A 57,671-nucleotide genomic window follows, 5' to 3' on the forward strand; every position below is an offset into this window, starting at 1 on the left:
GGGGAGTGGGAAGTCGGCTCCGTCGACTTCCCACTCCGGACCCACGGCACCCGTGTCGGTGCGCGGCCCCGCCTGGCCGTGCGCCTGTAGGGGGTCCGGCCGAGGCCCGCGCGAAAGGGGTCGTGGCGTGGTCCTGGAAGTGCCGGTCAGCCCCTGAGTGCCTTCCTGACTGGTTGGGCCACCGCCGGCTCGCCGAGTCGCAGTCGGAACTCGCGTACGCCCGCCGCCCGCGATCAGCGTGTGGTGGCCACCGGACTTGAGTGCCTGCACGGCCTGGACCGGTGAGCGCCGAAGTCCTGGTGCCCCACCGACCACCACGGTCGGTGGGGCACCAGGACTTCGGCGTGTTTTGCTACGGGCCCTCGATGCCGATGACGGTGCCGAACGGGTCGCACAGCTGGGCGATCCGGCGGCCCGGCTCGACCGTCAGCGGGCCGCGGTGGTGCTCGCAGCCGGCCGCCAGCAGCCGATCCCGGGCCCGGTCGACGTCGTCCACGCCCCAGTACACGACCGGGCTGCCGCCCCGAGGATTGCGTTCGTCATCCACGGGGTGGAAGCCGACCTCGACCCCGCCTACCTCCACCCACGCGTAGACCGCCCCGGCGTCGCTGACGTCCGTCCTCACGGGGACGTCCAGGAGCCCGCCCCACCACCGGGCCGACGCCTCGGGATCCACGGCGAAGGTCATCACGGTACGCACGCTGTTGAACACGTCCCACCTCGACAGGGGTTCCTCGGGAGTTCCGAATCCGGATTCCCGCGCTTCGCGTGGGACCGGAGGCGGTGCGTGTCGGAATCCGCCCGGACCACCCCCCCGCCCCGACCCGTCATTGTGACCGGGATCACGCCCAAGTGAAAACCCGCAGGCCCGGCGGCCCGTCTACCAAGTGTGAGACGCGCAAGGGCGGCAGCACCGCCGCAGGAACAGGACGAGGAGCAGCTGCTCCGACGGGTGGCCCGGGGGGACCGGGTCGCCTTCGAGGAGTTGTACCGCCGCACGTCGCCATGGCTGGCGGTGCGGCTGCGCCGCCGCTGCGCCGACGAGCAGATGGCCGCCGAGGTGATGCAGGAGACCTATTTGGCGGTGTGGCGGGCGGCAGGGTCCTTCGCCGGGAGCGGGGCCGGGGGGTCGGCCGTCGGCTGGCTGTGGACGATCGCGGCCCGCCGCCTGGTCGACGCGTTCCGGCGCCGGGCCCACCACGCGGAGCCGCCGCCGGCCGCCGCCCCGCACCCGGTGGCGCCCGCCGCCGAGGAGGAGGCGCTGCTCGCCACCGTCGGCGGCGACGTCGGGGACGCGCTGGGCCGCCTCGCGCCCGAACTCAGGGACGTCCTGCGGGCCATGGTGCTCGACGGGCTGTCCGTCCGGGAGACGGCCGTCGTCCTCGGACTGCCCGAGGGCACGGTCAAGACCCGTGCCCGCCGGGCCCGGATCGCGATGCGGGAGGCACTGGCATGACCGTCGAACACCCCTCGGCCCGGCTGCTCGCCGACTATGTCGACGACCGCCCGCCCGGCGCCCCCGCCCTCGCCGCCGACGAGCTGTGGGCCGTGGAGGCCCATCTGGAGAACTGCCCGGCCTGCCGGGACCGGCTGTCGGCCGCCGTCGGCACCGGGGTGCCCGCCGTGGCGGCGCTCACCGCCGCCGTCTGGTCGGAGCTGGAACCGCAGCTGGCCGTGGCCGCCCCGGCGCCCCCGCGCCGCCTCGCGGCCCGGCTGTCCACCTGGACGACGCCCGCGATGACGCCGTGGCTGGCCATGGTGCTGGTCGTCACCGCGCTCGCGCTGCTGCTGGACCGGGCGAACGACGGGCCCGACCCGGACCGGATCTCCCTGCTGCTGGTGCTCGCCCCCGTCCTGCCGGTCGGCGGTGTCGCGGCAGCCTGGTCGCGCGGCCTCGACCCGGCGTACGAGCTGACGGCCGCCACCCCGCGCGCCGGACTGCCCCTGCTGCTGCGGCGCACCGCCGCCGTGCTCGCCGTGGTGCTCCCCGCGCTGCTGCTCGGCGGGTGGGCGACGGGCGTGACGGCGGCGCAGTGGCTGCTGCCCTGCCTGGCGTTCACCTCGACGACCCTCGCGCTCGGCGCGCTGGTCGGCGTGACCAGGGCGGCCGTCGCCGTGGCGGCCGGCTGGCTCCTGGTGGTGGTCGCGCCGACCCTGGCCGCCGGCCGGACCGCCGCCGTCCTGCGGGCGGACGGCCTGCCGCTGTGGGGTCCGGTCCTCGCGCTCGGCGTGGCGGTCCTGGTCGCCCGCCGCGGCGTCTGGACCGCGCCGGGGGAGCGCCGCTGACCCGCCCCGCGCCACTACCAGCCCGAACTCCCCGTACAGACAGGAGGACGCGCCCCATGCGCGCCGTCACCAGGGCCGAACTGGCCCCCACCACCTACGCCCGGGAGATCCGGGCGACCGGACTCCAGGTCAGGGCCGGCCGCAAACGGCTCGCCGTCGACGGGCTCGACCTGTCCCTCGGCACCGGCGTCCACGGCCTGCTCGGCCCCAACGGGGCAGGCAAGACCACCCTCATCCGGGCCCTGGCCACCGTGCTGCGCCCCGCCGGCGGCGAGCTGAAACTGCTCGGCGAGACCGTCCGCGGGCCGGGCGAGTACCGCGCGCTGCGTCGGCGGATCGGCTACCTGCCGCAGGAGTTCGGCTACTACAAGCGGTTCACCGTAAGGGAGTTCGTCGAGTACATGGCCTGGTTGAAGGAGGTTCCGGCGGCGGAGATCCCGGCCGCGACCCAGCGCGCCGTGGAGCGGGTCGGCCTCGCCGACCGTGCCGACGAGCGGATGAAGGCCCTGTCGGGCGGCATGGTGCGGCGGGCCGGTGTCGCCCAGGCCATCGTCAACGATCCGGCGGTCCTGCTGCTGGACGAACCGACCGTCGGCCTGGACCCGGCGCAGCGGCTGCGGCTGCGCGAACTGCTCCAGGAACTGGGCACGGAGGCCTGCGTGGTGGTCTCCACCCACCTGGTGGAGGACGTCGCGGCGGCCTGCACCGACGTGCTGCTGTTCGCCGAGGGCCGGCTGGTCTTCCAGGGCACCCCGGACGCGCTGGCCGAGGCGGGCGGTCCCGAGCACGAGGGCGACAGCCCGCTGGAGCGCGGCTACTCGGCCCTGCTGGTCGATCCGGCGCGACGGACGCGGGGTGCCTGGTGAGCCTTCCCCGACCGGTGAGCCTCTCCCGCCCGGTGAGCCTCTCCTCGGCCCTCCGCCTCCTGCGCACCGAACTGCGCCGGTCCGTCGCCCCGTGGGCGGGCGCGGTGGTCCTGGCCGCCGCGCTCGCGTTCCTGTCCCTCGCCTCCGGCCCGTGGGCCACGGGCACCACCAGCTGGACGGCGCAGTGGACCTCGATGGCCCTGTGGACCCGTCACCTGCTGGTCTTCCTGTGGCCGCTGGCCCTTGGGCTCGGCGCGCTCCAGGGGCTGCGCGACCACCGCTCGCGGACCGCCGAACTGCTGGCCTGCACCCCGAGGCCGGCCCGGCAGCGGGCACTCGCCCAGGCCGGCCCGATCGTCCTCGCGCTCGCCACCGGCTACGGGCTGCTCCTCCTGGTCGGCGGGGTGCGGGTGCTCATCGGCGGCACCCGGTTCACCCCCGCGGGCTGGCTGCCGATCTCGCTGGTCGGAGCACTGGGGCTCGCCGCCGGGGCGGTGCTGGGCATGGGCGTGGCGCGGGTGCTGCCCTCCGTACTCACCCCGCCCGCGCTGGCCGTCGGCGCCTTCCTGCTCACCAGCCTGTTCCGGCCGACCACGGACGCCGCGATCCCGGCGTCCGCCGTGCCCAACCGGCTCTCCCTGCTCTCACCGGTCTCGGCGCCCGTCCGCGACACGCTGCTCACCATCGCCGCGCCGGTCCACCTCGGGCAGGCCGTGTGGCTGATCGGCGTGGCGGCGACCGGCCTGGCGCTGCTCGCCGCCGCCACCCCGCGGGCCCGGTTGCTCGCCCTCGCCCCGTTGCTGGCGGGCGGCGCCCTCGCCCTGGCGGTGCTCCCGGCCGCCGCCAAGGACACCTATGTGGTCGACCGGGCGGCGGCCGCGCCGGTGTGCGAAGGGCCGGTGTGTGTGACGGCGCTGCGGCAGTCCCGGCTCGACGAGTTGGCCGGCCCCGGCCGGGAGGCCCTGCGGCTGCTGCGCGCGGCCCTCGGCGACCGGGCGCCCGGCACCGTCCGCGAGACCGTGGAGTCGCACGCGATCGGCGAGGCGCCGGAACGCTCGGCGGACGCGGTGCTGGTCGACTTCGACGACCCGGTGTTCGCCACCGCCACCGGTGAACGGCTGACCAGGGCCCTGGTGGGGCAGGGCATCGCCCCGAACTGCAGCCCGCGCAGCGAGGTCGAGAGCGGCACCCTGGCCGACGCCGCCGCCCAGAGCCTCGCCGCGGCCTGGGTGTTCGGCGACCTGCGCCCGCTCGACGGGACCATGCACCGGGCGAGCGACCAGAGCGAGCTGGCCGGGCCGGTCTGGGAGCGGTTCCGCGCCCTGCCGGAGGCGGAGCAGCGGCGTCGGATGGCCGCTCTGCACGAGGCCGCCGCCGGGTGCGCGGACGACGTGCTCGCCGCGCTGACGGGGGCGCCGACCCGATGAGGTGGCTGACGCTGTACGTGCGTTCGCGGCAGGTGCCGGCCGCGCTCGCCGCGGTGCTGACCGGCGCCGTGGCGGTGTCCTTCCTCGGCCGGTCCGTCGGCGGGGCGGACGACCCGCGGCTGTCGGTGCTGGTCCTCGCGGCCGGGGCGACGGCGCTCGCCGTCGGCCTCGCCGGGCCGGACCTCGCGCTGGACCGCACGGCCGCGATCCGCTGGCCGCCCCGCCGGGCGGCGCACCTCCTCGGCGGCGCCGTGCTCGCCGCCGCGGTGCTGCTGACGGCGCGGGCGGGCGCCGGCCTGTCGACCGACCTCGCCCTCGTCGTCCGCGACAGCGCCGGGCTGACGGGGCTGGCCGCGCTCGGCGCGGCCTGGTGCGGACGGTCCTGCGCGTGGCTGCCGCCGTTCGCGGGGCTCGCGCTCGCCTTCGTCCTCCCGCCCGGTCCTGGCACCGTCGTTCAGGTGCTGACCTGGCCGCTGCTGCCGCCCGGCACACCCGTCGCCGGCTGGGCCGCGCTGGTGGCGGCCGTCGGTGGCACCGCCGTGTACGCCCTCGGCGGGCCGCGGCGCTGACGGCGGGACGGCGGGGCCGAGGACGGGACGACGGGGGCCGAGGGCGGGACGACCGGGGCCGAAACGGGGTTGCCCTCCATCCGGAGATCACCTTGGGTGGGCGCATGACCGATCTGCACACCGACCGTCTCCTGATCCGCCGCTGGCGGGAGTCCGACCTCGAACCCTGGGCGGCGATGAACGCCGACCCCGAGGTCCGCGAGCACCTGGGCGAGCCGCTCAGCCGGGAGCGGAGCGACGAGTCCGTGGCGCGTTTCGAGGCCGCCTTCGACCGGCGCGGCTACGGCTGGTGGGCCGTCGAGGTCCGGGCGACGGGGGAGTTCGTCGGCTTCGCCGGACTGGACGACATCGACTACGACGCGCCGTTCACCGGCGTGGAGATCGGCTGGCGGCTCGCCCGTTCCGCCTGGGGCCAGGGGTACGCCACCGAGGCCGCCCGTGCCGTCCTCGCCTTCGGATTCGACACCCTGGGCCTGCCGGAGATCCTGGCCGTCACCACCGCGACCAACCTCCGCTCCCAGGCGGTGATGACCCGACTCGGCATGACCCGCGACCCCGCCGGTGACTTCGACGACCTCGACGCCCCCGAGGGGCCGCTCCGGCCCAATGTCGTCTTCCGCCTGGCCCGGCCCGCCGCTTCGTGATCGGCCCGCCGCTTCCTGGCCGGCCCGCCGGTCGGGTGACCGGCGGGCCGTGACGGCGCGTCCCCGCGGCGCCGTCAGTAGGAGCCCGCAGCAGGAGCCCTCGGTAGGAGCCGTCAGTACGAGCCGTCAGTACGAGCCCGACTCCAGCTCGGCCACCGCGCCCGGCCGGTTCGGCTTCCAGTCGAGCGCGGTGCGGGCGGCGGCGCCGCTGACGCTCTGGTCGAGGGCGAGCGCGTCCGCGAACAGCGGGCCGAAGACCTCGGCGGCCTGCGCGACCGGCACGGCCTTCGGGTCGCCGGCCACACCGGCCACCCGGCCGGCGGCCCGGGCGATCTCCCGCACCGGGACGGCCGACTCGCCCACACCGTGCCAGACGGTGCCGGCCTCGGCCCGCTCGACGGCCGCCAGGAACAGCTCGGCCAGGTCGTCGACGTGGACGGTCGGCCAGCGCACGCCCTCCTCGCCGTAGTACTCGGGCGCCCCCTGGGTGCGGGCCCGGTCGACCAGGATGGCCGGGATGCCGCCGCCCCGGCCGTACACGATGCCGGGCCGGACGACGACCGCGCGCACGCCCTCGGCGGCCTCGTCGAGCACCCGACGCTCGATCCGGGGGCGGTAGCCGACGATGTCGATCGGGTCGGTCGGGGCCTCCTCGCCGACCTCCTCGGCCGTCCCGGTGGCGCCGAGCACCCAGACGCCGCTGGTGTAGACGAAGGGGCGGCCGGTGCCGCGCAGCGGGGTGGCGAGTGCCTCGATCACGGCGGTGTCGACCTCGGCGTCGCCGCTCGGCGGAGCGAGGTGGATCACGGCCTCGATGTCGGGCGTCACCACGCCGGCCAGCGAGGCCGGGTCGGCGGTGTCGCCGGCCAGCTGGGCGTGCCAGCCGTGGCCGGGCCGCGGCTCGGCGCCGCGGGTGAGTGCGACGACCTGGTGGCCGGCGGCGGTGAGGTGCTCGGTGACGGCGGAGCCGATGTAGCCGGTGGCACCGGTGAGCAGGACCTTCATGGCAATCCCCCTGGGTTGAACATGTCCGGTGTTGAACGTGTCCGGTGTTGAACGTGCCGTGTCGAACACGTCGAACATTTCGATGTCGAAACTATAGGGAGGCGTGATTCGCGATGTCAAACACTTCCATGTCGAAATGTTAGGCTCCGGCGCATGACGGAACAGCAACCGCAGCAGGACGGCGTCGACCGCATCACCGCCCAGTGGAACGCGGTCCGCCCCGACCTCGACACCTCGCCGATGGCCGTGATCGGTCGCCTCTCCCGCGCCTCCCGGCTGCTGGAACGCGGCATCAAGGAGAACCTCACCGCGCACGGCGTCGAGCCCTGGGAGTTCGACGTCCTGGCCACCCTGCTCCGCTCCGGCCCGCCGAACGTCCTCACCGCCGGCGAACTCAGCGCCGCCGCGATGGTCAGCTCCGCGGCGCTCACCAACCGCATCGACCACCTCGTGGAGAAGGGCCTGGTGGACCGGGCCGTCGACCCCGCCCACCGACGCCGGGTGCTGATCTCCCTCACCGACGCCGGCCGGGAGCTGACCAACCGTCTCGTCGAACACCACCTCGTCGGCGAGGAACGCCAGCTCGCCGGGCTCACCACCGCCGAACGCGACCGGCTCACCGAACTGCTCCGCCGCGTCCTGCTGACCCTCGGCGACCACGCCGACGGCACCCTCTGAACGCCGAACGCCGGGCCGTCCTCTTGAGGGCCAGGTGGTCGTCCTGAACGCCGGGGCGTCGTTCTCGGAGGGGCTTGACTCTCGGGTGGCACGAGACGGCACAGTCGGAGCCGTGGACAGGAGAAACCTGCTGCCGATCGGGCAGTTCTCGCAGGCCAGCGGCCTCTCGGTGACCGCGCTCCGGCACTACGACGCCAGTGGCGTGCTGGTGCCGGCGTTCGTCGACCCGGTGAGCGGCTACCGGTACTTCCGGCGTGACCAGGTGCGTACGGCGCAGTCGATCAGGGCGCTGCGGCAACTGGACATCCCCGTCGAGGAGGTGGGCCGGCTGCTCGGCGGCGGCGAGGAGGCACTCGCCGCCGCCCTGCGGGCGCGGCTGCGGGCGGCCGAGCGGCGGCTGGAGGTACAGCGCTCCGTGGTCCACAGCCTGTTGTGCCGACTGACCGAAGGAGCAGGAATGACCCACCGCGTCACCGTCCGCCAGGGCGCCGCCGAACGGATCCTCGTCCGCGCGGCGACCCTGGACAACTCCGGGCTCGAGGACTTCCTCCGCACCTCCTACCAGGAGATGTACGCGGTCGCCGGCCGCGGCCCGCTCACCTTCACCGGGCCCGCGTTCGTCCGCTTCCACGGGGTGTGCGACGACGAGAACGAGACGCTCGTCGAGGCCTGCCTGCCGTTCCGGCCGGACGGCGCGCAGCCCACGGACCTGCCCGAGGGCATGACCGTGCGCGAGCTGCCCGGTAACACCCTCGCCTGCACGGAGGTTGAGGGCGAGGCCGCCGCGTTCCCGCGGATCCTCGGCGGGTACGACGCCGTCGCCGACTGGATCACGGAGCACGGCTTCGCCTTCGCGGGCCCGGTCCGGCTGGTGTACCGCCGCTGGTCAGGGGTGCCGGACCACCCCGACAACCGCCTGGAGATCGCCTGGCCCTTCGATGAGCCCACCGACGAGCCCGCCGACGAGCCCGCTCACGAGCGGGGCGAGTCCCGGTCCGGGGAGCCGGTCATCGCCCTCACCTCCGGACTGTCGACAGGCAGGTCTAGGGTGGACGGGGATCTTGGCCCCGCACGGGAGGATGCGCACGAATGAGTGGAACGGTCACGGCGGTCAGCAGCAGCGGTGAGTACACCTTCACCAAACCGAACCGGGGGAGCATCACCCTGATCGCCGGCCTCGGTGTGGCGGGCGACGTGCACGCGGGGGTGACCGTCAAGCACCGTTCGCGGGTGGCGCAGGATCCGACGCAGCCGAACCTGCGGCAAGTACACCTCATCCACGAGGAGTTGTTCGCCGAGGTGGCCGAGCAGGGGTTCACGGTGGCGCCCGGCGAACTGGGCGAGAACGTCACCACGCGCGGGATCGACCTGCTCGGCCTGCCGGTCGGCACGCTGCTGCGGATCGGCGCGGAGGCCGTGGTGGAGGTCACCGGGCTGCGCAACCCGTGCCTCCAGATCGACGCGTTCCAGGACGGCCTGTTGAAGCAGGTCGTCGGGCGCGACGAGGAGGGCAACGTCGTCCGCAGGGCCGGAGTCATGGGCGTGGTCCGCACGGGCGGCACGATCCACCCCGGCGACACCGTCGAGGCCGAACTGCCGCCCGGCCCGCACCACCCGCTCGAGCGCGTCTGAACCGGCCGGGCCGGTAGCCGGAGGACTCGCCGGACGACTCTCCGAAGGAATCTTCGGACGGCTCACCGGCCGACCTCCGGCACCGGGCGCGCGAATGCGGCGGGCAGGTCGGCCCCCACCACCGCCCAGGTTCCGTCGGTGAGTTCGCCGCTGCGGCTGCCGCTGCCGAGGCCGGACCGCGCCGCGGCCTGCGCCCCCTACCTGCCGGAGCCGACCGCCGCGGCCAGGTAGGTGTCCAGGTGCGCGGCGGCGCTCAGCATGGCCAACCCCCGGGCGGTGAGTCGTTCCTGCCAGTCGGCCAGCGCGGCGGCGAGTGCGCTGGTGCCGCCCGCGGTGCGGATCTGGCCGACGACGGCGGCGACGTGCGGCAGGCGGTAGCCGCCGCGGCGCAGCAGGTGGGCGAGTTCGGCGTCGCGGACGTCGCCCGGGTGGAAGACACGGTGGCCGGTCACGCGGTCGCGGGCGGGGAGCAGGATGCCGGCGGCCTCCCAGGTGCGCAGGGTGGCGGGGGTGAGTCGGAGGCGGTGGGCGACCTCGCCGATGCTCAGGGCGAGCGGGCCGGGGTCGGGGGCGGGCTCCGCGGCCGCCGCCAGGTGCTCCACCGCCCCGCGCACCGAGGTGAGGGTCTCCCGGTCGCGGAGCAACTGGGCGTGGCCGTGGTCGAGCGCGGTCAGGGCGTCGTCGGTCCGGCCCGCGTGGACGGCGTTCATCACCGCCCCGGCGGTCCCGTGGCCGTAGGCGCGGACGAGGGCGAGGAAGCTCCGCAGCGCCGCCGCGTGCAGCTCGGTGTAGATCCGGTACCCGGTGGGCGTCCGCTCGGCGGCCGGAAGGAAGCCGTCCTGCTCGTAGTTGCGGACGGCCTGCGCCGAGAGGCCGTGCTCGCGTCCCAGGTCGACCGGTCGCAGTCTCTTCCTCGGTTCTGATGGCACTTTGAAACTTTACAGCCGAATCCCCGGGCGGAGAGCAGCAAAGTTTCAACGGGTGCATCAAAGATACGGTTGAGGGGGTGAGGGCAGGGGAGTAGCGGGGGAGGGGCGGACATGACCTGGAACGGCGCCGACCGCATCGTGGCCGCGCTGGTCGGCGGCGAGGACTACCTCTTCGTCGCCGGGGCCTTCGGCCGGCCCGCCGCGCCCTCGGCGCGCTCCTGCGCGCCGCCGATGCCCCCGCGCTCCTCGGCGGCGTCGCGCCACTCCGCCGAGTCCGCCCGGACGGACGGGGACGAACCGACCCTCAGATAGGTTAGCCTTACCTAAATTCAGGTGAGAGGAGACGGCCCTGACCAGCACCACCGCCCCCGCGCGATTCCTGCTCTTCCCGCTCCAGGTGGTCCGGACCGCCAGGATCACCCCGCACATGGCCCGCATCACCCTCGGCGGCCCCAGCCTCGCCGGGTTCGTCAGCGGCGGGCTCGACCAGCGCGTGAAGCTCCTGCTGCCGCTCCCCGGACAGCGCGAACCCCTGCTGCCCCGGGGCGAGGACGAGTTCGGCTGGTACCAGCACTGGCGCACCACGGACCCGGCCGTCCGCCCGGTGCTGCGCACCTACACCGTCCGCGCGCAGCGCCACGACCCCGACGAGGTCGACCTCGACATCGCCGTCAACGGCGACCACGGCCCCGGCTCCCGCTGGGCGGGGACGGCGGCGCCCGGTGACCGGGTGATCGTCTGCGGACCGGCGGTCGAGGAGGCCGGCGGCGTCGAGTTCCAACTGCCCGACGGGGCGGACTGGCTGCTGCTGGCGGGGGACGAGTCCGCCCTGCCCGCCGTCGCCGCGATCCTCGACGAACTGCCCGCCGGCCTGCCGGTCCGGGTGTTCGCCGAGGTCGAGGGACCGACGGAGCACGACTACCTCCCCGCCGACCGGCCCGGCACCACGATCACCTGGCTGCACCGGGGCACGCCGGGCACCCCCGCCCTCCCCGCCGCCGTCCGCGCCGCGGCACTGCCCTCCGGCACGCCGTACGCGTGGATCGCGGGGGAGGCGGCGGCCGTCCGCGAACTCCGCCGCCACCTGGTCGGGGAGCGCGGCTACGACCGGCGCGCCGTCTGCTTCATGGGGTACTGGCGCCTGGGCCGCACCGAGGACCAGCGCGCCGACGAACCGGTGGAGACGGACACCGACTGACACCCCGGCACCCGGTGTCGGGCGCCGGGCGCATTGCCCGAAGGGGCCGTCCGCCGCGCCCGCCGGAACCGTCCGGTCGGTGCACGAAGTCCTCTCCGGGGTGACCTCCGACGTGAACCCGACCGCACCCGCACCCCCCGCCGGCGCTCCCCGGCCCGCGATCCACCGCCGCCGACTGCTGCTCAGCACCGTGGGCGGCCTCGGCGCCCTCGCGGTCCCGGCCGGCGTCCGCTGGTGGGCGGACCGGGTGCCCGTACGGGGTCCGCGGATCTGGAGCACGGCCGCCGCCGGTGGGCGGATGGTCCTGCCGGCTGGCCCGCGCGAGAGCCTCTACGTGTCGGGGTACGACGGCGCCGTCCGGGCCCACGATCCGCGCACCGGCGCCGTCCGCTGGAGTCGGGCGGTGCCCGCGGCCGACGCCGCCGACTCCCCGGGCGGCTGGCCGCTCGCCGCCGGGAGCGGGACGGTCTGCGTGAACTCCGCGACCGGCGTCCGGGCCCTCGACGCGGCGTCCGGGCAGCTGCGCTGGGAGGTCCCGGTCCCCGACTGGCGGGACCTGGCGGCGGAGCAGGGCGTCGTGGTGGCCGGCGACCGCGTCCTGACGGGGTACGGCAACGCGCTCCGCTGTCACGACCTGGCCACCGGCGAGGTCCGCTGGAGCACCCCGGCGAACGTCTCGCCGGTGCCGCTCGTGGTCGGCGACACCGTTTACGTCCCCGGCCGGACCGGCGGACTGTTCGCCTTCGACGTACAGAGTGGCGTGCGGCGCTGGGCGCAGGAGGCCGTCGGCCCGGTCGACTTCGCGCCGACCGTGCACGCGGGCACCCTCCACGCGGTGTGCAACGACCCCGCGACGGGAGGCTCGACCGTCCACGCCCTGGACGCGGCCTCGGGCCGGCCGCTGTGGCGGCGGGCGCAGCGCCGCAGCCTGGGTGAACTCGCGGTGGCCGACGGGACGGTGTGCCTGCTGAGCGGCACCGACCTGACCGCCCTGGACGCGGGCACGGGCGACACCCGCTGGACGGCCACCGTCCCCAGGGGCCTGGGTCGGGGCATGAGTTCGACGGCGGCGGCGGGCGGCGCGGTCTACGTCGGGACGAACGACGACCGCCTCTTCGCCCACGACCTCGCCACGGGCCGGCTCCACTGGCGCGACGAACCGGACCACCTCGCCGCCGGCACCGAGTACGCCCACATCGCCCTGGCCACCGCCGGCCCCGCCGTCTTTCGGGCCGGCCGCACCGGCATCCAGGCCCTCGGCACCCTCCCGGCCGCCTGACGACACGACCCACACATACGGTCAAGTCGCCAACGCGGTCAGGAGGTTGCCGGGCGAAACCTCCAGGCTTCTTCCCGGCCGGGGACCGCTACCGGGCGGACGGCTTCAGGAAGAACTCCGCCACCGCCGGGGCCACGGCGGCGGGCTTCGCCTCGGGGCCGAAGTGGTCCAGCTTCGGGTAGAGCCGCAGCCGGGAGCCGGGCACGACCTCGTGCACGGAGGCGGCCGCACGTCCCGCCCCGGTGCTCCGGGCCTCCTTGCCCGCCATGAGCAGCACGGGCCGGTCGAGCCGCCCGTACTCGCGGAAGGTGTTGTCCCGGGCGGCGATCTCGGCGTGTTCGCGGATCGCGGCGGGCAGCAGGGCGTGCTTCTGCAGCCGTTCGGGCTTCTTGAGGGCGAGCGGGAGGATCAGCCGCAGCAGCCAGCGCGGCGCCTTGCCGCTGGTCCCGGGGTTGACGCCGCGGACGAAGGTCAGGAACGCCTCGGCCGGCTTCCCGGCGTCGAGTTCGCGGCGGCACCGGTCGGCCCAGTCGAAGGGGATGGAGCCGTCGACGGACACGCCGGGCTCGTAGACGGCGATCCGCTCGAAGGCGGAGCCGGCCAGCGCGGCCTCCAGGGTCAGGAAGCCGCCGAAGCTGTGGCCGAACACGAACCGCGCTCCGGTGGCCGCCCGGACCGCCTCGATGTCCGCGCACTCGGCGGCCACGCTGTACGCGTCGCCCTGCGGGCCGCTCGTACCGCGCCCCCGCCGCTCGACGACGTGCACCGTGAAGCGGTCCGCCAACTCGGCCGCCAGCCCGTCGAAGTCGGCGGCGAGCGCGAACGCCCCGGGTACCAGCAGGAGCCCCGGACCGGAGCCGGTACTGCGGTAGCCGATGGTGGTCCCGTCGGCGGAACGCACCGATCCGATCGTTGTGCCCGGTGTTCTGACGTGCGTGGCCATTCTGTCTCCCCCTGTTGAAACGATCACCTGGACCCGTGCAGAGTACCGGGGCGGCCGCGGTCACGCCGCCGCGGAACCCATAAACGCCGCGTCCGAAAGGAGAGGTGACGGCCCGAAAGGTCCGATTACGTGCGCCTACGGGCCCTACCGCCGCGGCGGGTCGACGCGGGTGCGGGCCGGCGCGAGCAGGCGGTTGAGCAGGGCGGCGCCCTCGGCGGTGTCCAGGGCGACGGGGGCGGGGTCGACCGGCTTGACGAGGGGGGTGGCGGCGTCGTGCTCGTAGAGGATGCAGGCACTGCCGCCCAGGTCGCGCTTGGACGGCCAGCGCAGGCCGAGCGCCTGCGGGGCCTGGCCGCGGATCCAGGCGGCCCAGCGGCGGGTGTGCGGGTAGGCGTCCGGGGTGGAGTGGATCAGCCACTCGTCCTGGTGGACGGCCGCCAGCTGGTCGAGCGTCATCAGGCCGACGAGCGGGAGGTCGCAGGTGGTCGCGATCCGCGACAGCACCCGACCCCGCACCGAGGCGCGCCGGATCCGGCGCCAGCCGCGCTCGTCGAAGGGGATGCCCCGGACCAGCGTCTCCATCACGGCCGTGCGCTCCGAGAACCCGGCGTACAGGTACGGCAGATGGCTGCCGTCGCCCTGGTAGGAGCAGAACCGGCCGCCCTCGTAGTGGGTGTCGGACGGGTTCGGGTTGAACGAGGTGGCCGGGTAGGCGGCCGAGTGCACGCGGTGGAGCACGGTGCCGGCGGGCAGCACGTCGAGGTGCGGGGTGGCGCGCGCGGTCGGGGCGGGGACCTTCACGTCGGGCATGCGGTCACCACTCCGCGATCTCGGCGCGGGCGGCGGCGAGCAGGCCGTGCTCGCCGGGCGTGCCCAGCAGGCGGGCGGGGACGGCGTCCAGCCAGGCGTTGGCGCCGAGCCACCAGTCGGCCACGCCCCACGGGTCGTCGTCGGCGTCGAGCAGGCGGTTGACGGCGACCACGACGGGCAGTGGCCGGCCGGAGGCGCCGTCGAACTGGAACGACGGCAGGCGGACGGCACCCTGGCGGTCGGTCAGCCGGATCAGGTCGGGATCGGCGGGGTCGTGCCCGCCGGCCCGGTAGTCGGCGGCGCTGACGGAGTCCGCGGCGAGCAGCCAGTCGTCGGCGTCGTCGGGCGGGACGGGGACCGGCTGGGGGTCGGCCTCGGCAGGCGTCTCGGGCCCGCCGCCGTCCGTGGATCGTCCGAGGACCAGGTCGAGCACCTGGAGGACGGCGTCACGGTTCGCCGATTCGACCCGGACGGCCCGTGAGTAGCGCACCGAGTCCTCGAGCGCGGCGCGCACCGGGTGCCCGTCCGGCAGGGCTGCCAGCACCAGCCGGACGATCCTGCGGGCGGTCCGCTCCGGGTCGGCGGACGGTGCGTCGAGCAGGGCCACGACGGCCGCCCTGGTGGGTTCGTCCAGATGCTCCTGGACCTCGGCCCAGTGCTCGTGCAGGACGTCGCGGACATCGGTCATCGCCATCGCCGATCGCCCTCCGCCCTGGTGTCCCGTGTCCGCCGGCCGCGTGCCAATGTAACGCGAAAGCGGCGGTCGCGGGCGATGATCCCGGATTGGCAAAGGCAGAACGCACCTGCCCGATCTGCGGCATGATGGAGCCTCAGCAGCACTTCGGGGGCGGTGCCGGTTCGCGCGCGGTCGAGATGTCTCGTACACGACCCGCACCGGTCCCGGCGGCGCGCGCGGGTGAGAACCGGACCGGTGCCCAACTCCCGGTCGTGCGCGCCGCAGGTCATGAATCGCGCTCGGAAGGCGGCCGGTGAGCAGTTCCGCGGGATACGGGTGGTCCTATGTCGACCAGGAGGCCGAGCGCCGCCGGCAGTTGCGCGCCCGCCTCGCCGCCGAGGCGCAGCGGGCCGAGAACCTGCGCCGGGCCGAGGCGCGGCGGGCGGAGCTGCGGGCCCGGTTGGGCGAGCTGAACGAGCAGGCCCAGGGGCTGCGCGGCGAGGCCGGGCAGCTGCGGCGCGCGTACCGCACGGCCCGGGTCACGGTGGAGACGGTGACCGTCGGGGCCGGGGCGGAGGAGGCCGAGCTGACGCGGGCGGTCGAGCGGGCCCGGGCGGCGAACGCGCGGGCCGCCCAGGAGCTGGCCGAGGCGGTGCGGGACGTGTGGTCGGCGGTGCTGCCGGAGGCGGTGGCCGAACCGGAGCGCCCGCGCCCGACCCGTGCCGAGACGCGTCGTGGCGCCGGAGAGGCGAGGGCGGCGGCCGAGGCCGCCGCCGAGCTTGCCCGGGCCGAGCAGGCCGACCGCGTCGAGCGGGTCCGGGCCGGCGCGCTCGCCGAGGCGCAGGCGGTCCTGGACCGCGACGTACCCCGCTGCGACCCGGCCGACCTGGAACGGGTGGCGGGACTGGTCCGCGCGCTCAGGGCGGCCGCCACAGTCCCCGAGGTGCGGGCCACGCTCACCGACCTCGCCGCCCTGGTCCAGCACTCGGTCGGGCGCCGCGCCCGCGACGAGGAGCGGGCCGAACTACTGGCCTCCCTGGCCGAGTTGGTGCTGGAGGCGGAGCCGGCCGAGCGGGACCGACTGCTCGCCGACCTCGCCGCCGCCGAGGATCCGGCCTTCCTGCGGCCCGCCGTGGAGGCGGCCGTCGCGCGGGCCGACGCCCGCCGCAACCGGGTGCCGGTGGCGGCGGTGCTCGCCGAGGTGCTGTGCGAGCGGGGCTACCTGGTCGGCGAGGACTTCGAGGACCTGCTCGCCGCCGAGGGCGAGGTGGTGGTGCCGTTCGGCGACCCGGATCCGGACCGGGCCGGAGCGGCCGGGGGCGGTCGGGTCGAGAGCGGTAGGGCCGAAGACGGTCGGGCCGAGGACGGTCGGGTCGGGGACGGTCGGGTCGGGGAAGGAGAGGCCGAGGGGGGCGGTGAGCCGCCGGCCGCCGGGTACGGGCTGCGTCTGGTGCTGGCCCCGGACCGGGCCACCCTCTCCACGGCGGTGGTCCGCCGGGAGGACTCCGGGACCGGTGACGCCTGGCAGGACGAGGAGCAGGACGAGAGCGTCCAGCAGTGGTTCTGCGACGAGCAGTTGCCCGGGATCGAGGAGGCCGTCCGGCAGCGGGGCGTGCGGCTGGAGCGGACGTCCGCGATGGCGCCGGGTGCGATGGCCGCGGGCCTCGTCCCCGGCGGGTCCTGGCCGCAGCCGCCGTCCGCCGCGACCCCGCGCCGCCGCCGGTCGAAGCGCTCCGGCGACGCCGGGGCGGCCGCCGTCCGCAAGCCGCAGGAGCGCGGCCGTGAGCGCTGAGCAGCAGGGGGACGGGCCGGCCGGCCTGCGCAAGGACGCGCCGCCGTCCGGCTCCGACACCGCCCAGGGCGGCGCCGATGCCCGCCCGGCGACGCCCAGTTGGATCCGCGAGCTGGACATGGCGCTCACCGTCCACCCGCAGGTGCTGCTGACCGGGAACGTCCGCGACCAGTACCTGCTGCCCGACGACCACGCGGCCGGCAGCAGCGCCACCCTCGCGCCGTACAGCCTCGGCGGGGTGATCGAGTCGCTCTGCACCGCCCGGGGTTACGGCGCGCTCGCCTTCCTCGACCAGGTGCACGAGCGGATCACGCTGCTGCGACTGAGTGCGACCATAGACCAAGTACCGGCAGTGCTGAGGGAGTTCGCCGAGCGAGACGAGAAGTGGCGGCGCGGCCGGGACGGCCAGGGCGCGGACGGCGCGGAGGACGAGGACGAGCCGGAGATGCTGGACCGGGTGCGCGACGCGATGGTGGGCGTCGTCCACCACCCCGGCCCGCCGGTCGGACTCGTCGTCCCCTACTCCGGCCGGCTCGGCTCGCCGCAGGCGCCCGTCGCCGGGGAGGCCGCCCGGCTGTTCGCGGCCGCCGAGGAACTGGGCCACACCGCCCGGCCGGTGCAGGGCGCGAGCGCCGTCACGCCGTACAACACGGTGTTCTGGGTGGTGGAACGGCAGGAGGAGCTGCCCCGGGAGTTCGCGGTCGGCAGCCGTGCGGTGCGGGTGATCAGCGTCCCGCAGCCGCCGCACGACCAGCGGCTCGCCGCCGCCCGGCACGTGGTCGGCGGGCTCGCCCGCTACCAGGCGGCGACCGGCGGACCGGCCCTCACCGACGCCGAGACCGCGGCGGCGGCCAAGGCGCTCGCCGACTCCTCGCACGGCATGGGAAGTTCGGAGGTGATGGCGATCGGCCGGATGGCCCTGGACCGGAACCTGCCGGTGCAGCGGCTGGACGAAGCGGCCCGCCTCTACCGGATCGGTGTGCTCGACAACCCGTGGGCGACCGCCGAACTGCGCGAACGCATCGCCACGGGTGAGGAGTTCCTCAACGGCAAGGTGATCGGCCAGCCGTACGCGGTGCGCCGCACCCTGGAGATCTTCATGCGCTCGGCGGCCGGGCTGAACGGCGCGCAGGCGTCCAGCTCGCCCACCCGGCCGCGCGGCACCCTGTTCCTCTCCGGCCCGACCGGCGTCGGCAAGACCGAACTCGCCAAGGGCGTCGCCGAGATGATCCTCGGCAAGGACGCCAGGCCGATCCGCTTCGACATGAGCGAGTTCGCCGAGGAGCACGCCCGGGACCGGCTGATCGGCGCCCCGCCCGGATTCGTCGGCCACGACGCCGGCGGTGAACTCACCAACGCCGTCCGGGCCAACCCGATGAGCGTGCTGCTCTTCGACGAGATCGACAAGGCGAACCCCAGGTTGTTCGACCTCTTCCTGCAGATCCTGGAGGACGGCCGGCTCACCGACGGCCGGGGCGCCACCGTCTACTTCACCGAGTGCGTTCTGATCTTCACCTCGAACCTCGGCATCACGGCCTCCGTGCTGGGCGAGCCGCCGACGGGCGAGGCGGGCGCCGGGGACACGGACGGCAGCACCGGCGCCACGGAGGTCGCCCCCCGCGCCAACCGGCGCCAACTGAGCCGCCACGACGATCCGACGCTGGTCCGGCAGAGCCTGCGGGAGGCCTTCGACGCCTTCTTCAACGACAGCATCAAACGCCCCGAGCTGCGCAACCGCTTCGGTGACAACTTCATCCCGATGGACTTCATGCAGGAGAAGTGGGTGCCGCAGATCCTCGACAAGGCCATTGCCTCCGTCGCGGGCCGCGTGCGGGACGCCCACGGCGCCGAACTCACCCTCGCCGACGATGCGTGGGAGGTGCTGCGGGTCGAGGCGACCCGGCGGCTGGACCACGGCGGCCGAGGAGTGCTGACCGCCGTCGAGTCGGCGCTGGTCAACCCGCTCGCCAGGGAGGTCTTCCGGACCCCGCCCCGCCGGGGCGAGCGGCTCCAGGTGGTCGCGATCGAGGGCGACGGGGACGGCGAGGGCTACCGGCTGGAGGTCGAGCGGTGGCAGGGCTGAGTGCGGACGGCGGCAGCCCGGCCGCTGCGGCTGCCGCGTGCGATGCCGCTGCCGGGACCGCCGTCGCTGACACCGCTGACACCGCTGGCACCGCTGATGCCGCTGATACTGCTGACGCCGCCGCCCCGACCGTCGTGGCCCGCGTCGGCCAGGTCTACCGGCCGGTGACCTCGCTCGGGCCCGGCCGACGGCTCGGCGTCTGGTTCCAGGGCTGCACCCTGGCCTGCCCGGGCTGCATGTCCCGGCACACCTGGCCGGCCACCGGAGGACGGGAGCTGACCGTCGAGCGGTTCGCCGCACTGTGGCGGGCGGCACTCGCCGACGGCCTGGACGGCCTCACCGTCAGCGGCGGCGAACCGCTGGAGCAGCCGGCCGCCCTCGCCGCGCTGCTCGCCGCCGCCGACGCCGAGCGCCGCCGCGCGGGGCACCAGGCCGACCTGCTGGTGTACACCGGCTGGGAACCGGAGGAACTGGCCGCCGACCCGGCCACCGCCGCCGCGCTGGACGGCGCGGACGCGGTGATCACCGGCCGCTACCGGGCCGGGCAGCCCACCCGGCTCGCCTGGCGCGGCTCGGCCAACCAGCGGCTGACCACCCGTACGGCGCTCGGCCGGGAGCGCTACGCGCCCTACCTGGAGCACCGGCCGGAGCGGCCCGAGCTCCAGGTACGGGTGAGCGAGGGCGAGGTCCGGGTGATCGGGGTGCCGCGCCCCGGAGACCTGGGCCGGATCGAACGCGACCTGGTCCGACGCGGCGTGACCCTCCGGGAGACTTCGTGGCGACCGTGATCTACCGCTGCCCGGTGGGAGCGCCGGGGGAGTGCCCGCCCTCCGCCACCCGGGGGTACTGCCAGGTGCACATGTTCCAGCAGCTGGAGCGCCACGACCCGGCCGAGGACCTCCCGCCCGCCGGGACCCCGGCCGGGACTCCGACCGGGACCCCGGCCGACACCCCGCCCGCGCCCGGGACGGCGGCGGCCACCGACCCGGAGGCCGCGACCCGCCCGGCGCGCCCGCCCCGACCGACGCAACCGCCCGAGCCGCAGCGGCCGTCCGGCCCACGACCGCAGCAGCACCAGCAGCGGCCACAGCCGCGACCCGGCCGCCCGCCGGTGGCCCGGCTGGCCCTGGTCGTCGCCGGGGTGCTGCTGCCCGTCCGCGCCGAACACCGGCGCGGGGGCGGCGGACTGGCGATCGGCCGCGACGAGCCCGACTGCGCGGCGATCCCCGGCCTGCCCGGCCTCGACCAGCTCTCCCGGCACCACGCCCGGCTGCGCTGGATCGACGGCGCGCTGTACGTCGAGGATCTGCGGTCGACCAACGGCACCTTCGTGGACGGCCGACGGATCGAGGAGCCGACCCGGATCGGACCGGGGTGCCGGTTGAGGTTCGCGCTGGACCTGGACGTCCAGGTGGTCGAGATCGACGAGTTCGGCGCGCCCCGGTGAGCCGGGGCCGTGAGGAGGAGAACGGCGCGATGGCCGACACACCGCCGGAGCCCGGCCCGCCCACCCGCGTCCAGCGGCCCGGCCGGGCCGCTGGGAAGGGGCAGGAGCGGGGACAGGGGCAGGGGCGCCGCCCGACGCCTGACGCGCCCGGCGGCACCTCCGCCGAGAGCCCGCGCACCCGGCTCCAACGCGGCTCCGGCACGCCGCCGCCCGGCGGTGGCACCGATACCCCCGCCGAGAGCCCTCGCACCCGCGTCCAGGACCCCGCCGGTTCCACCCGCGGCGACACCGTCCCCGGCCCGCGCACCCGCGTCCAGCGCCCGGGCGGCCCGGTTCCGCCCAGGACCCCCGCCGAACCGTCGAGCACCGCCACCCCGCCCGCCGCCACCCCGCCCGCCGCCACCGCCCCAGCCACCGACCCCACCGCCGACTTCCCCACCGCCCTCACCGACCGCTACCGCCCCGTCGGCGAGGCCGGCGTCGGCAGCGAGGGCACCGTCTGGCACGTCCGCCGCGCCGACGCCGGTGCCGACGCCGACGCCGGTGCCGACGGCCGCGACAACAGAGGCAACGGAGGCAACAGAGGCAGCAGGGGCAGCAGGGGCACCGGCGGCACCGGCGGCACCGGCGGCGACGCGGCCGTGAAGGTCGGCAACCCGGGTGTGCGGGCGGACACCGAACTCCTCGCCCACCTCGCCGGCGACCCGCTCTTCCGCCGCCACGTCCCCGAGATCCTCGGCCACGGTCAGGTCGAGCACGCGGGCGCGCTCCGCGACTGGCTGGCGATGGAGTACCTCCCCACCACCCTCACCGACCACGTCGCCACGCTTCGGGGGCAGGGCCGCCTCGGCCGCCGCGGCGAGACCGAGCGGATCATCCGCGAACTCGTCGACCTGCTGGAGTTCTGGCAGGTGAGGATCAAGCGCAACCCGGTCGACTTCAAGCCCGCCAACATCCTGGTCCGCCCGGGCGGCCGGAACGGCGGCTCCGCCCCCGAGTTCGTGGTGGCCGACTTCGGCGGTGTGGCCAAGCTCACCGCCAGCCGTCGCTTCTCCACGGAGATGCAGGTCACCGTCGCCTACATGGCGCCGGAACAACTCGCCGGCAGCAACGACCCGGCCGGGCCGTGGTGGGCGCTCGGCACCATCCTCTACGAGGTGTTCACCGGCGCGAGCCGCTACCGCCGGGCGGACGGGGGCCTGGTCAGCGACGAGGCCCTGCAGTACCGGCTGGTGATGGACGACGAGGTGGACCTCACCGCCGTCGCCGAGGAGCGCCACCGGCTGCTGCTCCAGGGCCTCTTCACCAAGGACCCGGCCGACCGGTGGACGGCCCCGCAGGTCCGGGCCTGGCTGAACGGCGAGAGCCCGGAGGTGGTCCGCAGCCGGGTCGTCCCGCCGACTGCCGGCCCGACCCCGCCGCCCGGGCCCAAGCACCGTCCGATCGCGTTCCGGGGCGAGGACTTCCACGAACCGGCGGCGCTCGCCGGGGCGCTGCTCAAGTGCTCCGCGGACGCGGCGGCCTGGCTGGTGAGCGGTGGCGCCCGGCGGCTGCGCGACTGGCTCCGGGACGAGGTCAAGGACACCGTCCTCGACCTGCACTACCTCAAGGACGTCGAACGCGGCACCTCCGCCGAGAAGTCGGCGGCGGCCTCCCGGGCCGTGCTGGCCCTCGGCGCCGCGTTCACTCCCGAGTCGGTCCCGTACGCGCGGGACCGCCGGGTGGACGTGGCCGGGCTGGTGGAGCTGGCGAAGCGGCCGGACGCGCCGACCGTGGTCGACGAGCTGGTCACGGCCGGGCTGCTCGCACTCGCCGCCCGCTTCCACTGCGGCCACCCGGCCTGCCCGGAGCGGGCCTGCGCCCGGCTGCTCGGGCTCACCGGGCTCGCCGCGGTGCTGGACCGGGTCGAGCGCGAAGCCCGCACCCTCGGCAACGCCAACAACGGCAACAACGCCAACAACGGCAACAACGGCAACAACGCCAACGGCGACGGCCGCCTCACCGCCGCCGAACGCAAGTCCGCCCGCGGCTGGATCCTGCTGCTCACCCTCCAGCCGGACGGGCAGCGGCGCGTCCTGGTCCGCCGCCTCTCCGCCCTGCCCGGCCCGCTGGGCGCCCTGCCCGCGCCGGTCCACTCGACCGTGACCGCCGTCGCCGACGGCGCGGGCGCGGTGGCGGCGCGGGTGCGCGGCGGCGGCCGGGAGCGGTTCCGTCGAAACTGGTCGGAGCTGCGGCGCCGGGCGCTCACCGCCGACCCGGCGACGGCCGACGGGCGGGGCGTGCTCGCCGCCGCGGCCGTGCTCCAGGTGCGGAGCGTGCGTTCCGGCGGCGCACGGCGCGGCCGGAACCGGGGGGCGTGGAAGGCGGATCTGCGCGCCTGGTGGAGCGGGGCGCGGAGGGCACTGCCCCGGCGCGCGGTCGCCGGCATGCTGCTGTTCCTCTGCCTCGCCATCACGCTCTGGGCGGGCGCGGTCTGGCGGATCTCCGTCGACGCCGGGGCGGGCGCCGCCGTGGCGCCCGGCGGCGCGTTCGGCGGCCCGCTGCGGACGGCGGGCGAGGTCGCCGCGCGGGCGACGGCCGGTCAGCTCGGCGCCGCCCTGGTCGCCGCGGCCGCGGTGGCCGCGTTCCCGGTCCGGATCGGGCGCCGGATCCTGTTCCTCGCCGTCGCCGCCTCCTTCACCATCGGCTATCTGCACCTCGGGCCCCCGATGACCGTGCTCAAGCCGCCGCAGCCGGTGATCGACCGGGTGGTCATGTTCGAGGGCGGGACGGCGAGTTGGGCGGGCGTGGACGCGGCGGCGGCCGTCGTCCTGGCGCTGGTCCTCAACGGCCGCTCGGTGCGCTGGCTGCTCACCCCGGCGCACGAGGCCGCGCAGCGGGCGGCCGGCGACCGCCGCAACCTCGCGACCCGCCGCCGCGCCCGGGCCACCGGCACCGGCGCGGCCGGGGGCCGGCGTCCCGGCCGTGCCGGCCCCCGGGACCGGCTGCTGTTCTGGCTCGGCGGGACGCTGGTGCTGGCGCTGGTCCTCTGGGCGGCGGTCGAAGTCCGGCTGGCGGTGGTCCACCGCGACCACCACCCGACCCCGGAGTCCTGGGGCACCGGCCAGGCGGGCGCCGCCTACCAGGCCGACTACCTCCTCCTGCTGGCCTTCCTCACCCTCGTCGCGTCGGCCGCCGTCCCGCGCGCGGCCCGCCGCCTGCTGGCCGCCGCCGCGGTCGGCACGGCGGTCCTCGGCGCCTGGCCCCCGCCGCTGGGCCCGCTGGAGGCGCTGCGCATCCCCGTCCTGGGCCCGTGGTTCCGCGCGCTCGCCGAGCTCTGGGGCCACGCCGCCTTCTGGGCGGCGCTCCTGGTGGTGCTCCCGCTCGCGTGCTACCTGGCCGTCTGGACCTCCCGCCGGATCGGCGAGTAGGAAGTCGGCCGGTCCGACCTCCCGCGCCGGAGCCCCGCTCCTCCCGGACCCGCTGTCCGGGAGGAGCGGGGGCACGCGTGGCGGTACCGGGCTACGGGCAGATGCGGCCGGGGCGGCACTCGGGGTCGGCGTCGGCGGGACGGTAGTTGGACCACCACAGCGCCCGCTGGTTGTAGTAGACGACCAGGTTGCCGCCGTTCTGGACGGCGAGGTAGGCGCCCGGGTGGCCGGCGGTGCGGCTCTCCCACAGGGGACGCCAGGCGGCGTCGTAGGCGGTGAGGTTCCCGTCGGCCTGGACGTAGAAGTACGAGCCGAGGCCGTAGGTGCCGACGGCCGTCCAGATCGGGACGTTGTTCTTGTAGAGCACCACGTGGCCGTCGTACTGCTGGAACAGCACGGTGCTGCCGTCCGGCGAGGACCAGCTCTGGCCCGGGCTCAGGCCGGCGGTGGCGCGGATGACGGTCTGGTCGGCGTTCGACACGGTCGACACCGCGGCTGCGGCTCCGGCGGGGCCGCTCGCGGCCGGGGCGCCGCCGGCGGCCTGGGCGGGACCGCCCAGCAGGCCGGCTGCCATCAGCACGGCACCGGCCGCGACACCGGCGCGGGGGACGAGGGATCTCGCGATTCTCATGACGTACACACTCCCGAAGTCGTACCTGCCTGGGCCCGGCCAGTCTCACCGCGCCCGCCGCGCCCGGGCAAAGCCCTTCGACGTCCCTCGAATCCGGGCGCCCGGCGGCGGGGCGGGTGACCGCTGCGCCGATTCCTGCAAGCGCTGTGGGCACTGGTCCGTGCCGGCATCGTTACGCGAGTCACGCTCGCCCGTACCAGGGCCGCGGCGTCCATCACCGGCACCCGGTAAGCGCCTTCGACTGGACCAATCACGTCCTCGCCTGCTCACTGTGCAACAGCCACCTCAAGAAGGCCGTCTTCCCGCTCGACCCCGACGGGAAGCCGCTGCTCATCGACCCCACGGCCGAGGACCCGACACCGCACCTGCGGCTGGTCCTGGCGGTCGGCCAGTACCACCCGCTCACCCCCGGGGGCCGGGCCCCATCGACCTGCTCGACCTGAACCGAGGCCTGCTGGCCAAGGGCCGGGCGCACGCCTGCCACGTCACCAAGGCCTGAATTGCCCAGTGGGCCGACGCCACCGCGAAGAGGGACCACGACGAGGCCGCCCACCGGGCCGCTGCCGTCAACGAGCAGCCGATGGCCGACGTCGTCCAGGCCATGCTGCACCAGGCCCTTGACCCCGCCGCCGAGATCATCTTCGATGACGACCCCCAATTCCTCGACCACCTCCGCAGACCCAGGCCGCCTGCCCACCTGGCTGCGCCTCAATGGACGCACCCGCCGACCCCCCCCACCAACGCCGATAACGCCTTCATCAGCTACCTCAACGCCCTCGTCCTACCCGCCCTGCGCTCCACCCCCCCTCCCCCCGCCATCGGCTTCGTCCATGCCGACACCGACCGCCGCCGCAACACTCTCGCCCTCGCCCTCGCCGAACCAGTCAAACCCCTCTTCTCCGAACGCCTCCTACGACGAGCCGCCAGCCAGCAACGCTTCAAACGCGACGACTTTGAGACGGACGTCGGCCGCGCCTCCCTCAGCACCGACGGCCGGAAGAAGATCGCCGCCCTCGTCCGCGACGAACTCGCCACCACCGTCTACCACCGCACCCCCAACGGCAGGTCAGCTACGAGAAACTCATCGACCTCGAAGCCCTCAAAAAACTCGTCCGCCTCTGCCTGGAGGACACCTCTACAAGCCCTTCCGACCCTGGTGGTAACCACATTAGCCTTGGAGAGTTGGCAACACGATCGGTAAGGCCACGGATCAGGCGACCCGGCCGTGGCGGGGAATTTGTTCATCCATCCGGGAATCCGCGTGTCGCCGATCGCGAACCGGTCGCCTCGTCAGCGCAGAAACGGGCCCTGATTCGCGGGAAACGGGCATGCCAGTGGAACCTGAGGCGTCTTCCGTCGCGACGGGCCGCACGTTTATCGGGTGTCAGCTGTGAGCCGTGAATCCCGGGTACTTGTCGGACCCGGAGGCCGGAGCGGCTCGAAACGCTGAGCCGACCTCAGGGGTGCCTTTTTTGGGGGGCATCGGCAGCAGGGCGAGTAGGCGTGCCGAGCTCATGGCATCCGGGCCCGGCTGCCGCCCCGGCGATCGGAACGGCAGCCGGATCCGCATCTGCTACGAGGGGAGTGAGCCGCTGAGCTGGAGGGTCGTGTGGTCGGACGCCACACTCAGGGAGGTGGTCACCTCCCCGTCCGTCCGGCGCGGGACCATGGGCGAGACCTGGGTGGACTGCCCGTACGCCGCGAACTGGCTCTGGACCCAGGATTTCCGCTCGTCACCGGCGTGGCCGTCCAGGCTGAGGTCGAAGCCCTGCGCCAGGGTGGCTGCCATCGCCGCGGACGGTGCCCCGTTCGCGGCGAGGACGATGTTCCTGGGTCGGCCGTCCCCGTCGGCCTGGATCATGACGATCAAGTTGTACGCCTCGGGAAACTCCTTCAGCGCCTCGTACCGGACGTGGCCGGGCAGCCCGGCGCTGACGGCTCGGACCTGCTGGACGTGGAACTCCAGCCCCCACTGCTGCTTCAGCCGTTCGGCCACGGTGTCGGCCTTGGGGCCCGGGAGGGCCGAACCTCGCCAGTGAGGCGTCTGCTCAGCCATCGGCACCGCTTCCGGCGGCTGGACAGCCGTCGGCCGGGCCCCGGTCCCCGGCAAGGGCACGGCCGGGGTGGGAACGGCGGTCGGCCGCTCGCCGGCCGGTGCGGCCGGCTCGGCTCCCGGACCGGCCGCCGAGCCGGCCGCCGAGGAAGCCGCTGGACTGGCCGCCGACGAGGCCGGACCGGAGGCGCCGTTCGCCGGTGACGACACTGTGCCTGACACCTGTCGGGTTTCCCCGGCCGCCGCGTTCGGCGGCTTCGTGCCGGAGGAGGAGCACCCGGCGATCGGGAGCGCCACCACCAGAAGCAGGGTTGACAGCGCCACCGGGGACCGGCGCCTTCGGTACGTCACGTGATCAGCCTCTCGGATGCCGGCCGGGAAGGGTGTCGACCCGGCTGGTGGGTTGCGGTCAGTGAGCGCGGAGCTCCCTGCCCGGTCGGGACGTGTCGGGTCAGGGCGTGAAGGCGACCGCGTCGATCGCGATGTCCGGCCCGCTGAAGCCGCCCGCATCAACGAGGTTACTCGCTTGGACTCGAGCGCCGGAGCACAACAGCACTGTTCCGGTGCCGAGTTGGTACCAGCCCTGCCCCGCCGTCTTGCTCTGGGACTGGTCCAGGTAGTAGGTGCTCGGGATGAGCCCCTGCCCCATCGTGCCGCAGCCCGAGTAGATGTAGTAGGGCACGTTGGTCGCCTGCGCCCCGTGGGTGGGGAGGTGGATGAAGATCTTGTAGGCGGGCAGCGTCAGTTCGGGCGTCCAGGTCGCCACGACCTTGTGCGAGATGTTCTTCGGGATCTGGGGAGGCGACTTGTACCAGCCGTAGTTCACGTACTGCGGCTGCGTGACGGTCCCGTTGTCGTAGGTGTGGGTGAAGTACATCCGGCCGCCGTAGCCGGCGCCGAACTGGTGCAGATCGATCTGGGCCAGGTAGGCGGCGTGGGAGTAGTTGTCGCCTGTGCGCAGGGTGAACTTGCTCTCGTCGTCCTGGATCCGCCCGTTGCAACTGTAAGCGTTCTTCGCCGGGCTGAGCTGGGTGTACACCACCCTGGTCTGGGCCGCGTCCCAGGTCGACGGCAGTGTGCAGTCCGGCTTGGGGTAGCGCGCGACCATCGCGGGTTCCGGGTCCGACGTCGTGTAGGCGAGCCGCTGGATGCTCGCGTTCACGTCCATTGGGGCGCCGATCCAGGAGACCGCGGGTCCGTGCCACCAGCAGGTGCTGTTCAGTGCCGGGCACCCGGTGCCGGGGGTGCAGTTGTTCCCGGAGCCGCAGAACAGTCCGTAGTTGGTGGACAGGTTGAGTGAGTGCAGGTACGAGTAGGTGGGCTGGAGGTAGGCCATCGCGCCCTTGTAGTCGTTCTGTGGGCGCTCCGCCCAGCCGAGCACCCGCTCCTGGTACGGCCACTGCGAGGGCTTCGCGGCGTCCGCGTAGGAGGCCCGCAGGAAGGGTTGGCGGTTGGCCGGGTAGATCGGGTTGGACGGGTTGTTGCGGTAGCCCAGCCCCCAGCCGTTCGGATCGCCGCCCTGCAGGTAGAAGCCGGAATTGTAGGCCCAGAGAGCCAGGTACCAGTTCTCGATGTACCGGGGGTCACCCCCGTTGGGCAGCAGGCCGACCGTGCGCAGCTGCTCCCATTTGCCTTCGAGCATCTGCAGGGCCGCCGCAATGTTGGCGGCGTAGTCCGTCGCGATCGCGGTCTTCTGCGCCGCGGTCCAGGTCGTCGTGTCGGTGGCGGTCATGCCGGTCGTGATCTGGCCGATGCCGTAGCCGCAGTCCGCGTTGCTGTAGTTGATGGCGACCGGAACGGTCCGGCCTGCGGCGGCGTCGGCGCTGCTCCGTAGCAGGTTGTCGTTGCCGTAGTAGACACCGGTCAGTGGGTTCCCCGCGTCGCCGGCCACCGCGTGCCAGGTCGCCTGAGACAGGTTGCTCTCCTGCGCGATCAGGCCGAGCAGTACCTGCGCGGGGACCAGACCCTTCTCCTTCTGCGCTCCAAGGCCGGGCTCGGGGAACATCCCCTGCGGTGTGTACGCCGGCTGTCCGGTGCCCAAGTAGTTCGCCGGGCGTTGGACGTTCAAGCTGTTGGTGACGGCCCTGTCCACCGCCCACTGGACCATGGCCGGGGTCGGCTGCAGCGCCTGGGCGTTCGGGTCGTTCCGCTTCACGGCGCACTTGGGGGTGGCCCACTTGGCCTCGGTGGCCGGATCCGTGCTCACCAGGCCGCCGGTGACGTCGCCCCAGGTGGAGCCGTCCTCCGAGGTGAGCGCGGCGACGCTCTCGGGAGCGCCGTCCGCCGCCGTGGCCTCCGGCGCGGCATTCCCCTCGGCACCGGCCGTCGTGCCGCCGACCCCGCCGGTCAGCAGGGTCGGTGCGTCCGGGTCGGTGGTCACGGTCCCGCTGGAGCGGGCCCCGCTGTGCACCGCGCGCACGCTCGCCTTGACCTGCCGCGCGGCCGCGTCGAGCGGTTCGCCGTGCGCGGCCACCCGGTTGGCCCAGGCCGGTTCGATGCTCTCGGCCAGCAGGTGGCCCTGCTGGGACACCGCCGCGACCTGCTGGTCGGCGGGCAGTGCGGCCGGGGTGCCGGGGGCGTCCCTCTTCAGGCCGGCGACGTCGCCGACGAAGGCGCTGCGGCCGTCGCCGAGCCGGAAGAGCTGCAGCCGGTCCAGCGGGGCGTCGCCCAGGCCGGTCAGCCCATCGGGCGACCAGTGCTCGGCGACCGCGCGCTTCTCCTTGGCGGATATCAGGTCGAGTCCGCCGTCGGGCGCGGCGTTCAGTGCGAAGACGGCGCCCGCGGGCTTGACCACCGGGGCGGTCCGCCCGTCGGAGCCGATCTTCACCACCGAGCCGCTGGCCACACCGTAGTCACCGGTCCTGGAGGGGGTGAGGTTGGTGATCTGCTCCTCGCTCCGGACCGTGCCGGTGACCTTGGCGGTGCCGGCGTCCACGGTGAGCACCTCGGTGGTCTTGCCCTCCGGCCCGCTGTAGCGGCTCAGCAGGACGCGGTCGCCGGCGCCGCAGGCGGGCGAAAAATAGGCCAGGGAGACGCCGGAAGTGACGTTCCGGGCCTGGCCGGTGACGGTGTCGACCACGGCGGCGTAGCCGCCCTGTTCGAGCCCCTCGGCGCGGTTGGCGACCGCGGTCGGCGCGTAGACGGCGACGGCGTACCGGCCGGAGCCGGTGACGCAGACGTTACCGCTCCACCTGCCGCCCTCGGCCAGTGGCCCGGTCAGTGTCGCCAGGGTCTCCCAGGTGAAGGCCTTGTTCTCCGGAGCGCGGTAGAGGTGGAAGCCGTTCTCGTCACCGACCCCGGTCACGAGGACGTCCTTGGACTTCTTCCAGTCCCGGCCCAGCTTGTCGTCCGGGGCGGGAACGGCCGCGTTGGCCGGGGCTGTGTTCGGCGCCGGCGCCGAGGGCTGGGCGGCGGCCTGTGGCAGCACCGCGGCGGCGAGGGCCGCCGTCAGGGCGGTGGCGGTCAGAGCGCGGTGCGGCCGCCGGAGCGCGGCACGGTAGGGGTTTCGTGTCATCAGAACCACAGCCCGCAGATCGATCCGAGGTTGTCGTCGCCGCCGGTGGGGCTGGGCACGAACCAGCGGGCGCGGTCCTCCGGGCCGTACTGGTCGCAGACCCGGACGGACTTGTGCCAGTCCCGCATCTTGCTCCACGCCATGTAGGGGTAGCTCGCGCGGAACTCGTACCCGACGGTGGTCCCCTTGGCGTTCTCGATGCCGCCGTCCCCGGAAATGGACCAGAGGTAGGCGTACGCGTAGTTGCTGCCCTGGAGCACCTGTACCTCTGCCCAGGTCGCTCCGCAGGCGCGCGAGCGCATCAACTTGACGGCGGCATTCTGACCGTTCACCGTCTGGAGTACTTCCTCGTCCTCGCGGCAGCCGGAGGCGTCCGGGTCACCGCCCTCGCAGGTGCTGTACTTGCACGACGCCGTCGCGTGTGCCGGCGCCGCTGGCAGCAGCGCCGCCGCGAGCAGCGTCGCGCCCACGGCGACTCGCGCCATGGCACGTAAGGTCCTCATCCTTCGTCCTTCGGGTCTGGTCCACGGTTTGCCGCCCGGCGGCGGCCTGGGACCGGCGCCGCGCGAAACCACGTTCGGACAAGCGGCACGGATACCTGCGACAGAACCGATCCATCGTCGTCGAACACCGACGCCCCAGGGAGGATCGACTACACATCTTCACCAAGTGGTGATCGACTCCGCAAGGAGTTCTTTTAGCCATGATCACCTCACCTTTTCCATTTCGTTTGCTGACGAATGGACCTTTTCGGAAGAGCTATCCGGTCGGTCGGAAAAGAGACGGGATGATCACTAGAAATCGAGGCATGTGCGGCCATGACCCGCCATGTCGCCCAACGGAACGCGCCGTCCCCCGGACGGATCCGGGGGACGGCCCGGCTGGTCGGGAGGCGGTGGTCAGTCGATCGACGGGAAGGTCACGTGCTCGCCGAAGCGGATCAGGAAGCGCCAGGACTCCTTGCGCTTCGAGCTCGTGGGCAGGACGTCGACCCTGATCCCGTGCTCCAGCACGATCCGCAGGTCGCCCTCGGGCGCCCGCTCGACCGACTGCACCCGCGGGGCCATCCGGCCGAGGAACTCCCGGAGCACCTCGGCACCGGTGTCGAACTGGAGTCGCTCGTCCTCGCCCTGGGGCGGGACGCCCGTGCGGGCCGGCACCAGGTCGTCGGAGCCGAGGAAGACCTTCTCGTGCTGGACGAGCCGGAACGGGCACTGGGCGTGGACGGCGAACTCACTGCCCGTCGACACCTCCCCGGAGGCGCCCAGCGGGTGCGTGACCGTCCCGCCGAAGTCGACAACACCGATGTCCCCGAACCGGTAGACGTCCACGCACGGTTGGCCGACCAGCCGTTGGACGAGGTCCTTCCCGTCGGTCATTGGCATCCGAACGCTTCTTCAGTCGGACGAGCAGCTCGGTCGGGCTGGCACAAGGCGTCCGACTCCCGGTAATGGGGACCGGCGACTCGGCGGGCTTCCACATCCTGCGCGAGAACGCGCTCGGCGAAATCGCCTGTGGACCGGCTACGTGTGCGCCACCGGCTCCGGCCGGTACGCGGCCGCAGTCTACGTCCCGTCCATGGCGGCCAACAAGCCGGCGATGATGCAGAAGGATGCGTTCGCCGCAGGGGTGATCCGACCACCGGCGAGGTGACCAAGGACGTCGCCGGGGCGGAGCTTGCGGACTTCTCCCCGGGTGCGGAAGCACCGACAACGTGGTGTTCACCCGGAGCGACGTCGGAGACGACGGCCGTGGCGACACGACGGTGTACGACGTGTCGGCGGCCATCGGCAAGGTGTTCAGGAGCAGCACGGTGAAGGGCCGGTTCACCGGCCGGGCGTTCGCGCTCGCCCCGTCGAAGGACGGCACCGCCCCGCTGGGATCGGTCGACCTCTTCCCGCAGGCGGACGGCGACCCGGCCGCGGGCGACGTCAAGGACATCGATGTGTCGGTCCGATGACCGGCGACCAGCTGACCGGATCGGTCGAGCGGCGCCATGAAGCCGACGCCGCTCGACGACGGACCGCGCTGGCCCCCGGGGGGACTGGGGACCAGCGGGGCCGGCTGGTGCTGGTACGGGACGGATCAGTCTGCTGGCGGGAAGGTCAGGTGTCCGTCGGACCGGGCTCCCGGGTGGCGTTCAGGTTCACCAGGACGCCGTCCCGCCAGAATACCGCCGGCTCTTCTCCCGAGGTCCACACGGGGATCCGCGGCGCCGTGTAGGCGACGAAGTACTCCGCGTCCGGCCGGGGCGCATGCCCGGCCGGCCGGGCGAGTGCATCGAGCACCTCCCCGGTGACGGGGTATCCGCCCGCGTAGACGTCCTCGTCGTCCGGGAGGGAGAGCAGGGCGCGTACCTTCTCGCCGTTGACCGAGGTCAGGGCGATCTCTTCGATCAGCTCCTCCGTGCTGCGCGAGAAGCACTCCAGGTACCACATCTACTTCTCCACCTTGCGCTTTTTGTCCGCGGGCTTGGTCTGTTCGCCGGTGTCGGGATCGTATTCACCCAGATGCTTGCCCTTCTTATCGTACTTCTCCACGGCTCCGTGTTGGGAGTCCCACTCGTAGATGCAGCCGTCCTTGTCCTTCCAGCGCTTCCGCAGCCCCCCGCCGTTCTTGACCGGGGTCTTTCGGGGGACCAGCTTGGCGTCAGGGAAGGCGGGCAGGTTCGCGGGCGGCGGCACGTACGCGGCGGTGGAGTTGGTCGAGTTGTACGAGTCCACCATCGACGAGACCTGGTTGATCCGGTCGTTGATGGCCGAAGCCACGTAGTAGACCGCCACGGTCACGGCGACCGCCACGACCACGGCGACCGCGACCTCGGGCAGGCTCAGGCCCGCCGCGACCCCGCCCAGGACGGCCAGGAACCCCCACTTCCCGCTGGGGTCGATCTTGTTGAGCGGGTTGTTGTAGGCGTATCCGTAGGTGCTGTTGGTCTGCTTGACATCCGGGTCGACGCTGAGGAACTGCGCGGTGCCGGGGTCGTAGTACCGGGCACGAAGGTAGATCAGGCTGGTCTCGGCGTCGGAGTACTGGCCTTGGAACTGGAGCGCACTCGCGGCAGTGCCGGTATGTCCGCTCGTCGTGCCGTACGGGGTGTAGCTGTAGGTGCCGGCGACCGCACCGGCGGCATCGGTCAACGCGCGGGTGGAACCGAGCTGGTCGTGGAAGAACCACTGCGTGCCGCCGGCCGTGATCTGCTCGACGGGAACCCCGTGCGGGCCGTAGATGTAGCTGGTCGACCCGTCGAAGAGCAGATTGGGGTCGTCCTGCGAATCCCACACGAAGGACGTGGTGGATCCTCCGGCCGTCTTCGACGAGCGGAGTCCGTTCCCGTCGTAGCCGTAGGTGCTGGTGGTGCCGTTCACGGTCGCCGAGGTGAGGCGGTTCGCCATATCGTAGGCGTAGGCCGTGGTCCCGGCACTCGACGTGCTACCGGTGCGGTTGCCCCGCGTGTCGAAGGAGTAGGACGTTGCTCCGGGGGCGCTGGTTCCGCACACCGGGTTGCCGGGGGCGGTTCCGGCCACCGACCAGCAGAGCTGGTTGGCCGCGTCGAAGACCTGCTTCGTGTCGCCGACCTGGACCGGGTTGTCGGCCGCGTCGTAGGCGAACGCGGTGGCGGCCGATCCCGCGGTGGTGGCCGATGTGAGCTGCTTCAGGGAGTTGTAGCCGAAGGTCCGGGATCCACCCGGCACGCCGACCGGGGTCTCCGAGCTGAGCTGCCCCGCGGCGTCGCGGGTGTAGGTCAGGGCCGCGAGCGTGCTCGTGCCCTTGGCGAGCGTGTCCGACGCGGGCTGCCCGGCGTCGTCCCGGACGGTGGTGGCGACGGTTCCGTTGGGATAGGTGGTCGAGGTCTGCAGGCTGTCGGCGTTGTAGCCGAAGGCGGTGGTCTTCCCGTTCCAGTCCTGGAGGCTGGTCTGGCGGTTGGCCTTGTCGAACGTGCGGCTGACGGTGTGCCCGGCCGCGCCGGGGTAGGTCGTGGTGACCTGGTTCCCGTTGGCGTCGTAGGTGTAGCCGACGACCGCTCCGGCGCCGTTGGTCTGGGAGGCCGGTTCCCCGAACGGGGTGTAGGTCCGGGTGCTCGTCCCCGAGCCGTCGACCATCGAGGTCTGGTGCCCCGTCTCGTCGTAGCCGATCTGTGTGACGTTCGGGGTGGTGCCGTCGGAGTAGCTGACGGATGTGGGGAGGCCGACGGGGTTGTAGGTGTAGGTGGTGACCTGGTTCGCCTGGTCGGTGAGGGTCAGCAGGTTGCCGGCCGCGTCGTACCTGGCCGTGGTTTTCCGGCCGAGCGGGTCGGTCCGGGTGGTCTGCCGCAGCTGTCCGTCGTAGCCGTAGAGGGTCTCCGAGTTCCGGCCGTCCACCGTCTTCGCGACTGTTCCGTCCGGGTTGTAGACGGTCGTGATCACCGTCGAGTCCGGCCGCGTGACGGAGGTCCTCCGACCCAGCGGGTCATAGGCGTAGGTCGTCGTGCGATTGTTGGCGTCGGTGGTCGACGTCTCGTCGCCGTCGGCATTGAAGGTGCCGGAGGTGGAGTGTCCGAGCGGGTCGGTGACCTTGCTGAGGTTGCCCCACACGTCGTAGGAGTACGCGGTGCAGCCCTTGGCCGGCGGGGCGCAGCCAGGCGTGGTCCCCGCGGCGACACCGACCGGTAACACCACGGAGGTCAGCTTCCCGCGGCCCAGGTCGTAGCCGTATTTCGTCTGGTTGTTCTCGGGGTCGGTGCTGCTGACGACATTGCCGGCGCTGTCGTAGGTGTTGCTGCTGGTGTTGCCGCGGGCATCGACGGCGCGGGTGCCGTCGGCCGGGTGCGCGCTGTCGTCGTAGTAGAGGTTCGCCTGGCGGGCGGCCGTGGAGCCCTCCTTGGGCTGCCGGGTGACGCTGGTGAGCAGGCCGAAGCCGCTTCCGGTGGCCGCGATGTGGCCCGGCTCGTCATAGCCGTAGGTGGTCCGGAGCCCGCCTCCGTCGACGGTGGATATCAGGTTGTCATTGCCGTCGTACGCGTTGGCCGTGGTGAAGCCGCGGGCGTCGCTGGCCGAGGTCTGGTTGCCGTGGTCGTCGTAGCTGAAGGTCTGCAGGTTGCCGAGCGGGTCGGCGATGCTGGTGATGCCAAGGCTGATCGGGTCGTAGGTGTAGGTGGCGGCCCCGGCGTCCGTGGTGCCGTAGCCCTTGGTCTCGGACTGGAGCAGGCCGTTCTGATAGGTGTACAGCGTCTTGTGGCCGGCCGGGTCGGTGACCAGGGTCTGGCCGGCAGCCAGGTTGGCGCCGCTGTCGGGGCCGTAGGTGAAGGTGGTGGCTCCGCCGAGCTGGTCGGTCTGGACCAGGACCCGCTGGGCGGCGTCGTAGGTCATCGAGACGGCCGACGCGGGGGTGGCAGTGGAACCGTACTGGGTGGGCCAACGCATCGAGTTGAGCAGGTGGTTGGCGGTGTAGCCGTACTGGAAGTGGTCGTCGTCCTTGACCACCGGGGTGCGGGTGGTGCCGACCCCGAGCACGTCGGTGAGGTTGCCGGCGGCGTCGTAGCCGTAGCTCACCTGGCGTCCGGAGCCGTCGGCGAGGCCCGTGATGTGGCTGCCGGTCCAGGTGAGGGTGTAGCTGCGCCCGCCGGGGTCGGTGATCGTGCTGAGGTGGCCGGCGCCGTCGTAGCCGAGGGTGGTGGCGTAGGGCGGTGAGGCCTTGCTGCCGGCGAGGTCGGTTTCGCGGAGCAGCCGTCCGGTGGCGGTGTCGAAGGTGAAGACCTCCTTCGACTTGCGGGTGAAGGTGTAGCTCGTGCCGTTCTTCGTCAGTGTCGCGTTGAACCGCGGCGCCGACGGCGCGTAGGTGCCCGCGTTGTTGAGGAAGGCGACCTGGGAGCCGTCCTCCTGGCGGACCGTGATGTTGCCGGTGGCCGGGTCGGTGACGGTGCTCAGGTTGTAGGAGTGGGTCCAGCCCCAGCCGAACGGCCCGTCCGAGGCGAGGGCGCCGGCCGGGCCGGCAGGGTCGGCGACGGCGGAGGCGTAGGTGCGGGTGAAGTCGAGCGGCTTGCCGCGGCCCGGGGTGGTGAGGTCGGTGAAGGTCTCACCGAAGTAGCCGGTGCTGGTGTCGACCGGGTCGCCGGCGGTGCGGCGCACGCAGCCGCACTGCACCCACGAGGGATTGCTGCCCTTGGGCGCGTCCTTGATCCCTGGCGGGCCGCCGATCGGCTGGCCGGGAGTACCGCCCATCGGGACGAACGCGACCGCGTCGTAGGCGACGTCGTAGTCGGCGTAGTTGATGTTCCCGGCGCCGGTGACCTCGCTCTTGTTGGTGAGCTGGAGGGTGCCGCCGTTCTGCATCGCGAAGGTGCCGATGGTGACCCATTCCTCGGATCCCCAGTTCTGGTTCACCCGGATCTTCCAGGGGGCCGCGCCGCCGCCGGGGTTGACGGTGTAGACGACATTGGTGGCGGTGGCCGCCGTCGAGGGGAGATGGATCTTGATCTTGTAGTACTGGAGCTTGGGCAGGTTCGGGGTCCAGGTCCCGATGTTGATCAGGTCCGGGTTGGAGCCGTCCTCGGTGTGGGTGAACAGGATGTGGCCGCCGAAGCCGACGCCCAGTTGATGGGTGTCGATCGCGCCGATCTTGTCACCGGCGGCGTTGGTGCCGTACCCGTAGGTGAAGGTGCCGCCCTGCGACCAGTTGGACGGCGCGCCGCAGCCCACCAGGTTGAGCGGTGGCTGGGTCTGCCCCTCGTCGACGACGATCGGAGCACCGTAGCCGGCGTTGCCGACCTTCGAGGAGTCCAGCGTGCAGGTCGGCGGGTGCGGGTGCGGCATCACCATGGCCGGTTCCGTCGAGCCGGCGCCGACGGTGTAGGCACTGGTCGCGCAGGTGGTGGCGCAGTCGGGAATGAACGTGACGGCTTGGTGCCACCAGCACTGGGAGCTGGCCAGCGTGCAGAACTTGGGGTTCGCGGCCCCGGTGGGGTCACAGTTGTTGTCGGTGGTGCAGAAGGCGGTGACCGGGGGGATCTGGAGCCAGGTCTTGCCGCCGTGGTAGTCGGGCTTGGTGTAGGCGGGCTGGTTGAAGCGCAGGATCGGCTGGCCGATCCAGCCCATGATCCGTTCCTGGTAGGGCCAGTTGCCGGGGTGCGCGGCGTCCGCGTAGGAGTTCTTGAGGTAGGGCGCGCGGGTCGGCGGGTAGTCCGGGTTGCGGGGGTTGTTGGCCCAGCCGAGGCCCCAGTTGCCTTCGGCGCTGGTGCAGGTGGGGCTCGGCACACAGCCGGTGGTGTTGCCGAACGCGGCGGTGGGCTGGATACCGGAGTTGTAGGCCCAGGCGGCCAGGTACCAGTTCTCCAGGTAGCGCGGGTTGCCGCCGTTGACGGTGATGCCGGCGTCGTAGAGCTGGTTCCAGGTCCGCTCCAGGATCTGGAGGCCGGCGGAGACGTTCTCCTGGTAGTCGACGGCGATCTTGGTCTGGCCGTTGACCGAGTAGACGGTGTCGCCCTTGGACATGCCGTTGGTGACCTGGCCGAGGCCGTAGCCGCAGTCGGCCTTGGCGTAGTCCATCTTGGAGATGGAGCCGCCGGCGCCGTAGTAGTCGCCGACCAGCGCGCCGCCCGCGATACCGGGCAGGGCGTGCCAGGAGGCCTGGCTGAAGTTGCTCTCCTGCGCCACGATCGCCTGGTAGACCGAGCGCGGTACGGAGTCGAAGGTGTCGCTCGCGGGGTGCTTGAGCGGGACCCGGGCGAAGTCGCCGTTCGGCGCGTAGGCGGCCAGACCCAGGTTGGCGTACCCGGCCGGGCGGGTGTAGGCGGCGCCGGTCAGCATGCCCTGCTCGGCCATCTGGATGGCCCAGGACGCCTGCGCGGTACCCGGTTGCATCACCTGCCGGTTCTCGGCCAGCCGGTCCACCGCACACTTGGGCGCCGCAGCAGCCAGCGTGGCCGGCGGTGCGGCTGCCGGATCGGCGACGGCGGGGGACTCCCCGGTGCCGCGAGCGGCCGGTCCCTCAGTGGCGGGGGCGTCCTTGTCCGCAGACGCAGTGGAGGGCGACACGGCTCCGGCCGGAGCCGGCGCGAGGGCCGGAACCGCACTCGACACAGACACCGCGGCGGGGTCGGCGGCGTCCCGCTTCAGCAGCGTGTCACCCGCTGTCGCGACGAGAAGCGGGGCCGACACGGCGGTGTCCGGCCCCAGGCCCAGCAGGGCGGCGCCGTCCAGGGACACGTCGGCGGCGCCCAGGGGCAGCTTGCCGGTGGAGACGGAGCGGATGTCGGACTTCTCGGCCAGCTTGGTGGCTCCCAGCGCGACGGACTTCCCGCCCCGGCCCTGCATCAGCCGTAGCGCGTCGCTGGGGCCCTCGCCGAGGGTGGAGAGCTTGCCGTCCCGCTCGTGCATCAGGGCGGAGGTCGGCCGGCCGTCCTTGTGCACGACGAAGTCGACCCCGCCGCCGGTGGCAGGGCGCAGGTCGTGGGCGAGGCCGTCGACCTGCGCGATCCGCACCGGCTCGACGGGGGTCTCGGCAGAGGACGCGGGAAGGCGGACCAGGGAGGCGCCTTGGGCGCCCACCGGGCCGCCGGGGGTCGGGACCACAGACGTCACCTGGCCCACCACGGTGGTGGACTCCTTGATCTCGCCGGTCGGCAGATCGACCGTCAGGACCTGCGTGAGCCGCTGATCGCTTCCGGGGTTGACCGTGAAAGTAGCGGTCTGCCCGGTACCGCAGCCGGGCGAGTGGTACTTGAACGCGACCCCGGAGGCCACTGGCTTCACCACGCCGCTGGACAGGTCGACCGAGTACGCGAGGGCTCCGTGGTCACGGGCCTCGGCCCGGTTGACGGCGCCGGCGGGCAGCACCGCGACGGCGGCGAACCTGCCGTCGCCGGACACGCACTGGTAGCCCGTCCAGGACGCGTCGTCGATACCCGCGGGCCGCAGCAGCGCCACCTCGCGCCACCGGTAGCCGCCGGCGCCGGTGGCCACGTCGATGTGGTAGCCCGAGTCGTCGCCCCAGCCGTTGACCAGGACGTCCTCGGCGGGGCCGAGGACGCCATCGGCCGCGGCGGCCGACGGCTGTTGTGGCGGGGCCGCCGCCTGGGCGGGGCTGGTCGCGGACATCACTCCGGCTATCAGGGCCATGCTGAGGAAAGCCGTCCCTGGTAATCCCAGGAGCGGCCGTTTGCGCAGGGACACGTGGTACCTCTCATTTGCGTTCGATGGACGGGAAGCGGCCGGCCCTTGGAGGAGGATCCACCGGACCCTCCCTTCCGACGGGCCAGCCCGGGCTGCGCCGGGCGACCATGTGGACGCGACCGCGAGCGGTGTGTCCGCGGTCACCGGCGCAGTGCTTCGAGGGGTTCGATGCGCGCCGCCCGAAGCGCGGGGTAGCAGCCGGCCACCAGGCCGACGAGACCGCCGATGAGCGGCGCGGGCAGGACAGTGGCCGGTTCGATGACGGCGGTCCACCGCTTGGCGACGGCGATGGCGATGACGCTCAGGACACCGAGACTCGTCCCGATCAGCCCGCCGAGGGTGCCCAGAGCGGTGGACTCGGCGAGGAACTGGACACCGATGTGACGGGGGCGGGCGCCGAGTGCCCGGCGCAGTCCGATCTCTCCGGTGCGTTCGAGGACGGCGACGAGGGTGGTGTTGGCGATTCCGAGGGCGCCGACGGCGAGGCATATCGCCGCGAGCAGGAGGAACAGACCCGACAGGTCGGTGCTGACCTGGTCCCGCAGGGAGCGCGGGTCGGGCGGGGCGGCGACCTTCAGCAGACGGGGCTGGTCCGGACGCAGGGCCCGCGGCGCCTGGTCTGCGATCAGTTGGGCGGCTCCGAGACGGACGTGGACGACAGCCTGCGCCGGCCGGTCGTTCGGCGGGCCGTAGGCGGTCAGCGCGGTACCGGCAGGGATGATCACGCCGAGGAGGGACTCGGGCAGGCGCTGGGTCTCGGCGATGATGCCCACCACGGTGTAGGCGGTGTTCTCGACGAACACCGCCGGCCGGCTGTCGACCCGGGTGATGCCCAACAGGCGGGCCGCCGCGGAACCGAGGAGGCAGACCTGTTCCCCGCGCTCCTGGTGGAAGGAGTTGAACAGCACCCCGCTCCTGACGGTGGGCTGCATCGCGGCGAGCGCACCCGGAGTGGCGGCGTACAGCCCGATTCCGCCGCCTTGTCCGCCCGGGGCTGCGGCGGACCCGGCGGGCTTGGCCCCGATGGCGGGACTGCGCAGGGGAACGGTCCACCAGAGGCCGCCGTCGACGACCCCGTTGAGCCGCGCCAACCGCGCGTCGGTGTCCGAGGGGAAGCCCGTGCGCGGTTCCTCCCCCGGTACGAGGGCGGTCTTCGGGGCCTTCGTCGGTGTGTCCGTGACGGTGACGGTGGTGGCCTGGAGGAGGTCGAAGGACTTGCCGATCTGGTGGGTAACGGTCGTGGTCAGGGCCAGCACCGCGACGAACACCCCGACACCGAGGACCGTTCCGAGCATGGTGAGCACGGATCTGGCCGGTCGCTGGATCAGACCGGTGACAGCCTCGCTGACGAGGTCGTGGACGCCCAGGCGGGTGTACCCGGCCCGGCGGGTCCTGCGGTCGCGGACGGCGGCGCGGAGCCGTCGGGCCCGGCCCGGAGGTACCTGGGGCATCATGTGTCCCGCCCGTGGGCGGTGTCCTGCCGGTGGCTGATCCGCCCGTCCAGGATGGCGACCCGGCGGGAGGCCCGGGCGGCCACCCCCGGGTCGTGGGTGATGACGATCACCGTAACGCCGTCGCCGTGCAGGTCGTCGATGAGGTCGAGCACCGTCCCGGCGGTGCCGGAGTCGAGGTTGCCGGTGGGTTCGTCGCACAGCAGCAGGTCCGGGGCGTTGACCAGGGCCCGGGCGACGGCGACGCGCTGGCGCTCACCCCCGGAGAGGGTGGTGGGCAGGGCGTCGAGGCGGTGGGCGAGCCCGACCCGCCGCAGGACGGCCTCGGCGACGCCCCGGCGCTCGCGCCGGGTGCCGGTGACGTAGAGCTGGGCGAGGGCGACGTTCTCCACGGCGGTGCGATGCGGGACCAGGTGGAAGGACTGGAAGACGAATCCGATCCGCCGTCCGCGCAGCGCGGTACGCCCGGCCTCGTCCAGCTCCCGGAGATCCGTTCCGCAGAAGCGGTAGATGCCCGAGGTGGGGCGGTCCAGCAGGCCCAGGAGGTTCAGCAGCGTCGACTTGCCGGAGCCGGAGGGACCGGTGACGGCCAGGTACTCGCCCTGCCGGACGGTCAGGTCGGTCGGGTGCAGGGCATCGACCGGCGGAGGGCCCGGGAACGACCTGGCGAGCTGGACGAGCTCGATCACCGGATCCGCCGTGGCCGGTGACGCGGTGCGGGTGGGGTCTGTGGAGTGGACAGTGGTGATCCTCACTCGCCGATCACCACCTGGTCACCGGGCACCAGGTGCCCGCCGTCGGCGGCCGTGACCTGGACCATGCCGTCGGCGGACGGCCCGGTGGTGACGTTCACCAACTGCCGGGTACCGTCCTGCCGCACCGTGGTGACGTGAGTGCGGGTGTCCGCTCCGGCGAAGATCGCCGCCTCAGGCACCGCCAGGACGGGCCCGGAGGTCGTCGCGGAGGTGATGGTGATCCGGACTTCCCGGCCCGCCCAGGCCTTGTCCCAGGGCTCGGCCGGACTGATCGCCAGCGGCAGGTAGGCGGCTCCCCCGTTGACCGCCTGCGCCGGGGGGCCGGTGGGCTCACCGCCCTTGGCCGCCGGCGGCACGTCACCGGGCGCCGTCAGCTCCCCTACTGATGCCACGGTGGCCTTCGCCTCCCGGCCCTGGGTCTCGGAGAGCACCTGCGCCGGCATCCCCGGCTGGACGAGGGCTGCGCGCGCCGGCTCCAGCATTCCGATCAGTTGCATGTCGCCCCGCGCCAGGGTGATCACCGGCCCCTTGACCGGGTCGCCGACCTCCAGGGGCAGGGCGGCCACCCGGGTGGGTCGGGAGGGCAGGTAGACGCACTCCGAAGCGGGCAGCATCGGCCCGTCGACGCTCTCCGCCTGCCGCACCGCTTCCTCGGCCTGGGTGACCCGCTGGCGGAGCGCCGTGAGGTCCGGGGTGGGAGCCGCACCGCCTCCTGGCCCGGCGCTCCTCGTGGGATCGGGTGCCTTCGCGGGACCGGCTCCGCCGCTCGCGTCCGGGGTGGCGCCCGGGGACGGAGCGGAAGCCGTCGTGGTCGAGGGCGCCGGCTTCTGCCCCTCTTTCAACGCGGCCCTGGCCTGGTCCGCCTCCTGACGGGCCGCCTTCACCGCGGCCGCGGTGGTCGCGCCCGTGATCGGGACCTGGTAGCCCATGGCCGTGTACAGCGCCGTGAGGGCCCGCTTCGTCCCCGGCCCGAACGTCCCGGGAGTGTCGGAGCCGACGTCGTGGCCCAGCTTGCCCAGGGCGGTCTGCAACTGTTCCACGTCGGCGCCTGACTCACCGGGCGTCAGATCGCGGTAGAACGGCAGGGGGCCCTCCAGGGCGAACACCGGACGGCCCGAGTACTCCACCAGCGGGACACCGGGCTTGACCTCGTCGCCGGGCTTGGCCAGGAGACGGGTGACGACCGCGTTCGCTCCGCCGGGGTTGCCGGCCGTCGCAGCGACCGACGTGGGCGTCACGGAGGTCTTCTTCCCCTCCGAGAACGTGCCGCGCAGCACCACGGTGCTGCGCAGGACCTGTGACGTGACCGGAGTGGTCACGGTGCTGGCCTGCGGCGGCCCGGAGTCGGCCGCCGCCTGCGCGGGGGACCGGACAAAGGACGAGCCGGCCATCGCGCCGACCGACACCAGCGCGGCGCCCAGCGCGGTTGCCATGATGGCCCGCCTGCGTCGTACCAGCCGCGCCCCGGACGCCGTCGGCGGCTCGGACGGCTCTCCGGCTTGTTCCATGACGTTCACTTCGCTCGTTCCTGTCGCCGGCCAACCACGAATGCACGGAATGAGAGGTGAGGACGGGATGTCCTCCCAGGAGCTGCGCGGCCGTTCACCGGGCGGTGGCGGCCTTCACGGCAGCGTTGATCCGGTCGCGGAGCTCGGTGAGGGCGAGTTGGTTCTTCTCGATGAGCCCCTGCTGGACCCGGCTCTCGGTCTCGAACCAGATGCCGACCAGGTTCACCGTCTCCTTGCAGTCGACGTCCGCGAGGGCGACGGCGATCTCGGCCGAACTCACCGCCCCGGAGCCGCCGGCAGGCGCGAGCCTGAAGGCGTTCTCGGGAAGGTCGACGGTGTAACCCTTGCCCGCCATGCAGGAGGACCACTGGCCCAGTGCCGCCTGTACCTGGGGGGCGGCTTTGGAGGTGTCGAAGCTTTCGCTGTCGAGTCGGCCCGACAGGGTGGTGTCCAACATTGCTCCGACCTTGTCCAGGCCCTCCCGTTGGCAGCCCTCCCGGGGAATGGGGATTCCGTTGAGGGTCGGTGGGGCCTCAGACGCTCCCGGTTTCATCTCCACATGGCCGCTGAAGACCGCGACCTCCGCGGCGCTCATTCTTGGTACGGGTGGCGGAGTGTAGGACTCGCTCCCCAGGTGGTAGCCGAGTTTGCTTGCCGACTCGCGGTCGGTGATGCCGTACCGGCGCACCATGTTGGTGTCGTCGTAGATGCTCGCGGGGTTTCCGTCGGCTGGCGGCGGATTGTAGGAGAAGCCGAAGCGCGCCATGCAGTCACGGGTGAAGCGGTTGACTGCGCTGTCGATGGTCTGGCGCTGCGAGTAGTTCTCCATGTACGCCGACATCGGGAGCATCAGCCCTTTGGTCAGACCGGTCAACGGGAAGGGTGGCGGCGCAGTCGCGTTGGGGCGGTCTTTGGACATGGCGGCCTGCCCGGTCATGGGCGATCCGGAACAGGCACTGATGCCCAGGACCACACTGCCCGCGATCAGCACCGCGATGACCGTACCGGGGAGAGCCCGGAAGCGGTGGTGAAGCGGTGTACCGGCCATAGGGTCACTTTCTCGCGAAGGTTGACGTCGGTCGTGGTGCGGAGGATGTGACGGTTCCGACGACATCGCCGGTCCGGCCGCCCGGCCCGACCCCGGGCCGGGCGAACCGTCTCCGGGCCGGGCGAACCGTCTCCGACCTGGAAAGTCCGAGGACTGCGGGTGAAGCACTCCGGTGGTCCGCTCGGAGGCTCGGGGGCCGTCTTCTCAGGCCCAGGCCTGTGAGGCGTTGTCGTTGTGGAGCTGCGAGTCGAGGTTGACGCCCCTGCTGCAGCCGTAGTTGCCCGAGATGTACTGGGAATGGCCTCCGTAGTTGGAGTAGAGGTAGACCCGGTAGTTCGCTTGGGAGGAGCAGCCGAGCACGGACGCCGCATTGTTCTTCACGGCCACGCCGTTCCCGGAGTTGCCGGAGAAGATGTAGTGGATGTTGACCCCCGCCCCGGCGTAGTCGGGAACGTTGCCGAGGAACTTCGCGCGAGCGCTGTCGGTATAGCCGTTCGAATCGACCGAGTTGTAGAAGACGTACAGCACGTTCGTTCCCGTGGTGCAGTCGGGATTCGTATTGACGAGGCAGTTGTCCGACACGAAGTAGTCGGCAGCGCTCGCCTGGTCTGCAAAGGCCAGCGAACTGGTAAGAGCAGCGGCGAGTATCGCTCCCCGCACAATGCTTTTCGACTTGAGATTCATAGCATTTCCTTTCTTGTTCTCGAAGATCGATTAAACTCGACCCGATGGCCGTCGAGGCCAGGATTTTCAGGAGTGCCGAGCGGACTCTGCTGATCCTCCCACTGCTGCGACAGGGGGCCGGCTTCCCTTCCTTGCGATGGTCGCCGACCAGGTCGTGTGCGGACCCATTGAATCATCGCCAAGGTGGGCAGAAATCGGACATATACCGTATGGGCTGATAGTGGCTTGATTCTCGATGGCCGATTCTGTCGATCGCGTGGCCCTAGGTGGGAGTAAAATTTACTGACATGCCAGAATTGGGTCATGGTGTCCTGGGGGGGATGGGTTGATTTTTCGACAGATTTGAACGGCCGCCTGCCGAGAATTTAACAATTTGACGGTGATGTGGATATTGTTCGCTGCCGGTCAACGCTTGATGCCGCGTTATTTGTCCAGTATCAGTTGGTGCATCTTCTTCTGTCGGGGCTGCCTGGAATTGGCGATTCCTCTTCCGGTTGTACTGTTCGCAGTCGCACGGGAAGGCCGACGACCGGTCGGCGAAGGCCGCTGGTGCACGATCGGAGCACGGCGCTGACAACGGGTCGCCGGCGAGTTGCAGGTGGAGGCGGAAGCAGCCGGACGCGACACCCCATAACCCAACCGCGCAACGCCCCGCACGAGAACGCACTGAACAGGCCACCCATGAACAGCACACCGCGCGACACCAAAATGATCCAGAACCTGAAGGCCGCTGGACGGCGGATCAGCGGTGGCCCACCTCGCGATCCTCTGATCATCCCGACCTTCATTGAGGGCCAAGAGGAGAGGGTGATTTCTATGGAGGATCGGGCCGAGATCCGCCGGCTGCAGCGGGCGAGCGTATGCCGATCCAGGGGATCGCCCGGCACCTGGGTATTTCGAAGAACAAGGTGAAACGAGCCCCGGCTACCGATCGGCCGCCGGTCGACCAGCGACCACTGAAGGGCTCGGCGGTGGACGCCGTGGAGCCCACGACCTGCGAGTTGCGCAGGCAGACCGCGAAACGATGCCCGCGACCGTGATCGCCGAGCGGATCGGCTGGGAGTGCGGGATGACCATCCCCAAGGAGCGCGTGCACAGAGTGCGTCCCGCCTACCTGTCGGTCGACCCGCTCTCGCGGACTGTCTGCCAGCCCGCTGAGCTCGCCCAGCGCGACCTGTGGTTCCCGCCGGTCGACATCCCGCTCGGCTACGGCCAGTCGGGCCGCTCACCCCTGCTCGATCGAGGAATCGACCCCGCCCATTTGCGCGGAATCACGCGCCGGCAGCTCGCCCACCTGGGAACACTGGACTTCCTCAAGGCCAAGGAGAACGCGATCTTCCTGGGGCCGCCTGCGCGGGCGGGACGCGCATCGCGGCCGGGCTGGCGTCCGGGCCTGCCAGGCCGGCCGCCGGGTCGCGTTCGCGCCAGGCGGCCCCTGTCCGCCGCCCACCATGCCGGCCGGCTCCGAGACGAGCTGGTCAAGCTCGACCGCTACCCGCTGATCGTGATCGACGAGGTGGGGTATATCCCGTTTGAGGCCGAGGCCACGTACCTGTTTTCCAGCTGATGTGCTTGGCGGGCTCCCAGTCCAGGCATATTCGGACAGAGGTGAGGAGGGGATTGCCGTTCTTCCAGAGAGTTGCGGTCAAGCCGCTGGCCCTCGCAGTGAGAACGTCGCCGATCCGTGATATCCACAAGGAACTGGGGCGCGGAGGCGCCGTCAAAATCCTACCGGCCAGCCGCAAGCATCGCGATTCCTGTCGATCCCCGATCCGATTCGGTGGGCCCTGACATTTCTCACCGGACAGTAGACATCCCTGGTCCGCATTTTAGGCGAAATGTGTGTGGGGGGATCGACCGCTTCCCGCCTGACCGCTTCCCAAAACCAATCAATTCTTGGTGGGCTGGGCTCATATGGACCCCGAGAGACAAGAACCGCCCCTGGCCCCTTAATCACTCAAAGCACCCTAAACGGATATTTCGCCGCCCCCAGAAAGCGGAAGGTGATCTCATGCCGGTCAATCCCTGCTCGTCCCTGCAGGTCAGCGGCATATTATGTGTGCGATTTGCAATTGACAGACGCACGCCTCTCATCATCCGCTAGGCTACTAACGGTCGCTCGGCAACTCCAATACCTGCACTGTTGGAGTGCTCGACCCAAGCTGCGGCCACAGTTTGCCGTCTGATCAACGTGCTTGTCGCCCCATGTCGAAAGCTCCGATCTCGTTGGAATTTCAACAAACTCTTTCGAATCGGCAGTAGTCATACCCGCGCAGGTCATCGAGATACCTGCATGCCTCTACCTCGCGTCACGAGTGGCCCGGATCGACCCAATCGAAGTACTCCGCAGATAGTCACCTCGAAAGGATCGCTGATGCCTGTTTTCAAGACCCGCCATGGCCTTACCGGAACAATCGCCGCCGCTACCTTGGCTGCCGCGACGCTCATCGGTGCCTCACCCGCCGGCGCGGTAACGACGTGCACGCAAAGTTGCTATCTGGACGCCCGCGCGGGTACTCACACCGGTTTCGACCGTCTTGTCTTCGATGTCGGCGGCTCGGAACTGCCCACAGTGCAGGCCGGTATTTCGTCTACCGGCGAGTACACCGTCGGCGGGAGCGGTGACACAAAGGTTGTCCAGATACCCGGCAAGTCGTACCTGATGCTCCACACATTCTTCTCACACACTACCTACGACGACGGCTCTCGGTCCTACACGACCCCGACCATCCTCCCCGTCGCGCTCCCGTCGCTCAAGGGAGTCCAGCTCCTGAGCGATTTCGAGGGCTACACCGACTTCGGGCTCTCGCTCGACAACTGCACAAGCTATAACGTCTTCACCCTCACTAGCCCCAACCGGATCGTAGTGGACGTCTACCACTGACCTGGCGACGGGGCTGCGTCAGCTCCGCCCGACCCACCCGCGAAGTTCGGGCACAACCACGGTTCGCGCTCGCCACCGACACATGGACCGGCGAACTGACCAATACCGAGCCGGACAAGCACCTGGCCGCTCAGTGAGTCGCCACGAACCGCCTTGCCGAGCTGCGATTCCGACCGCCACCCAAGCCCTGGCCATATACCGGCAGAGGGGCCCTCCCTGCTCCGGCTACTGCCGACCGCCGCGGCGTGGATGGCCGGCCCGCAATCGCCCCGGCCGCACTGAGCTTGGCGTTCAACCTCGCTGCGTTTGGTGATCCTTGATCCGCTCGGCGCGTTTCACGGTCTCGCCGATGCCGCAGTGCCTGGCGCGGTGCTTGTTCCTCGAGCCTGCAGGCCGCTCCGGCCCCGGTCGGGACGGTTTCGGTGTGGCCGCTCGGGCCAGCGAGGACAGCGCGGTCGGTGTCGGTGAACTTCGGCTTGCCGACACGGCGCTGCAGGATGAGGAGCTGGTGCCCGAGCACGAGGATCTCGTGGACTTCTCACGATCGCTCATCGGCAGCAGGCGCAGGAGCGCCAGGGCGTTGGCCGCGGCGAGGTAGATGAGGCGCAGCGGTATGACAGATCGTCATGCCGCCGATGCTTTGAGCATGCGGCAAAGTCGACTAAGAAGACATCTTATTTGGCGGGGTTGGGTAAACTGCGGGCGTGATGATCGTGGAGCGCCTGGTGCCGGACGAGCTGTGGGAGCTGTTCCAGTTGGTGGTGCCGGAGGCGCCGACGCGCCCGCAGGGCGGCGGCCGGCGGCGGCACGGCGACCGCGAGGTGCTGGCGGCGATCGTGTTCGTTGCGACGTCGGGCTGTACGTGGGCTCAGCTGCCGCCGTGTTTCGGCCCGTCAGGGCCCACTGCCCATCGGCGCTTCACAGAGTGGAGCAAGGCGAGGGTGCGGGCCAAGCTGCACCGAGTTGTCCTGGACGAACTCGGCTCGCGGGGCGAACTGGACTGGTCGAGGTGCGCGGTCGACTCGGTGAACATGAGGGCCCTGAAAAGGGGGAGCCGACGGGTCCGAATCCTGTCGATCGGGGCAAGTACGGGTCGAAGATCCATCTGCTCACCGAACGCACCGGTCTGCCCCTTTCGCTCGCGATCTCCGGGCCAACGTCCACGACAGCCAGGCCCTGATACCGCTGGTCGACGCCATCCCGCCGATCCGCTCGCGGCGCGGCCCGAGGCGGCGCAGGCCCGGCAAGCTGCACGGCGACAAAGCAGACGACCACCGCTTCATCCGCTCCTACCTGCGGCGCCGCCAGATTACCGCCCGCATCGCCCGCCGAGGCATCGAGTCCTCCACCCGGCTCGGCAGGCACCGTTGGGTGATCGAACGCACCGTCGCCTGGCTCGGCGGCTTCCGCCGGCTCCACCGTCGCTACGAACGGAAGGGCGCCCACTTCGCAGCGTTCGTCAGCATCGCCGCAGCCGTGATTTGCCATTGCAGGATCACCAAATGAGATGACTTCTAAACGGTGATCCAACGACTGGTCGGATCCAGGGAGGAGGAACTCGTCGTTCCAGGAGGAGTACTTCCTGTTCCCGAGCTCCGTTCTGCTACGGCGACGGCGTCGCCGAGGGCCACGGCTCGGTGCTGTCGTACTGGGTCGTCCCGTGCCCGTGATGATGTGCTCAGCCTCGGCTTGAGCGGCTTCAGCGGGCCGGGGCGAGGACGGGTGTCCCCGCCGACAGGGCGCCGGCGGGTGCTCAGGCGCCGGCGCGGTTCACTTCGTCGTCGATAGCGTCGTAGAGCTGGGTGCCCTGGGCCCAGTCGCAGAGGATCTGCCGGTTGACGAGGACGGAGGACGAGGTCGTGGCGGGCGGCGAAGGCGCGGGCGTCCCGGGTGAAGCCGTTGAGTCCGATCATGACGGGTACGTCGGTGTGGTGTTCGGGGCGGGCGGTGTCGTTAAAGGTCTGGATGTCCCGGGATCCGGCCGGTTTGCCGTAGTGCTTGCACTGCACGACCACCTTGCGGCCGAGGTGGTCCCCGGCGATGACGTCCGCGCCGAGGTCCCCGGTGCGGCCGGCCCGAGTGCTGGACCCCGGTGAAGCCGTCGCGGGCGAGCAGGTCGGCGCACGCCCGCTCGAACTCCGTGGCTTCCATCGTGTCCAGGTAATGCATCCCGTACATCAGGATGGCCGGGGTCTCGTTGTCGAAGTCGTCCTCCACGTAGCGGACGTACCCGCGTGGGGTGAGGAGGTGGGCCGCGAGCACGACGGGTGCCAGCGCGATCGGGGCGGCGATCAGAGCCGACCACCAGGGGTGATCGGTGATCCAGCCCCAGACGTCCACGCTGAGCCAGCGCCAGCAGGAGGTGCTCAGCCACTGCCGGACCACCTTGGCGACGGCGATGGCGAGAACCGCTCAGGCGATGGCCTCAGCAGCGGATCGAAGGTACCGTCATGGCGCACCGTTCGGCCCAACTGTACCTCGGGGTGCTGGCGCCGGAACGGCCGGGCGACGGGGCGTGCTCGCCGCCGGGGCCTTCGGTTGGCAGGTGCGGCAGTTCGTGGAGGGCCACGCCGTTCTCGGCCCACAGACGGAGCCGGTCGCGGTCGACCCAGCGCCCCTGGTGCTTGTCGCCCCATTGCTTTGGCGTCGCAGTGAACGAGCCGTTGGTGACCACGACGGCGATGTCGGCACCGTGGACGGCCGGCGGTGCCCTTGACCTGGTACATCACGGGGAGCCGACCTTTCCGTCGACTGTGGTGTGCTTCGCCTGCAGCACGATCCGGCCCAGTGCCGGTTGCTGACCGATCACGTCGGCGGCCTGGCCGCCCTGCCGACCGTCCAGCCGTCGCGGACCAGGAGGTTCCGCAACGCGAACGCGAACTCCTGGTCGTCCAGCGCGTCTATGCTGCTCAGGGTCAGCTGCAGACCGGCCAGTCGCGCCGGGCGGGCCCTATCAGCGGCGCGGAGCCGCACCCACCACAGTACCGCGCCGGCGAGGGCGGTGGCTGCAAGAGGGACGAGTACGGGCCAGTACTGGGCGTGACCCGGGCGCCGGCGATCGCGGCCTGGGTGATTAACGTGGCCACCGCCAGGGGAGTGACACCGGCCGCCACGTGCTCGGTGGTACCCCGGGGCCAGCGCAGCCACCGGCGTCGCCCGCGAGCCATCAGGAGGCCACCGGGGCGGAGGTGGCCGTCAGCGCCGGACTGTTTGGCGTGGCCGCGCCGGTGTCGCCGAAGCCGATGAAATGGCTCCACAGCCACACGAGCGTGCAGACGTCGACGATCGTCCAGCCGCTCATCCTCCTCGCGCTCGGTCGCGGGTTGCGTCGGATGTGGCTGCGGACGACGTGGTATCCCTCGGGCATCGGCATCGGATGGGCTCCCCTCCCGTCGGCGGGCCGCCCCTCGCGGCCCGCTCCGCCCTCTGATGTAGCACTGCCCGACAAACTGACGGGATGTCGATAGTCGATCACAGGCAGCAGCGGAAATCGGACCGGATCTCGCGCCGATACCGGCTTCGCGGCGGGGCCAACACCTGCACTTGCCCAGGCTGCCGAACTGCCCGACGCAATAGCGCTCTTGATGGACGAATAGAACGCAGCTAGAGCCTTCACCCCGCGAATCACCTGTCAGCTGGACGATATCCCGGTCGCAGTGCGGTGGGCATCGTCGATGCATCTGGCGAAAACCAGTAGCGTACGCCGGGGGCGTAGAAGAGGGGCGCCCGCGCCCTTAGCCGGTCAGCGGCCACACGGCCACTGACAGCCCGTCAAAGCTGTAATAAGCCGTCGAATTACGGCGATTCATCAGAAACATGAACCGCGGCTACGGTCGGGCCCTACCCTCTCGTCGGACGGGAAGGAAACGGTCGGTGACAGGCATGAAGCCCGGCGCAGGACGCACGCGGCGCCAGGACAACACAGGTACCGACGGCGACAGTGACAGCAGCCTCGCGTTCCTGATGGGCTCTTCGCGCTCGGCGCCGTCGTGCAGACCGCGGCCTGGCTGTGGGGCCATTCACTGGCCGCCACCGCGGTACTCGGCGGTGCCGCCGCGGTCCTCGGGTCCCTGCGTGCGGCACTTCGGCGCACGGCCCTTGGCCCACCACTCTGCGGCGGCGCCCGGGGGAGCGGTCCCGGTCCCGGTCCGGAGGTTCAGTGCGGGCGCAGCCCGGTGAACACCACGTCCAGGACGCGCCCGTGGCCCGCCGGGTCGGGGCCGAGCTGGTCCAGGGTGGCTCCGGTGCCGACGATCAGCGCGATCAGTTCGGGCAGGGTGAGGTCCGCGCGGACGGCCCCGGCCCGCTGGGCGCGGTCCAGCAGGTCCGCCAGCCGGGTGCGGACGACGTCGGAGGACGCGCGCAGCGCGGAGTGCACGTCGATGCCGGCCGCGGCGAGGACCGGGGCGAACTCGTTCTTGCCGGCGGACTGCTCGACGATCAGCCGGAAGCAGCCGAAGAACGCCTCGGCGGGCTCGGCCCCGGCGGCCAGTTCGGCCGTCCCTACCGCGATCGTCTCCATCCGACGCACCATCACCGCCTCCAACAGGGCCTCCTTGGTGGGGAAGTGCCGGAACAGCGTGCCGACGCCGACGCCGGCGGCGCGGGCGATCTCCTCCGTCGGCACACCGACGCCGCAGGTGGTGAACACCTCGGTGGCGGCGTCCAGCAACTTGGCCCGGTTGCGGGCCGCGTCCGCCCGGAGCGGTCGCTCCTCTGTGTCGCTCATCCTCTCAACTCCCTTTCGTGCGAAGGCGAAAACGCCGGCCGGCCGGGCCTGGACAACCGGACTGCCCAGTCCGTATCGTCGTACCGGAGCCGCAGGTCCGGTTGCGGCGGCCGCATCCTCGTCCTTGCCGCTCCGTCCTTGCCGCTCTGTTTTTGCCGCTCCGTCCTTGTCGTTTCGTCCTTGTCGTTCCGGGGGTTGATCATGTCCGAAACTCGGTCACCGCGCGAGACCTTGCACGTACTGCTCGACGGCATCACGGCCGGCCGCTTCACCGAGCTCGCCGCGCTCTACGCCGAGGACGTCGTGGTGGAGACGCCCCTCGAACCCGGCGGGCCGGGCCGGTTCGAGGGGCGGAAGGTGCTCGCCGAACGGTTCGCCCAGCTCGGCGGGCAGTCCCCACTGGAACTGAGCCACCGGAACGTGGTGGTCCGCGAGACCGACGACCCCGAGGTGATCGTCGCCGAGTGGGACTACCAGGTGCGCCACCGCACCACCGGGCGGAGCCTCACCGCCGCCAACCTCCAGGTCCTGCGGGTGCGGGACGGACTCATCGTGCACAGCCGCGACTTCCACGACCACCTGGCGCTCGCCGCACTCACCGGCACGCTGCCGCAGCTGGTCGCGGCCCTGGAGTCGGCGTAGCCGCCCCTGCGGTCAGCCCCGGAGGACGCGCCGCAGCCAGCGCAGCCGGGCGTCCCGGGCGTCGCGGCTGACGGCGGCCTCCGGGGCGTAGGTGTCGAAGCCGTGGCACGCGCCCGGCCAGACATGCAGCTCGGCGGCGCCGCCGGCCCGCCAGATCGCGTCCGCGTACGCCACCGCCTCGTCCCGGAACGTCTCGGCCGAGCCGACCTCCAGATAGGCGGGCGGCAGCCCCGTCAGGTCCGTGGCCCGCGCGGGCGCCGCATAGGGCGGCAGCTCGGCGGCGCCGTACCGCTCGCCCAGCACGGCCCGCCAGGCGGTCGTGTTCGACGTCCGGTCCCAGGTGTCGTGGCCCGCCAGCTGGTGGGTGGAGAAGGTGCGGTCCCGGTCGTCCAGCATCGGGCTCAGCAACAGCTGGCCGGCCGGGACCGGCCCGCCCCGGTCCCGGGCCAGCAGGGCGAGCGCCGCCGCCAGACCGCCGCCCGCGCTCTTGCCGCCGACGACGATCCGCCCGGCGTCCGCGCCCAGCTCCGCCGCGCGCCCGGCCACCGCGAGCAGCCCGGCGTAGCAGTCCTCCACCGCCGCCGGGTACGGCGCCGCCGGAGCCAGCCGGTACTCCGCCGAGACCACGGCCAGCCCCAGCGGCTCGGCCAGTTCACGCAGCAGACGCGGCAGGACCGACCACGCGTTCCCCATCACCATGCCGCCGCCGTGCAGGTAGTAGAGGAGCGGCAGCGGTCCCACCGCCCCGGCGGGCCGCGCGCTCACCAACCGCACCTCCGGCCCGCCGCCGAGCCCCGGCACCGCCAGCTCCGCCACCTCGAACCGGCCGCCGTCCCGCAGCTCCGCCACCCCGGGCCTCGGCCGCGCCGCCGCGTCCCGCGCCTGCCGGGCCGCGAGGTTCTCCGGCGTCAGCGGCTCCCCCGCCCCCACCCCGGCGGCCCGCACCTCCGCGTCCACCACCGGCGGGACCGCCCGCCCGCCGCCGTCACCGTTCACGACCCGCCCCCTCCGTCCGGCCGGGGTGGGGACCGGCCGGCCACCCACCCCGCGTCACCTCCCCGAGCCTACTTACCGGGCGGGATGTCGTAGACGTGATCGGGCGTCACGATGCTGGTGACCGCCTTGCCGACCAGCGTGCTGGGCTCCGAATTCTGGGCGATGATGTCGGAATTGAGCAGCAGTACCAGGGTCGCGCACTCCTCCGGCAGATAGATCGTCAGACTCTCGTACCCGGGCAGCGAGCCGTTGTGGCCGATCCAGCCGCCGATGTTGAAGATCCCGAGCCCGTAGTCCGCCCCGGGGATCCCGGTCGGCAGCATCTTCAGCCGCTGCGCCTGGGTGGCGGGGGACAGCAGGGTGCCGGTGGCGACATCCTCGGCCCAGTGCTTCAGGTCGCGCAGATCGGACACGATCGCGCCCGCCGACCAGGCCCAGGAGGGGTTCCAGTGGGTGGCGTCGGCGACCTCCCCGGACAGCGTCTGGTTGGTGTAGCCGTGCGCGTACGGCGCGGGGAGCGCGGTGCCCTCGGGGTAGCGGGTGTGCCCGAGGCCGCTCGGCACGGTGATCCGGTCATGGACGAACTGCTCGATACTCCGCCCGCTCAGCTTCTCCACCAGCAGGCCGAGCAGGACGTAGTTGCTGTTCGAGTACTGGTAGCGGGTGCCCGCCGGGAACACGTTGTCGTGCTTGTACCCGTACGCGAGCAGCTCCTGCGGGGTGAAGACGCGCTGCGGATCGCTCAGGAAGTCGTTCCCGAAGTCCGCGTCCGCGCTGTACGGGAACAGCCCGCTGCGCATCTCCAACAGGTTCCGCACGGTGATGGCCTCCCCGCACGGCACGCCGTCCAGGTAGGCGGCGATCGGCTCGTCCAGGCCGACCAGCCCCTCGTCCACCAACTGCAGCACGGCGGTGGCGGTGAAGGTCTTGGTCTCGCTGCCGATCCGCATGTTCAGCCGGTCCGTCATCGGCGCGCCGGTCTCCTTGTCGGCCACCCCGAACGAGCGGACGTACCGGCCCCGCCCCGGCAGCCACAGCCCGACCTGCACCCCGGGGATGCCCGCCTCCCTCATCACCCGCCGCACGGCCTCGTCGAGCTTCGCCTGCAACTCCGGGCTCAGCTCCCCCGCTTCGTCGTCCTCCACACCGCTGTACACAGCGGGCGCGCCCCCGAGGGCGGGCGCGCCGGCCGCCGACAGCGGCAGCAACCCGGCAACGGCGAGCGCCGCCACGACGAGCGTACGGACCGGCGAACGTCTTCTCATGATCCAGGGCCTCTCTGCGATTCGGGGCATCCACCCCGCCGATCGTCGGCGAGGAGCCCCCGCCAACTACCCCGATCACCTGTACGAACCATCAGAAAATTCCACAATCCACCCGATCGGCCCTGCTCACAGCAGTTTGCGTTCCACTTCCTGAAGCTCTGCGGTGCATGGAAAGCGGCTTCTCCGTCGGCCGGAGATCGGCGAGCGGGCGCACCGGACCTCACGCCGACCTACCCCAACGGAACGGTCCGCCCTGGCTCATCCTCGCGGGCAGCCCGTTGCCCGGCGGCCAACCGGGTCTGCCGTTCGGTGCGCTCGACGGCAGCACAACAAGTCCGACCGTCAGAACCGGAAACGCCTGACAAACAGCATTTCCGCACGCAATGCTGAGCTTCTGTGCAACGTCTGTGCAAGATCGCGCAAGCGACATGACAGGAGGAGTGGTCATGGCACTACGGTTCGTGGGTATCGACCCGGAGACGGGCAAGGACCAGAGCCCGACCGTCTGGGTCGATGACGAGTCCGGGGAATTGGTCGTGCAGAGCTATGCGGCGGACAGGACCTTGATCGGCAAGGTCCTCGAGGCCGGGCACGGGCCCGACCACGCCAACTCGATCCCCGACAACGAAGCAGTGATTCGAATTCCGCGCCGGATGGTGCCGATCCTCAGGAAGGCATGCGATGCCGCAGAAGGTTCCGAGCTTCTATGAGCTCTTGGATGCCGCCGAACACTCGGCTGTCCACCTGGAGATGCGGGACCAGTACGGCATCGAGGAGGAGTCCGACGAGATCGCCCGGTGGCAGCGCGGCGAAGCCGTCGACGTAGATCCTGAATCGGAGTACTGGCAGGACTGGACCGAGGCCATTCGGCGCGCGCTCGCGCGTGGCGTCGTTGTACGACGGGCGCGGATCGTCTCGGAGCCGGTGACGACCTACATCCGCTATGAGCACCACATCACCCAGGTGAACGTGGCCGCCGGTGAGCTGGTCCGTTGGCTTCCCCGGAGCCACGCATCGGACCTTGCCCTCCCCGGAAACGACTTCTGGCTGTTCGACGGGAAGCTGGTGCGCTTCAATCTGTTCGACGGCTATGGGAGGGGTCTGGGCCCGCAGCACTCCGATGATGCCGACGTGGCACGGCTCTGTGCCGCGGCCTTCGAGGCTGTCTGGGGGCGGGCCGTCGACCACGAGAAGTACACCCTCTGACTCCGATCGACAGACCGCCGGGCCATGTCTCTTTCTCCGTCGTCAAGCGCTCAGAGCGCCCGCGAGACCATCGCAGCCCGTCTGAAGGAGCTTCGACGGGATGCCGGACTCTCGGGCCATGGCCTGGCTCTGCTCCTGGGATGGAGCGAGTCGAAGGTCTCGCGGATCGCCAATGCCAGGACTCCGCCGTCCGATGCGGACATCCGTGAATGGTGCGAGGCGTGCGGTGCCGCGCAGCTGGCCGGCGATCTGGTAGCCGCGAACCGCCAAGCCGGCGAGATGTACGTAGAGTGGAAGCGCTTGCACCGGACCAGGATGAAGCACGCCCAGGAAGTGGTTCTTCCCGTGCTGGACCGCAGCCGGCAGATCCGCGTCTACTGCTCGAACGTATTTCCAGGGATGCTGCAACGGCGGGCATACGCGCGTGCATTGATGGCTACCATCACCGAATTCCAACAGACGCCGGACGACGTTGAGGCTGCCGTCGAAAGCCGACTGCAGCGCACCCGCTTCCTTCACGAGGGAAATCGAACCTTTGCTCTCGTTGTGGAGGAGACCGTCCTGCGGTACCCCATCGGGGGCCCTGTTGCCCTGGAGGACCAACTGCGCTATCTGCTTGAGGTGATGGGCGCACCGCGGGTCAGCTTCGGTGTGATTCCCTTCGGAGCACCTCGCAGGATGTGGCCACTGGAGGCGTTCTCGATGTTCGATGACCGGCAGGTGAACGCCGAGCTTCTGTCGGCAGCCGTCACGATCACCGCCCCGGGAGAGGTCGCTACCTATGCCAAGGCGTTCAAGGTCCTCGCGTCGATGGCCGTCTACGGTCCTCAGGCCAGGAATTTGATCGAGGAGGCCATCGCCTCTCTCGGGTGAATCCGTGCAAGACGGTGCAAGAACATGGCACCGTTCGTAGCCGCCTCCCTACGGTCTATCACGCACCACCACCGCCGACGCGAAGGAGGACGGACCGATGGCGAGACGCAATCCCGGGCGTGAGTGCCGTCAGGTCGTGACCGCCGGGGCGCCCGCATTGCACCACCTTCCGCACCGTCCCGACCTGAGGGAGGCGCATCATGACCACACCGACGTTGAAGTCCCCGAACACCGTGCTCGCCAACGCCGTTGACGATGCCGTGGACGTCCTGAGGCCCCGCATCGGGGACTCCGACATCGAGAGCATCGACTTCTCGGTGGGCACACAGATCAACGGACAGCCTCACGTCGGCACCCACCTCGTCCAGAGCCTCGCATTCCTGCTGGCGGAGCGCGCCCGCGACGAGTTCGGTGTCGACACCAGCGTGGACTTCTGCGCGCTCGACAACTCTCCGGCAGAGACCGTCCGGGCCGAGAACCGGCGGTACCAGCGAGCCTTCGCCCACAGCCTGAGCGCCGACGAGATCACGGCGCTCGTCGCCCGGCACTACCTCCCGCTGTTCGACGCCTGCCGCACCCGGACGAACGTGCCCTACACGGTCAGCACCT

51 protein-coding genes and 1 pseudogene (1 of these 52 running past the window's edge) are annotated in these 57,671 nt (G+C 72.0%); 28 read left to right on the top strand and 24 right to left on the bottom strand.

Features of this window, described 5'->3' with window-relative positions; translation table 11 throughout:
• Positions 1–352: 352 nt before the first annotated feature.
• On the bottom strand, positions 353–712 hold the full coding sequence (locus SM793_RS04625; protein ID WP_320436701.1) for a VOC family protein: 360 nt from the start codon (positions 710–712) through the stop codon (positions 353–355).
• A gap of 177 nt (positions 713–889) precedes the next feature.
• On the opposite strand from SM793_RS04625, the gene SM793_RS04630 reads away from it, so the two are divergent.
• The 6 genes from SM793_RS04630 to SM793_RS04655 all read left to right on the top strand — a co-directional run bounded on the left by SM793_RS04630 (position 890) and on the right by SM793_RS04655 (position 5,792).
• A complete protein-coding gene (locus SM793_RS04630) occupies positions 890–1,456 on the top strand; it encodes an RNA polymerase sigma factor (RefSeq protein ID WP_320436702.1) in 567 nt (188 codons plus the stop codon).
• Complete coding sequence (locus SM793_RS04635) at positions 1,453–2,286, top strand: zf-HC2 domain-containing protein (RefSeq protein ID WP_320436703.1); 834 nt, start codon at positions 1,453–1,455, stop codon at positions 2,284–2,286. The genes SM793_RS04630 and SM793_RS04635 overlap by 4 nt, the downstream gene beginning before the upstream one ends.
• A 56-nt stretch (positions 2,287–2,342) precedes the next feature.
• Positions 2,343–3,152, top strand: a complete 810-nt coding sequence (locus SM793_RS04640; protein WP_320436704.1) for an ATP-binding cassette domain-containing protein — start codon at positions 2,343–2,345, stop codon at positions 3,150–3,152.
• A 14-nt stretch (positions 3,153–3,166) separates the two neighbouring features.
• Entirely contained in the window at positions 3,167–4,579 is a 1,413-nt protein-coding gene (locus SM793_RS04645; RefSeq protein ID WP_320436705.1) for a hypothetical protein, read from the top strand.
• On the top strand, positions 4,576–5,148 hold the full coding sequence (locus SM793_RS04650; RefSeq protein ID WP_320436706.1) for a hypothetical protein: 573 nt from the start codon (positions 4,576–4,578) through the stop codon (positions 5,146–5,148). The genes SM793_RS04645 and SM793_RS04650 overlap by 4 nt, the downstream gene beginning before the upstream one ends.
• Before the next feature lie 104 nt (positions 5,149–5,252).
• A complete protein-coding gene (locus SM793_RS04655) occupies positions 5,253–5,792 on the top strand; it encodes a GNAT family N-acetyltransferase (RefSeq protein WP_320436707.1) in 540 nt (179 codons plus the stop codon).
• 126 nt (positions 5,793–5,918) lie between these two features.
• On the opposite strand, the gene SM793_RS04660 is transcribed toward SM793_RS04655, so the two are convergent.
• Positions 5,919–6,797, bottom strand: coding sequence for an NAD-dependent epimerase/dehydratase family protein (locus SM793_RS04660; RefSeq protein WP_320436708.1), 879 nt, complete (start codon positions 6,795–6,797; stop codon positions 5,919–5,921).
• Between the two features lie 153 nt (positions 6,798–6,950).
• On the opposite strand from SM793_RS04660, the gene SM793_RS04665 reads away from it, so the two are divergent.
• The 3 genes from SM793_RS04665 to SM793_RS04675 all read left to right on the top strand — a co-directional run bounded on the left by SM793_RS04665 (position 6,951) and on the right by SM793_RS04675 (position 9,107).
• The gene (locus SM793_RS04665) at positions 6,951–7,475 is read left to right on the top strand and encodes a MarR family winged helix-turn-helix transcriptional regulator (protein ID WP_320436709.1); all 525 of its coding nucleotides are present in this window, start codon (positions 6,951–6,953) and stop codon (positions 7,473–7,475) included.
• A 112-nt stretch (positions 7,476–7,587) separates the two neighbouring features.
• Complete coding sequence (locus SM793_RS04670; protein ID WP_320436710.1) at positions 7,588–8,568, top strand: MerR family transcriptional regulator; 981 nt, start codon at positions 7,588–7,590, stop codon at positions 8,566–8,568.
• Positions 8,565–9,107: an MOSC domain-containing protein gene (locus SM793_RS04675; RefSeq protein WP_320436711.1), complete on the top strand. Its 543-nt coding sequence runs from the start codon at positions 8,565–8,567 to the stop codon at positions 9,105–9,107. Before SM793_RS04670 ends, SM793_RS04675 begins: the two co-directional genes overlap by 4 nt.
• A 197-nt stretch (positions 9,108–9,304) precedes the next feature.
• On the opposite strand, the gene SM793_RS04680 is transcribed toward SM793_RS04675, so the two are convergent.
• Entirely contained in the window at positions 9,305–10,036 is a 732-nt protein-coding gene (locus SM793_RS04680; protein ID WP_320436712.1) for a TioE family transcriptional regulator, read from the bottom strand.
• A gap of 111 nt (positions 10,037–10,147) precedes the next feature.
• Between SM793_RS04680 and SM793_RS04685 the strand changes: the two genes are divergently transcribed.
• The 3 genes from SM793_RS04685 (at position 10,148) to SM793_RS04695 (ending at position 12,513) form a co-directional block, all read left to right on the top strand.
• The gene (locus SM793_RS04685) at positions 10,148–10,348 is read left to right on the top strand and encodes a hypothetical protein (protein WP_320436713.1); all 201 of its coding nucleotides are present in this window, start codon (positions 10,148–10,150) and stop codon (positions 10,346–10,348) included.
• An 85-nt stretch (positions 10,349–10,433) separates the two neighbouring features.
• Positions 10,434–11,234, top strand: coding sequence for a siderophore-interacting protein (locus SM793_RS04690; protein ID WP_320436714.1), 801 nt, complete (start codon positions 10,434–10,436; stop codon positions 11,232–11,234).
• 79 nt (positions 11,235–11,313) lie between these two features.
• The gene (locus SM793_RS04695; protein ID WP_320436715.1) at positions 11,314–12,513 is read left to right on the top strand and encodes a PQQ-binding-like beta-propeller repeat protein; all 1,200 of its coding nucleotides are present in this window, start codon (positions 11,314–11,316) and stop codon (positions 12,511–12,513) included.
• A gap of 88 nt (positions 12,514–12,601) precedes the next feature.
• Here SM793_RS04695 and SM793_RS04700 read toward each other — a convergent pair whose 3' ends face one another.
• The 3 genes from SM793_RS04700 to SM793_RS04710 form a co-directional block, all read right to left on the bottom strand.
• Positions 12,602–13,414 carry an alpha/beta hydrolase gene (locus SM793_RS04700; protein WP_320436716.1) on the bottom strand — a complete coding sequence of 271 codons (813 nt, stop codon included), beginning with the start codon at positions 13,412–13,414 and terminating at the stop codon, positions 12,602–12,604.
• 186 nt (positions 13,415–13,600) lie between these two features.
• On the bottom strand, positions 13,601–14,266 hold the full coding sequence (locus SM793_RS04705) for an RES family NAD+ phosphorylase (RefSeq protein ID WP_320436717.1): 666 nt from the start codon (positions 14,264–14,266) through the stop codon (positions 13,601–13,603).
• Positions 14,267–14,270: 4 nt separating this feature from the next.
• Positions 14,271–14,960: a DUF3168 domain-containing protein gene (locus SM793_RS04710; protein ID WP_320436718.1), complete on the bottom strand. Its 690-nt coding sequence runs from the start codon at positions 14,958–14,960 to the stop codon at positions 14,271–14,273.
• Positions 14,961–15,255: 295 nt separating this feature from the next.
• Between SM793_RS04710 and SM793_RS04715 the strand changes: the two genes are divergently transcribed.
• The 5 genes from SM793_RS04715 to SM793_RS04735 are packed head-to-tail and all read left to right on the top strand — an operon-like array spanning position 15,256 to position 23,674.
• On the top strand, positions 15,256–16,734 hold the full coding sequence (locus SM793_RS04715) for a hypothetical protein (protein WP_320436719.1): 1,479 nt from the start codon (positions 15,256–15,258) through the stop codon (positions 16,732–16,734).
• Complete coding sequence (locus tag SM793_RS04720) at positions 16,724–18,817, top strand: AAA family ATPase (RefSeq protein WP_320436720.1); 2,094 nt, start codon at positions 16,724–16,726, stop codon at positions 18,815–18,817. The genes SM793_RS04715 and SM793_RS04720 overlap by 11 nt, the downstream gene beginning before the upstream one ends.
• Entirely contained in the window at positions 18,805–19,605 is an 801-nt protein-coding gene (locus SM793_RS04725; RefSeq protein WP_320436721.1) for a 4Fe-4S cluster-binding domain-containing protein, read from the top strand. Before SM793_RS04720 ends, SM793_RS04725 begins: the two co-directional genes overlap by 13 nt.
• Entirely contained in the window at positions 19,593–20,264 is a 672-nt protein-coding gene (locus SM793_RS04730; RefSeq protein WP_320436722.1) for an FHA domain-containing protein, read from the top strand. The genes SM793_RS04725 and SM793_RS04730 overlap by 13 nt, the downstream gene beginning before the upstream one ends.
• A gap of 29 nt (positions 20,265–20,293) precedes the next feature.
• The gene (locus tag SM793_RS04735; protein ID WP_320436723.1) at positions 20,294–23,674 is read left to right on the top strand and encodes a protein kinase domain-containing protein; all 3,381 of its coding nucleotides are present in this window, start codon (positions 20,294–20,296) and stop codon (positions 23,672–23,674) included.
• Between the two features lie 91 nt (positions 23,675–23,765).
• On the opposite strand, the gene SM793_RS04740 is transcribed toward SM793_RS04735, so the two are convergent.
• Positions 23,766–24,305 carry a hypothetical protein gene (locus SM793_RS04740; RefSeq protein WP_320436724.1) on the bottom strand — a complete coding sequence of 180 codons (540 nt, stop codon included), beginning with the start codon at positions 24,303–24,305 and terminating at the stop codon, positions 23,766–23,768.
• 146 nt (positions 24,306–24,451) lie between these two features.
• Here SM793_RS04740 and SM793_RS04745 point away from each other — a divergent pair, with 146 nt between their 5' ends.
• Positions 24,452–24,748 carry a hypothetical protein gene (locus SM793_RS04745; protein WP_320436725.1) on the top strand — a complete coding sequence of 99 codons (297 nt, stop codon included), beginning with the start codon at positions 24,452–24,454 and terminating at the stop codon, positions 24,746–24,748.
• A gap of 137 nt (positions 24,749–24,885) precedes the next feature.
• Positions 24,886–25,506: a CRISPR-associated endonuclease Cas1 gene (locus SM793_RS04750; protein ID WP_320436726.1), complete on the top strand. Its 621-nt coding sequence runs from the start codon at positions 24,886–24,888 to the stop codon at positions 25,504–25,506.
• Between the two features lie 372 nt (positions 25,507–25,878).
• Here SM793_RS04750 and SM793_RS04755 read toward each other — a convergent pair whose 3' ends face one another.
• The 4 genes from SM793_RS04755 to SM793_RS04770 form a co-directional block, all read right to left on the bottom strand.
• Positions 25,879–26,361: a hypothetical protein gene (locus SM793_RS04755; protein WP_320436727.1), complete on the bottom strand. Its 483-nt coding sequence runs from the start codon at positions 26,359–26,361 to the stop codon at positions 25,879–25,881.
• A 448-nt stretch (positions 26,362–26,809) separates the two neighbouring features.
• Complete coding sequence (locus tag SM793_RS04760; protein WP_320436728.1) at positions 26,810–29,872, bottom strand: hypothetical protein; 3,063 nt, start codon at positions 29,870–29,872, stop codon at positions 26,810–26,812.
• Positions 29,872–30,357: a DUF2690 domain-containing protein gene (locus SM793_RS04765; protein WP_320436729.1), complete on the bottom strand. Its 486-nt coding sequence runs from the start codon at positions 30,355–30,357 to the stop codon at positions 29,872–29,874. Before SM793_RS04765 ends, SM793_RS04760 begins: the two co-directional genes overlap by 1 nt.
• 414 nt (positions 30,358–30,771) lie before the next feature.
• Positions 30,772–31,257, bottom strand: a complete 486-nt coding sequence (locus SM793_RS04770; protein ID WP_320436730.1) for a hypothetical protein — start codon at positions 31,255–31,257, stop codon at positions 30,772–30,774.
• A gap of 329 nt (positions 31,258–31,586) precedes the next feature.
• Between SM793_RS04770 and SM793_RS04775 the strand changes: the two genes are divergently transcribed.
• Complete coding sequence (locus SM793_RS04775; RefSeq protein WP_320436731.1) at positions 31,587–31,832, top strand: hypothetical protein; 246 nt, start codon at positions 31,587–31,589, stop codon at positions 31,830–31,832.
• A gap of 145 nt (positions 31,833–31,977) precedes the next feature.
• On the opposite strand, the gene SM793_RS04780 is transcribed toward SM793_RS04775, so the two are convergent.
• From SM793_RS04780 to SM793_RS04810, 7 genes are all read right to left on the bottom strand, one after another.
• Positions 31,978–32,310, bottom strand: coding sequence for a hypothetical protein (locus SM793_RS04780; protein WP_320436732.1), 333 nt, complete (start codon positions 32,308–32,310; stop codon positions 31,978–31,980).
• Entirely contained in the window at positions 32,311–38,946 is a 6,636-nt protein-coding gene (locus SM793_RS04785) for a colicin E3/pyocin S6 family cytotoxin (RefSeq protein WP_320436733.1), read from the bottom strand.
• A 215-nt stretch (positions 38,947–39,161) separates the two neighbouring features.
• Positions 39,162–40,472: an ABC transporter permease gene (locus SM793_RS04790; protein WP_320436734.1), complete on the bottom strand. Its 1,311-nt coding sequence runs from the start codon at positions 40,470–40,472 to the stop codon at positions 39,162–39,164.
• Positions 40,472–41,221: an ABC transporter ATP-binding protein gene (locus SM793_RS04795; protein ID WP_320436830.1), complete on the bottom strand. Its 750-nt coding sequence runs from the start codon at positions 41,219–41,221 to the stop codon at positions 40,472–40,474. Before SM793_RS04795 ends, SM793_RS04790 begins: the two co-directional genes overlap by 1 nt.
• A gap of 2 nt (positions 41,222–41,223) precedes the next feature.
• The gene (locus SM793_RS04800) at positions 41,224–42,660 is read right to left on the bottom strand and encodes a peptidoglycan-binding protein (RefSeq protein ID WP_320436735.1); all 1,437 of its coding nucleotides are present in this window, start codon (positions 42,658–42,660) and stop codon (positions 41,224–41,226) included.
• Positions 42,661–42,829: 169 nt separating this feature from the next.
• Entirely contained in the window at positions 42,830–43,726 is an 897-nt protein-coding gene (locus SM793_RS04805) for a hypothetical protein (protein WP_320436736.1), read from the bottom strand.
• 261 nt (positions 43,727–43,987) lie between these two features.
• Complete coding sequence (locus tag SM793_RS04810) at positions 43,988–44,467, bottom strand: hypothetical protein (protein WP_320436737.1); 480 nt, start codon at positions 44,465–44,467, stop codon at positions 43,988–43,990.
• Between the two features lie 1,036 nt (positions 44,468–45,503).
• On the opposite strand from SM793_RS04810, the gene SM793_RS04815 reads away from it, so the two are divergent.
• From SM793_RS04815 to SM793_RS04825, 3 genes and pseudogenes are all read left to right on the top strand, one after another.
• Positions 45,504–46,034, top strand: a complete 531-nt coding sequence (locus SM793_RS04815; RefSeq protein ID WP_320436738.1) for a hypothetical protein — start codon at positions 45,504–45,506, stop codon at positions 46,032–46,034.
• A gap of 807 nt (positions 46,035–46,841) precedes the next feature.
• On the top strand, positions 46,842–47,351 hold the full coding sequence (locus tag SM793_RS04820) for a hypothetical protein (RefSeq protein WP_320436739.1): 510 nt from the start codon (positions 46,842–46,844) through the stop codon (positions 47,349–47,351).
• 707 nt (positions 47,352–48,058) lie between these two features.
• Positions 48,059–48,857 (top strand): annotated as a pseudogene (locus tag SM793_RS04825) (IS5 family transposase).
• A gap of 8 nt (positions 48,858–48,865) precedes the next feature.
• Here SM793_RS04825 and SM793_RS36340 read toward each other — a convergent pair.
• From SM793_RS36340 to SM793_RS04840, 4 genes are all read right to left on the bottom strand, one after another.
• On the bottom strand, positions 48,866–49,516 hold the full coding sequence (locus SM793_RS36340) for a restriction endonuclease (RefSeq protein WP_413815879.1): 651 nt from the start codon (positions 49,514–49,516) through the stop codon (positions 48,866–48,868).
• Positions 49,517–50,156: 640 nt separating this feature from the next.
• A complete protein-coding gene (locus tag SM793_RS04830) occupies positions 50,157–50,324 on the bottom strand; it encodes a hypothetical protein (protein ID WP_320436740.1) in 168 nt (55 codons plus the stop codon).
• A gap of 193 nt (positions 50,325–50,517) precedes the next feature.
• Positions 50,518–50,652, bottom strand: coding sequence for a hypothetical protein (locus SM793_RS04835; RefSeq protein WP_320436741.1), 135 nt, complete (start codon positions 50,650–50,652; stop codon positions 50,518–50,520).
• An 855-nt stretch (positions 50,653–51,507) separates the two neighbouring features.
• Entirely contained in the window at positions 51,508–52,080 is a 573-nt protein-coding gene (locus SM793_RS04840; protein WP_320436742.1) for a TetR/AcrR family transcriptional regulator, read from the bottom strand.
• Positions 52,081–52,281: 201 nt separating this feature from the next.
• Between SM793_RS04840 and SM793_RS04845 the strand changes: the two genes are divergently transcribed.
• The gene (locus tag SM793_RS04845) at positions 52,282–52,722 is read left to right on the top strand and encodes a nuclear transport factor 2 family protein (protein ID WP_320436743.1); all 441 of its coding nucleotides are present in this window, start codon (positions 52,282–52,284) and stop codon (positions 52,720–52,722) included.
• A gap of 12 nt (positions 52,723–52,734) precedes the next feature.
• Here the strand turns inward: SM793_RS04845 and SM793_RS04850 are convergent, their stop codons facing one another.
• Together SM793_RS04850 and SM793_RS04855 are read right to left on the bottom strand one after the other, a co-directional pair.
• Complete coding sequence (locus SM793_RS04850; RefSeq protein ID WP_413815876.1) at positions 52,735–53,718, bottom strand: alpha/beta hydrolase; 984 nt, start codon at positions 53,716–53,718, stop codon at positions 52,735–52,737.
• Between the two features lie 68 nt (positions 53,719–53,786).
• Positions 53,787–54,983: a serine hydrolase domain-containing protein gene (locus tag SM793_RS04855; protein WP_320436744.1), complete on the bottom strand. Its 1,197-nt coding sequence runs from the start codon at positions 54,981–54,983 to the stop codon at positions 53,787–53,789.
• A gap of 446 nt (positions 54,984–55,429) precedes the next feature.
• Here SM793_RS04855 and SM793_RS04860 point away from each other — a divergent pair, with 446 nt between their 5' ends.
• The 4 genes from SM793_RS04860 to SM793_RS04875 all read left to right on the top strand — a co-directional run.
• Positions 55,430–55,693 carry a hypothetical protein gene (locus SM793_RS04860; protein WP_320436745.1) on the top strand — a complete coding sequence of 88 codons (264 nt, stop codon included), beginning with the start codon at positions 55,430–55,432 and terminating at the stop codon, positions 55,691–55,693.
• Positions 55,665–56,189 carry a DUF6879 family protein gene (locus SM793_RS04865; protein WP_320436746.1) on the top strand — a complete coding sequence of 175 codons (525 nt, stop codon included), beginning with the start codon at positions 55,665–55,667 and terminating at the stop codon, positions 56,187–56,189. Before SM793_RS04860 ends, SM793_RS04865 begins: the two co-directional genes overlap by 29 nt.
• Before the next feature lie 24 nt (positions 56,190–56,213).
• Positions 56,214–57,062 (top strand): helix-turn-helix transcriptional regulator, encoded by an 849-nt coding sequence (locus SM793_RS04870; RefSeq protein ID WP_320436747.1) that lies wholly within the window; start codon positions 56,214–56,216, stop codon positions 57,060–57,062.
• Positions 57,063–57,262: 200 nt separating this feature from the next.
• Positions 57,263–57,671: the beginning of an ASCH domain-containing protein gene (locus tag SM793_RS04875; protein WP_320436748.1), read on the top strand. It continues 1,046 nt past the right edge of the window; only the first 409 of its 1,455 coding nucleotides appear in the window; the start codon lies at positions 57,263–57,265; the stop codon falls past the right edge of the window.

The organism is Kitasatospora purpeofusca (assembly GCF_034043715.1).
Taxonomy (GTDB): Bacteria; Actinomycetota; Actinomycetes; order Streptomycetales; family Streptomycetaceae; genus Kitasatospora; species Kitasatospora purpeofusca_A.

Coding starts and splice junctions, on each gene's coding strand:
- SM793_RS04635 (WP_320436703.1), top strand. CDS start 1,453: ATGACCGTCGAACACCCCTCGGCCCGGCTGCTCGCCGACTATGTCGAC.
- SM793_RS04640 (WP_320436704.1), top strand. CDS start 2,343: ATGCGCGCCGTCACCAGGGCCGAACTGGCCCCCACCACCTACGCCCGG.
- SM793_RS04650 (WP_320436706.1), top strand. CDS start 4,576: ATGAGGTGGCTGACGCTGTACGTGCGTTCGCGGCAGGTGCCGGCCGCG.
- SM793_RS04655 (WP_320436707.1), top strand. CDS start 5,253: ATGACCGATCTGCACACCGACCGTCTCCTGATCCGCCGCTGGCGGGAG.
- SM793_RS04660 (WP_320436708.1), bottom strand. CDS start 6,797: ATGAAGGTCCTGCTCACCGGTGCCACCGGCTACATCGGCTCCGCCGTC.
- SM793_RS04665 (WP_320436709.1), top strand. CDS start 6,951: ATGACGGAACAGCAACCGCAGCAGGACGGCGTCGACCGCATCACCGCC.
- SM793_RS04675 (WP_320436711.1), top strand. CDS start 8,565: ATGAGTGGAACGGTCACGGCGGTCAGCAGCAGCGGTGAGTACACCTTC.
- SM793_RS04685 (WP_320436713.1), top strand. CDS start 10,148: ATGACCTGGAACGGCGCCGACCGCATCGTGGCCGCGCTGGTCGGCGGC.
- SM793_RS04705 (WP_320436717.1), bottom strand. CDS start 14,266: ATGCCCGACGTGAAGGTCCCCGCCCCGACCGCGCGCGCCACCCCGCAC.
- SM793_RS04710 (WP_320436718.1), bottom strand. CDS start 14,960: ATGGCGATGACCGATGTCCGCGACGTCCTGCACGAGCACTGGGCCGAG.
- SM793_RS04735 (WP_320436723.1), top strand. CDS start 20,294: ATGGCCGACACACCGCCGGAGCCCGGCCCGCCCACCCGCGTCCAGCGG.
- SM793_RS04740 (WP_320436724.1), bottom strand. CDS start 24,305: ATGAGAATCGCGAGATCCCTCGTCCCCCGCGCCGGTGTCGCGGCCGGT.
- SM793_RS04750 (WP_320436726.1), top strand. CDS start 24,886: ATGGCCGACGTCGTCCAGGCCATGCTGCACCAGGCCCTTGACCCCGCC.
- SM793_RS04755 (WP_320436727.1), bottom strand. CDS start 26,361: ATGGCTGAGCAGACGCCTCACTGGCGAGGTTCGGCCCTCCCGGGCCCC.
- SM793_RS04760 (WP_320436728.1), bottom strand. CDS start 29,872: ATGACACGAAACCCCTACCGTGCCGCGCTCCGGCGGCCGCACCGCGCT.
- SM793_RS04765 (WP_320436729.1), bottom strand. CDS start 30,357: ATGGCGCGAGTCGCCGTGGGCGCGACGCTGCTCGCGGCGGCGCTGCTG.
- SM793_RS04770 (WP_320436730.1), bottom strand. CDS start 31,257: ATGCCAATGACCGACGGGAAGGACCTCGTCCAACGGCTGGTCGGCCAA.
- SM793_RS04780 (WP_320436732.1), bottom strand. CDS start 32,310: ATGTGGTACCTGGAGTGCTTCTCGCGCAGCACGGAGGAGCTGATCGAA.
- SM793_RS04785 (WP_320436733.1), bottom strand. CDS start 38,946: ATGTCCGCGACCAGCCCCGCCCAGGCGGCGGCCCCGCCACAACAGCCG.
- SM793_RS04790 (WP_320436734.1), bottom strand. CDS start 40,472: ATGCCCCAGGTACCTCCGGGCCGGGCCCGACGGCTCCGCGCCGCCGTC.
- SM793_RS04800 (WP_320436735.1), bottom strand. CDS start 42,660: ATGGCAACCGCGCTGGGCGCCGCGCTGGTGTCGGTCGGCGCGATGGCC.
- SM793_RS04810 (WP_320436737.1), bottom strand. CDS start 44,467: ATGAATCTCAAGTCGAAAAGCATTGTGCGGGGAGCGATACTCGCCGCT.
- SM793_RS04820 (WP_320436739.1), top strand. CDS start 46,842: ATGCCTGTTTTCAAGACCCGCCATGGCCTTACCGGAACAATCGCCGCC.
- SM793_RS04835 (WP_320436741.1), bottom strand. CDS start 50,652: ATGAGCGGCTGGACGATCGTCGACGTCTGCACGCTCGTGTGGCTGTGG.
- SM793_RS04840 (WP_320436742.1), bottom strand. CDS start 52,080: ATGAGCGACACAGAGGAGCGACCGCTCCGGGCGGACGCGGCCCGCAAC.
- SM793_RS04845 (WP_320436743.1), top strand. CDS start 52,282: ATGTCCGAAACTCGGTCACCGCGCGAGACCTTGCACGTACTGCTCGAC.
- SM793_RS04855 (WP_320436744.1), bottom strand. CDS start 54,983: ATGAGAAGACGTTCGCCGGTCCGTACGCTCGTCGTGGCGGCGCTCGCC.
- SM793_RS04860 (WP_320436745.1), top strand. CDS start 55,430: ATGGCACTACGGTTCGTGGGTATCGACCCGGAGACGGGCAAGGACCAG.
- SM793_RS04865 (WP_320436746.1), top strand. CDS start 55,665: ATGCCGCAGAAGGTTCCGAGCTTCTATGAGCTCTTGGATGCCGCCGAA.
- SM793_RS04870 (WP_320436747.1), top strand. CDS start 56,214: ATGTCTCTTTCTCCGTCGTCAAGCGCTCAGAGCGCCCGCGAGACCATC.